Below are 57,671 nucleotides of genomic sequence, written 5' to 3' on the forward strand. Positions count from 1 at the left end.
GCTAGATAAAAAGGTAACATAATCGAATAGATGATCAATGTTATTAATGCTCATTCGTTTTTCTAACCTGCGGATAAGCGTGTTTTTTTTATACTCTCTAAAATCGATTCCAGAAAATTTAAAAACGATAGTTAATATATTATTTATTAAGTTATCGCTAGATGTTGGCGTGTTTAAGTTTTTTATTAATAAGGAATTATTTATAGGTGTTCTGTGTATTAATTCGGCAATTTTTTCGGGTGGCGCGATAAAATCTGCTAAATTAGTTGCTATCGCAGAGTTTGGCATACCATCAAATTGCGCAGAGATGGGGTCCTGAACGATTATTGTACCTCCTTGTTCCTTAATAGTATGTATGCCTCGTGAGCCATCTGAACCGGTACCAGATAATATAACACCCATTGATTTGGTGTTATATTCCTCACCTAAAGTATGAAAGAAGATATCTATTGGTAAGTTTAAATTGTTTTTTGGCCCTTTGTCCAGCAAATATAATTGGTTACCCTTAATATGAAGGTTTTTGTTTCTTTGATTTAAATAAATACAATTTGGCTTTATAACTTGCTTATCTTCTGCCGTGTAAATTGGCATAGACGTGTGCTTGCTAAGTAACTCTGGCATTAAACTTTTAAAATCTGGTGAAAGATGTTGTACAATTATAAACGCCATACCTGTATTGCTAGGTACGTGGTCAAAGAGTGTTTGTATAGCATCTAAACCTCCGGCTGAAGCGCCAATGCCAACAACGTAAAAATTTGATTTACTAATATGCATTAGAAAGTTTATAAATGCTAAAGTAAAAAACAACCTCAATAAAACCTACTTTTTTTGTAGAAATTTCTTTCGAAAATATTACCTGTAAAAATTCATCTCGTCCAAATACTCCCAAACATTTTTCGGTAACATAGGTTTGATGTTTTTACCGTCTTTTATAGCTTTACGAATAAATGTTGAAGAGAGCTGCATAATAGGGGCATCGATAGGATGTATTTTTTTATGCCCATTAAACTGGTTGTTTACCGTAGTGTTTGATATTCGAGGGTAAACATAAATGTGATGATTTTCTAGAATAACTTCATAGTTTTTCCACTTATGAAAACTATTTAGGTTGTCTTCGCCCATAATTAAAGAAAAATTGTGATCTGGATATTTTTCTTGTAAATGAGCAAGCGTGTTTACGGTGTAGTTTGGTTGCGGTAAGTTAAACTCAATATCACTGGCTTTTAACTTATCGTAATCCTTAGTAGCTTCATAAACCATTTCTAAACGCTGGTAATTATCAAGTAAACTACTTTTCTTTTTAAACGGATTATGTGGAGTAATTACAAACCAAACCTGGTCTAAATCGCTATATTCTGCCATGTGGTTTGCAATAACCAAATGCCCTATATGAATAGGGTTAAAAGAGCCAAAATATAAACCAATTTTCATTTTATTGTACTAGGAGTTTAAGAAGTCTGCTACTTGTTTTTCAGCTTCAAGTAGTGCTTTTTCTAGATCGTCATTAATAATTATAGTATCAAATAACGGAGCGGTGGCTAATTCGGCCGATGCTTTTGCAACACGCATATTTATTTTATCGGCACTTTCGGTTTTACGCTTTTTTAAACGTATTTTCAGTTCGTCTATGCTTGGTGGCTTAACAAAAATAGCAAGCGTTTGTTCTGGAAATTTTCTTTTAATTCGTAATCCTCCAGAAACATCAATATCAAAAATAACATTTTTACCAAGTGCCCAAATACGTTCAACTTCGGTTTTTAAAGTGCCATAAAAGTTATCGCGATACACTTCTTCCCATTCTAAAAAGTTATCCTCTTTAATATTGTTTTTAAATTCTTTGGCCGATAGAAAATAATAATCTTTACCATGCTCTTCCGTACCTCTTTTTTCTCTTGAGGTTGCCGATATTGAAAACTCTAAATTTAAATTTTCTTTGCCTAATAAATGCCTAACAATGGTAGTTTTACCAGAGCCTGAAGGCGCCGAAAACACGATGAGTTTGCCTTGTTTTTTTGTTTCTTTTTCTGCCACTTGTACGCTAATATTTTACAAATTACTGCCGACTAAAGACTGACTGCTGCCAGCTTTTTTAAAGTACGTTCAATAACTGTTCCTTAATTTTTTCTAATTCGTCTTTCATTTGCACCACCAGTTGTTGCATTGGTGCATAGTTACTTTTAGAGCCAATAGTGTTTATTTCTCTACCCATTTCTTGGCTTATAAAACCTAGTTTTTTTCCGTTAGAATCTTTAGTATTAATAGACTCCGTAAAGTAATTTAAGTGGTTTTTTAAGCGTACTTTTTCTTCTGTAATATCAAATTTTTCAATGTAATATACCAGTTCTTGCTCAAACCTGTTTTCGTCGTATTTTTCTTTTAATTCTTGAACACCTTTAAGTAAACGCTCACGAACACCTTCAACACGCTCGGGGTCCATAGTTATTATTTGCTCAAGTATATTTCCTATTGAAACCACACGATTGTTAAAGTCTTGCTCTAATACTTTGCCCTCATTTAATCTGTGTTGGTTTAAGGCGTCTATAGCTTTATGAATTTCAACTTCAATACTTTTCCACTCATTTTCATCTATTTCTTCACGTACAGTATTTAAAGCATCAGGAAAACGAACAGCCATTTTAAGTAATTCCAAGTCGTTTCCATCAACAACTTGTTTTAGTTGCTTCATATATTGTTTAACAACAGGCGTGTTTATTTGGGTCGATGTGTCTTCGGCAGTAGCTTCAACATAAATAGAGAAATCAACCTTTCCGCGTTCTAGTTTATCGGCAAGAATTTTTCTAATAGATAATTCTTTTTCTCTATATATAGAGGGCATTCTAGCATTTAAATCTAAATTTTTACTATTTAATGATTTAAGCTCTATAGTTATCTTTTTTGTTGGCAATTGCAAAACAGATTTACCATAACCTGTCATTGAATATATCATAAATGCTCGTATTTAAGTTGTGCAAAGGTAATTAAAACTAAAAGACTGAAAAGGTAATTACTTAATGTTAAAAAAAATAGTTTAAATGTATTATTTTGGGTTATAAGCCATTAAATAAATACATTTACCAATATAAATTGACAATTATAATAATGAGTAAAAATTCTGGTTTAGCTGTATTTGTGGTTTGCTTACTAGTTTTGTTTTCGTGCAAAAACAAGCAAACTGAAAGGGAAATTGATGTTGTTGAGTCAACCAAAGATGTTAACAACCAAATACCTAACGAGGTAAAAGAAAAGTTAATGTCTAATCCGCCAAATGGTATGGTTTGGATTCCTGGAGGTTCCTTTTTACAGGGCGCTGTAGATCAAGATGAAATGGCTATGAGTCATGAAAAACCGCAACACGCCGTATCGGTAGATGGGTTTTTTATGGATATTACAGAAGTTACCAATGCCGAATTTACCAAATTTGTTAACGAAACCAATTATATAACAGTAGCTGAACGTGAGATTGATTGGGAAGAGATGAAAAAACAACTACCGGAGGGCACACCAAAACCACATGATAGTATTTTACAACCTGGCTCGTTAATGTTTAAAAAAACAAAAACATCGGTTCCTAATTTGTATGATTTCTCACAATGGTGGCGCTGGGTAATTGGTGTAAATTGGAAACACCCTAGTGGTCCAGAAAGCTCTATTGAAGGTAAAGAAAACCACCCAGTAGTTCATATTAGTTTTGAAGATGCGCAAGCGTATTGCAAATGGGCAGGCAGACGCTTACCTACCGAGGCCGAATGGGAATACGCTGCAAGAGGCAAAAAAACAAGTGCTATTTATTTTTGGGGCGATGATAGGTCTGCGCTTTCAAAAATGGTAAATAGTTGGGAAGGCGAGTTTCCAGTAAATAACACCTTGCAAGATGGTTTTGAAAGAACGGCACCAGTAAAAAGTTATCCCCCAAACGATTTTGGATTATACGATATGGCAGGAAATGTTTGGGAGTTTACTACCGATTGGTATAACATTAATTACTACCAAGAGCTAAAATCTAGCAATAAAGATATTTTTAATCCGCAAGGCGCCGATAAGGCATATAACCCAAATATGCCGTACACACCAGAGAAAGTAATAAAAGGCGGTTCGTTTTTATGTAGCGATTCCTATTGTGCAAGTTACCGTGTATCTGCTAGAATGGGCACGAGTTTAGACTCGTCTGCAGAACACGTAGGGTTTAGAACGGTTGCAACTCCAGAGATGTTGGTTAAATAAAATTTAGTTATCCCTTTTTGTGAATACATATCGAATTAATCTACGACTGTAAATGATGCTTTTAAGTTAGTTGTGGAGTCTCCACCTACCCATACATTAAAATCGCCAGGTTCTACCTCCCACATTTTATTTATGGTGTAAAACTGTAATGTTTCTGCGTTTATGGTAAAATGGATGGTTTTGGTCTCGCCAGATTTAATCATTGTTTTTTTAAAACCTTTTAGTTCTTTAATAGGGCGAGTTATACTTCCAATTAAGTCTTTAATGTAAAGCTGAATGACCTCTTCGCCATCGCTATGTCCTGTATTGGTTACATCTACCGATACTTTTATTTCGCCATTAGTTGGCATTTCGGTTTTATCAAGCATAAGGTTTTTATACTCGAAAGTTGTATAACTTAAACCATAGCCAAAAGGGTACAAAGCTGTTTTAGGAGCATCTTGATAGCCGGAATATGTAACATGTTTTGGGCTTGACGGTCTTCCCGTCATTTTTTGGCTGTAGTATAAGGGTTCTTGACCAACATTATGCGGAAAGGAAACCGGTAATTTTCCGGAAGGATTGTAATCTCCAAATATTACATCGGCAATGGCATTTCCAGATTCGGAGCCTAAAAACCAGCATTCTAAAATGGAAGGTATGTGGTTTGCTGCCCAAGAAATATCCATTGGTCTTCCATTCATTAAAACAATAACCACGTTTTTATTCACTTGGTAAACCGCTTTTAATAACTCATTTTGAAGTCCTAAAAAACCAATATTAGACTGACTTCTACCTTCACCCGTTTGATAGGCATTTTCACCAATAGCTAATAATACAACGTCTGCTTTTTTTGCAGCTTTAACCGCAGCAGCAATTCCAGATTGGTCTGTATTGTTAAATTCTAGTGGATGTAAAAATTGGTTACTGCCTGGTTTAATGTTGGGTACAGTTAAATTAATACCTTTTTCGTAATGTATTGTAGTATTTTGTCCTACTGCGTTTTTAATGCCTTCCAGTAGAGAAACTGCAGAGTTTTGTTCTCCTTTTCCTCTCCAATTTCCTAATGGCGTATCTTTATCGTTGGCTAATGGACCAATAACGGCAATACTTTTAATGTTTTTTGATAAGGGCAATATATTAGTTTCATTTTTTAATAATACTATCGACTTTTTTGCGACATCGCGAGCAATTGCTAAATGGGCTTTTGTAAATACATTATTTTTTTCGCGCTCTTCATTACAGTATTTATATGGGTCTTCAAATAAGCCTAATTTGAATTTTACTCGTAATACTCTTTTAACGGCCTCATCTAACTGCGCTAAAGTTATTTTCTTTTCTTCTAGTAAGCTTTCTAGATGGGCTTCATAGGCATACGATTCCATATCCATATCGCTACCAGCATTCATTGCAATTTCAGAGGCATGTTTTTTGTCTTTAGCATAGCCATGATTTCTCATTTCTCCAATAGAACCCCAATCGGAAACTATAAAGCCGTCCCAATTCCAGTCTCTTTTTAAAATATCGCGTTGTAGCACTTTGTGTCCGGTTGCAGGAATACCATCAATCTCGTTAAATGAGTTCATAAAAGTTGCAACACCAGCTTTAGCAGCTGCTTTAAATGGCGGTAAAATGGTATTGTGCAACTCAAATTCGCCTACGTTAACGGTGTTATAATCTCGTCCAGCTTCGGCAAAACCGTAGCCTGCAAAATGTTTAGCACAGGCTGCTATGGTATTTGTGTTGGATAAATTATTTCCTTGAAATCCATTTATGCGTGCTACTCCAACCACTTTGTTTAAGTAAACATCTTCTCCTGCACCTTCCATAATTCTTCCCCAACGGGCATCTCTAGAAACATCAATCATTGGTGCAAAAGTCCAATGTATACCCGATGCGGCTGTTTCTTTAGCTGCAATTTCTGCCGTTTTTTTAATACTATTTAAATCCCAACTAGCAGTTTCTCCTAAAGGAATAGGGAAAATGGTTTTATAACCATGGATAACATCATACCCAAAAATTAAAGGAATTTTGAGTCGCGAATGATCCATAACAATTTTTTGAGTTTCGCGCGTAGTAGCTGCAGAAACAATATTTAACATAGAACCAACTTCACCTTTTTTTAGTTTTTCGAGTTTAAATTGGTCGTTATTTGAAGATGATGGTCCGGTAGCATCCCATTTACCGCTGTACTGCACTAATTGACCAATTTTTTCGTTTAAATGCATTAAGGCTAAAACCGAATCTACTTTTTGTTCTATAATCTTATCGCTGTTTGGAGTTGTTAAAGTATCGTTTATGCTAGATTTTGTAAGACTAGTTAGAAATATAACGAGTAAGACTATGGGAAAATAGGATAAGATTTTTTTCATTTGAAATGTGTTAAATAGGTCTTTTAAAGCGAGTTTTAATGGTTGTTTAACAGTATTTATTCTAAGTTTAGCTGAACATATACCGGGAAATGATCTGAAGGGTATTTTAAATTAACGTTGCTTGATAAAACGCCATACTTTTCAACCCGAATTCCAGAATTTTTAGAAAGCATTATATAATCAATTCTTCGTGTTACAGGGTCTGCAAATTTAAACCCATTAAAAGTTCCGTTAGGGCCAAAAGTTACTTTGGCTATCTCCTTAGAGTCTTGCATAGAATGCTTTAAATTGTTAATTAAATCGCTATTTGGTTCCACATTAAAATCTCCCATAATTATAACAGGATAATTTTGAGTATTAAGTTCTTCTATTTTATTAAGAATTAATTGCATACCCTGTTTTTGAGCTTCTTCTCCTTTATGATCTAAATGTGTATTAAATACCCATATTTTTTGGTTGTTACTGAGTGTGGTAAACAGGCCGTAAGTGCAAATTCTAGGGTAGGCGGCATCCCAACCTTTAGACACTTTATTTGGTGTATTAGACAACCAAAACGTGTTTTGGTACTCAACTTTAACTTTTTTAGAGTTGTAAAAAACAGATGAAAACTCTCCTTTTTCTCCACCATCGCGACCAATTCCGAAGGCTTTATAATCTAAAAGCGCCGATTTTAAATCTGCCATTTGGTTAGGTCTCGCTTCCTGTACACCTAAAATATCTGGGCTGTAGAATAATATTTGCGAACTTAAAAACTGGCTTCTGTTGTTCCATGCATTTTCACCATCGGTGGCGACATCTAGCCGTATGTTATAGGTCATTACACTAAGGTTTTGACTTTTTATTGCTGTTTTGCAGCTAGAAAAAGCTAAAACAGACACCCATAATACTTTTAAATAATGTTTCATTTTACTTTATTTTTTTTGGAAAACCCTAACGTAATCTATTAGCATTTGCTGCGGGAAAACGCTATCGTCAATACCTTTTCTTCCGCCTAACATACCGCCTACTGAAACATTTAGAATTAAATAAAATTCTTGATCAAAAGGCCACTCTGCAGTTGTTTTATGTTCGTTTTCAATATGATTATACACAACACCATCCAAGATGAAATCTATTTTCTCGGGGGTCCATTCTATTGCAAATACATGGAATGTGTCGTAAGGTTTATCAATAAAAATCTTTTTACCGCGCTGGGTGCCTTTTAAATGATTAAAGGCTTTGGTGTGTATAGTTCCAAATATAGAATCTGGATTAAAACCTACATGTTCCATAATGTCTATTTCTCCGCATTCTGGCCAACCCACTTCTTTTCTGTTGTTACCTAACATCCATATAGCGGGCCATAAGCCAACGCCTTTTGGTAGCTTAGCTTTAACTTCTATTCTGCCATATTTCCATGAGGCTAATCCTTTGGTGTTTAATCGTGCCGAGGTGTATTGGGCAGTATCAATTTCTGTTATATATTTTATCCAGCTTTTCTTTTTAATTTCGGGGTTGTTAAAATCTTTATTTGCTATTTTTTCTTTGTGCGCTTCAATAATTAAATGCCCTTTATCAACTCTAACATTTTTTAAGCTGTCTGTGTAGTATTGTTTTTCTCTATTGCTTAAAAAACCATCATTATATGCCCATTTGGTGCTGTCTGGTTTGCCTTTATAATTAAACTCGTCGCTCCAAACTAATTGGTACCCTTTGCTTGTTGGACTTTGCTTTATTTTTTTAAAAGTAAGTTCTGGTTCGTCTGTAGTGATATAATCAAAATTATTAGCTAAAAGCCAATTGATGTCGTCATTGTTATTGGCTACCCACGCATTTAATTTTAAGTTGTTTTCTTTAGCACTAGATATCCATTCTGGATGTATTTTGTATTTGTAAACTAAGTAGTCTAACCCTGAAATTCCATCGTCTTTTAATTGATTAGGGGATTTTGAGCCATCTAAATACTGGGTTTTAGCATTAGGGTCTAATTCCTTTATTTTTTTTAATATAGTATAACTAAAACTTATGTAGGATAAAATGTGGTTTTCGACCTTAAGTTCTTTTACTAATTTTATAGTTTTTTCTGCTATAAGTAGATTTTTTTCTTTGGTTTTTGCTGGTTTTAATTCGCAGACTAAGCCGGTAGAATCGTTGTTTTTAATGCCAGCAGAAATGTATTTTTTTAATGTTGGTAAGGTTTCGCCGTTTGAAAGTTTAAATTTTGAAAGTTCGGCATAGGTAGATTCTTCAATAATTAAAGAATTATAATCTTTATCGTGAGTTACAACAAGCACACTATCTTTAGTTATCCGAACATCAAATTCTGATCCTGTACAACCTAACTGAATGGCTTTTTTTAGTGCTGCAATGGAGTTTTGTGGTAATTGATTAGTTTTCCATGCACCTCGGTGTGCAATTACAACATTATTGGCAAACGCTATATTTTTTTTTGAGCTCGACTTACAAGCCATAAGACTTATAAAAATTAATGTTGAAATACATATGTTTTTGCAAATGCTCATAAAGAAATACAGAATTATAAGTTTAAAAAATATAAATAATTATAACACCTAAGGACACTTGTAGTTGCCCTTAGGTGTTTTTAAATAAGGTGTTATTAAGGTTTAATAGCCATCATTTTGAGGGTAATTAGGACCTAATAAATCTAAATCTATTTGAGCAATTGGCCAATTAATATAGTGTGGTTGCCAATTTGTTCTTGGATCTTTAGAGCCTAAATTAGCAGGAAAGTATTCTCCATCGCCTGCATAATTTGTTATTTGAAAGTCTATAACCTCTTGCCCCATACGTTTTAAGGTAAACCAACGCTGCCCTTCAAAGGCTAATTCTCTAGCGCGTTCATCTAAAATAGTTTGTTGGTTTACAGATGTTACTGGTTGCGCACCAGCTCGCGTTCTTACTGCGTTAATGTAAGGTAAAGGATCTCCTGTAGATCTCATAATAGCTTCGGCTGCAATTAAGTAGGTTTCTGCTAACCTATAAACTGTAATATTACTTCTGTTTAGGTAAGAGTCTGGATTATCGTCTTCTTGGGCAAATTTTATGCATGATGGATGCATTCTTTGGTAATACCTTGCGTAATCAGTGCTAGGGTTATCTAGATCTGTTATAGGCGCATAGTCATCTAGTTCTTCGCCAATTCTGTCTCCAGAAGTATAATAATATTTAAGTCTGAAGTAAGTATCATCATCTCTAGTGTCATTAGGGTCTTCGGCTAAAAGATTTAATAAATATAGATTAGGTAAAATACGAGAGAACCCTCTTCCGCCTTGTTCTATATTTGCTTCAATACCCGAAATTTGAAAATATTGAGTTACATAATTAGCATTCATCATTGTAGTATTGCCACCGCCTAACAAATCGTCTTCAGCTTGAATTACGAATAAAGACTCCGAGTTGTTTCTGTTGCCAGCAAAAACCCCCGCTGTGCTAGATACTAAGCTGTGTGGTGAGTCTGGACCTTCAATAACATCTAAAGCTTGATTTTTAGCTTCTACCCAATCGCCTTGCCACATGGCAACCTTGGCTTTTACATGTTTAGCGGTTCCTTTAGTAACACGTCCAAAGGTATCTGTCCACTCTAAATGTTCTACTGCAAAATCTAAGTCGCTATTAATAAGGGCAAATATGTTTTCTTCAGAAGATTTGTCGTTTACAACATTAAATGCATTTTCCACAGTAACTGTTTCTGTGTTAACATAAATGTTGTTAAACATTCTATATAAATAAAAATAAGAGTGCGCTCTAAAAAATTTAGCTTCGGCAAGTACTTGGTTTTTTACATCTTCATCAATTCCATTAGCAACTTCGGCTGCATTAATAATGGCTGTAGCTTTATTAGTCATGTTATAAAAGTGTTTCCAAAATAGTGAAGAAACAAAATTGGCGCCTTGATCTACTGGCGAAACACCTCTTTCGTATCTGCCCATTAATCCGGTATACCCCGTTCTGCTAAACGCCAAGTCGCTTCTAGACGACATAAGTACAGCGCCCATAAAATCTTCTGTGCTTCTTTGGTAACGGTCTCTTTCAAATTTATATAAACTTACAACGCCAGATTTTAAACCTTCTTCTGTAGTATAAATATAGTCTGCATCAATGGATGTGCTTGGGTTTTCCTCTAAGAAATCTTCGCAGGAAACTGCAAAAATTAATAGTATAAGTAGCAAACCTGATCCTTTTAATTTTTTATAAAAATTTTCTGTATTCATCATTTCTTTTTTTAAAATTTAACTCTTACACCAAAGGTGAAACTTGTGGCATCTGGATACCCAGTATCTGCACTAGAAAATGTTGGTCTTATGTTTACTTCTGGGCTGTAGCCTATGTAATCTGTATTTGTAAATAAGTTAGTTCCTGTTACATAAAACCTTATCATGTCTAAATCTAACTTACTTGATGCTTTTTCTGGTAAGGTATACCCTAAACTTAAGGTTCTTAATCTTACGTAAGATGCATCTTTAATCGCTAAAGAGTTTAAGTATAATGGTGTAGAATCGAAATTTGCTCTTGGGTATGAATTAGAGGGATTCTCTGGTGTGTAATAATCTACTTTAACACCATTTAGTTTACCAGATATTGTTCCTCCGTTATTAAAATCGGATAAAAATGGGTTTACTTTTGTGGCACCTTCTACAACATAGAAATCGACTAATAAATCGAAACCTTTATATTCGAACGTTGTTGAGAATGAGCCAAACCAATCTGGGTTTTGGTCTATAAAAACTCTGTCTTCTGGAGTTATTTTGCCGTCGGGACCAGAGGTTATATTACCTTCTTCATCTACACCGTTAACATCTTTAATTTTAATATCTCCAGGGCTTAAATTATCTTGAGTTAGAGAAGACTCTGGGTTGGCTTGAGCGGCGTTTTCAAAATCGTCGCCTTCTTGCCAAATACCATCAAATGCGTATTGGTAAATAACACCTACAGGTTGTCCAACATAATAATTGTATGTGTCGTCTCGGGTTATGTTATCGCCATTACCATCGGTGTAAAGTTCAATAAGTTTATTTTTATTGTTAGACCAGTTTGTAGAAACCGACCATTTAAACTTATCGTTATTAATAATATTTGCAGTTAAACCTAGCTCGATACCTGTGTTTTGTAATTCGCCTGCATTAAAGTATGTAAAGGTGTATCCTGTTGTAGAAGGTACGGCCCTTCTTAATAAAAGGTTTTTTGTTCTGGCATCGTACCAGTTAATATTACCAGTTAAACCTCTTTTAAAGAGAGAGAAATCTAAACCAATATTTGCTGTTGTAATTCTTTCGAACTTTAAATCTGGATTTGGTAAAATTGTTGAAGGTGAAAAACCGGATGCCGATTCGCTATCAAAAATATAAGGTTCTGGATCGGCAGTAAAAAGTGATGTATAAGGAATTCCTAAATCGTTTACTAAAGAACCGTAACTTAATCTTAGTTTTAATTCTTGAATAGCATCTACATTTTCTAAAAAGCTTTCATTATGCATTTTCCATGCAAAAGAACCTGCAGGGTTATAGCTCCATTCTTTACCTACCCCGTTTAACGATGTGCCATCTGCTCTTATGGTACCCGTAAATAAATATTTATCCATTAAGGTATAACGTGCTCTGACCATATAGGATAGATAGTTAATTTTATCGGAATCGCGTTCTACACTAAGGTTGCCAATGGCACTTGCAATACCATTATACCCGTTGTCTTCGTTTGTAAATCCTTGACCTTCGGTAAAAGTTCTTCTTACATCATCTTCTTGTGCAGATTGAACGAGTGTAACATTAAGCTTATTATTTTCATTTATTTCTTTATCATAGGTTAAAATGTTTTCTACTAAGAATGATTCTCTTAACCTGCTATCTATTCGTGCAATGCCACCTACATCGTCTCCGGCAGAACTTAAAGACGACTGGTACTGTCCTCTCTCAGAAGTACGTCTAGTCATGTTTGCTTTTAATTGGTAGGTTAAGTTGTTTGTAATTTTCCAGATTGGAGTAATGTTTATTACAAAGTCGTTCCCTGTTTCTTCGTTGTTTTGCTCACGTAAGTTCCATAATGGGTTTACTGCCGATAATTCTTCGCCACTTGGAAAACGTGCTATACTACCATCGGGGTTATAGGCGCTACCTAAAGGAGAGGTTGTAATAACGTTTACGTTTGCAGCTCTGTCTGTATTATCGTTTAAAAGGTTTAAATCGAAATTAACAGAAAATTTGTCGTTTATTTTCTGATCTACATTTAAGCGTAACGTTTTTCGTGTATAACTAGAAGTAGGTATTAAACCATCTTCTTTAAAGTAGTTAATACTACCAAAAACCTTTGTTAATTCTGTACCGCCACTAACACTTATGGCTTGACTATTAACCAAACCGTTACGCATTAATTCATCTTCCCAATCAACAAAATTGCCATTGGCTATGTTTTCTAATTCTATTTCAGAAAAAATATCTTCATCATTAGGGTAAGTATCATCGTCTCTGTTAGTTCTTACAGCTTCTCGTCTTAATTGTGTAAACTCTTCTCCGCTGTAAACATCAAAATTACGTTCTATAGTTTTTGTAGTAACAAAACCATGGTAACTTACACTTACTTTGCCTGCTTTACCACGTTTAGTAGTTATTAATACCACACCGTTAGCACCTCTAGACCCGTAAATAGCTTGTGCCGATGCGTCTTTAAGGAATTCTATAGATTCAATATCGTCTGGATCTATATCCTCTATACCATCGTCTCTTATTATACCATCAACCACATAAATAGCACTTAAATTACCTTCAATAGAACCTTGTCCTCTAAAAATAATGTCTGATGTTCCACCTGGTCTTAATGTACCACCTCCAACATTTACTTGAAGACCGGCAATTCTACCCCTCAACATTTCATTAACATCGGATGTTGGTGATAGTGTTGCTTTTGATAAATCGGTTATAGCAACCGCATTTACAATATCGCTTTTCTTTTGAGTACCGTAACCTACCACTACAACTTCGTCTAGGATGTTTTCATCTTGTTCTAACAGAATAGTTATTTGATTGGAGGTTATTGGAGTTTCCTTTGTTTTATAACCCACATAAGAAACAACCAATAGAGTTGCGTTATTGTTTAAGCTTAATGAAAAGTTTCCATCAAAATCTGTGGATAAGCCATTACTAGTTCCTTTAATAAGTACAGTTGCTCCTGGTAAAGGCATGTTATCTGCTGCCGATAGCACAGTACCTGTTATTGTTTGTTCTGTTTGTGCAATGATTCCTGTAGAAACAGAAAAACATAATATACAGAACAGTACTTTAATTTTTTGATAACAAATTTTAAATTTCATACAATGGTTGTTTTAGTTTAGTGTCAAAATTATAGTTTGATAGAATTTTAAGAAGATATTCAAAATTAACTGTTTGTTAAAGTTATCTGTAGAGGCCAATAATTCAATAATTTTTAAGCCGATAAAAAACGAACATTGTAATTATAAAGTGTATTAATTGTAAAATAATGAGCCAAAAAGCCTGTAAATACTATAATGGTAAAAAAACCATAAAATTTGGTTTAAACCCTTTAAAACAAAGGGTTTTGTGTGCTTGTAGTGGTAATGTCGTGGTAAAAAGAGTTTTTGTAGTGTTACTAGAACTTTAAGATATAGTTAACAAGGCCATTGTCGTGCTCTAAACCCAGTTTTTTTCTTAATCGGTAACGTTTAGTCTCAACACTTTTTACAGAGATATTTAATAAAGGAGCCATTTCTTTTGAAGATAAATTAAGACGTAAGTAGGCACAAAAACGTAAATCGTTTGGTGTTAAATCTGGGTGTACTTGTTTAATTTTTTCTAAAAAGTCTTTATCTGCATTGTTAAATGCCTGCTCAAAAAAGGACCAATCTTTGGAGTCGTTTAAATTGCTTTCTACCAGTTTTATGGCTTCGGCATTATTAGCGTCTTTACTTTTCTTTAATTCTTTTTTTATTTTGTTTAATACCCTATTCTTTTTAATAATACTCATGGTAGATATTGCAAGCTCTCTGTTTTTATTCTCAATATCTTGATTTAATTTTTCATTTTTCATTTGCATAATAATTTGCTTGTTTTTTAACTCTTTGTTTTTAAGCATTTTATTATAATAGTTTTTGTAAATACTATGTGTTAAAATAGCAATGGTTATAAGTAATAAAAGGTATATGCACCAAGCTAAATTAGATATGTACCAGGGTTTGTTAATAGTAAATTTATAAGAGGCAATATTACTAGACAGTTTGTTGCCCACTTTTGCTCTTACTTGAAAATGGTAATCGCCATGCGAGAGGTTTTCGAAACTTATTTCTGCTTTATTGGACCATTCGCTCCATTTATTAATATTTCCATTTAATTTAAATTGGTACTCCACATCTACATACTTTTCATATTCTGGAACCGAATAATTGAATGTTAATATGCCGTATTTATAATTAAAATCTCCTGAATCTTGAAGCGATATTTTTGTTGTTAAATCTTGGTTTATATCGGTGTTTAAAACAGAGTTTAAATGAACAGCATAGTGGTCGCTATATGTTACGTTATCGAGGTTAAGTTTTAAATAACCATTGGCGGTTCCTAAAATATAAGTGTTATGTGTAATGTTTTCAATATTTTCAAATCCTAGAGCGCCTCTTCTAAATTTAGAAGGTAAAGGTAAATTTGTTATTGTAATGTTATTAGTAAGGTTATCATTGTTTATAAAGCTTAAGTTTTCCTTTGAAAATAACCATAGCCTTTTGTTTAAATCAACTACCATTTTGCCAGAAATGTAATGGTTTGATAAGGCTAATTTACTTAATGTAGAGTCTTTTTTAAATGTTTGCAAGCTATCATTAAGTTTAAAAACACCACTATTGGACATGTATAGCATTTGATCTCTGTATGTTATTAAACTAGAGTTTTTGCCTTTGGGTAAACCTTGTTCTTTAGTAACTTTTATAACTTGGGTTAAGCTGTTGTTTAATGTAAGTTTATAGACACCTTTGTATTCATGATTTACCCATATTTGATTAGAGTTGGTAAATTCAAAATATCTAGAAGAATTATTAAAGCCCTTTATTTTATTTCTTAGTGTCCAATTGTTGTTGGTCTTTTCTAAGACATAAATACCATCATAATTACCTTGTAGTAGTAAGTTATCTTGGTTAGGCACGTTTTTAAAATTCCAGACTCCTAAATAATCGCTTATTTTTTCAACCTTGTCTTTATTTACTAAAAATCCACCCAGATGGTGCCCACAAAGTAAATGGTCGTCATTGTAATTATATAAACTCCAAACCTGACCAGCAGTACCTTTTATAAATTTAAAACCATCATTTACAGCGCCTAATTTTCTATAAAACAATCCCTGGTTTGTTCCTAAATACAAATAGTCTTTAAATACTTTGGAGGCATAAACGGTTCCTAAAACACCATCATAATCAATAAACGTTTTAATTGGCGAGGTTACATTTATGCAATCTAAACCATTGTCTAAGCCAGCCCAAACATTATGGTTACTATCTTCAAATAAAGATAATACCGTATTGTTACTAAGCCCTTTTTTTTGATTTATTATATAATCTATTTGGCCATCTTTGGTTATGTGTAAAATGCCTTTAGATATAGTCCCAAGCATATAACTCTTATCACTTAATTGTATAGCGCTAAACACACTTAAATTTTTTAGAGTATTTAAGGACGGAATGCGCCATGAAATTAATGTATGACCTTCAATTTTATAAAAACCAGATTTTCTGGTTAAAAGAAATAGGTTTTTATTGTTTTCAAAAACATTAATAACTCTATCGTTTAACGTAATAGCATCATTAACTAATAGTTTTGGTTTGCCGTCTTCAATGGTATATAGGCCTTCGTTATCTACGTGATAATAGATGCGGTTATCAACTTTAAATATTTTATAAATTAAATTTTTCGAGGTTATTATTTTAAATTCTTCTGTAGTCGTGTTATAAAAATAGATGTGTTTTCTCCCTTGAAAAGTTACCCATTCCTTGTATTCAATAATATCCCAAATTTGCTCATCAATCAATACATTACTATCCAGTTTTGATACTAATGATGTGTATTCTAAAACGCCAAAGTTATTTTTTTGCCAAAACCCAAAGTCTGAATAGCAACCCGTATAAACCCTTTCCTTAATAGCGTTTACCGATCTAACTATGGTATTGTTAGGCGATGGGTATACCGTCCAATTGTTTCCGTTGTACTCAAGTAGTCCTTTATTATTTGCGGCATATATAAAATTGTTGGCGCCTTGAGAAACCATCCAGTTTTGGCTATCGGCACTGTAATCTACAGGTGAAAATTTTTGAATGGGTGGTAATTCTTGTCCAATTAACTTAGCGTTCACTAGTAAAACAATGAAAAAAGTAAAAGCTATTTTTAAAATAATTTTCATAAAAATTGGTGCTCAAAAACCGAAGTTATATTTTATTGCATGAATACAATTTAAGAAGTTTTAAATGTAATCTTAGGCAAACCTTATAATTTTCGAGTATTAATCCTGTTTTTTAGTTGTTATTTTTTTGTAACATTAGTTTAGTAGCTAATAAATTACTAGAAAAAAAGGCTACAACAGTAATGTCATAGCCTTTTGTACTCAAGGCGGGAATCGAACCCGCACTCCGAAGAATCGGATTTTGAATCCGACGTGTCTACCAATTCCACCACTTGAGCAGTAATAGGATCGCAAAAATATAGTTTTTTTCGATATTATGCGCAAAAATACTACGCATTATACATTTTAGATAAAAATAAATGCATAAATTTGCACCTCGTTAAAAAATAGCTAGTGTTTGCGCACTAAATAACAACACGTTAACTATGCCAATTGTAATTACAGAAGCCAAAATTTTTGCATGTACACAAAGTAAAGTTTTAGGCGAAAAAATAGCCAAAGCATTTGGTGCAGAACTGGGTAAGGTTATTACATCTACCTATAGCGATGGCGAGTTTCAACCTTCTTACGAAGAATCTATTAGAGGAACTCGTATTTTCATTATAGGATCTACCAATCCAGGACCAGAAAACTTAATGGAAATGTTGTTAATGATAGATGCAGCAAAACGAGCATCGGCAAGACACATAACAGCGGTATTACCGTATTTTGGTTGGGCAAGACAAGACAGAAAAGATAAACCTCGTGTGCCAATTGCAGCAAAATTAGTGGCAAAAATGCTAGAAGCCGCAGGAGCAACACGTATTATTACTATGGATTTACATGCAGATCAAATCCAAGGGTTTTTCGAAAAACCAGTAGATCATTTATTTGCATCAACCATCTTTTTACCATATTTAAAAAGCCTAAACCTAGATAATTTAACTATTGCATCACCAGATATGGGAGGTTCAAAAAGAGCCTATGCCTATTCTAAAGCCTTAAAAAGCGATGTTGTAATATGTTATAAACAACGAGCAAAAGCCAATATCATTTCGCATATGGAGCTTATTGGTAATGTAGAAGGTAAAAATGTAGTGTTAGTAGACGATATGGTTGATACAGCCGGAACACTAACAAAAGCAGCCGATTTAATGATGGAGCGTGGTGCACTTAGCGTAAGAGCCATTTGTACACACCCTATTTTATCTGGTAAAGCTTACGATAATATAAACAACTCAAAATTAGAAGAACTTATAGTAACAGACTCTATTCCTGTAAAGCCTTTAAGCGATAAAGTAAAGGTATTAAGCTGTGCAGATTTATTTGCGCAGGTTATGGATAAAGTACATAACAACCAATCTATAAGTTCAAAATTTGTAATGTAAAAAGACGCTAAGTAAAAAGCTTAAGCGCATCAAAAAAGAGTATTAATTAATAATTATAAATAAATAAAATGAAATCAATTACAATCAACGGATCTCAAAGAGAAAGCGTGGGCAAAAAAGCAACAAAAGCCTTACGTAATGCTGGTCAGGTTCCTTGCGTATTATACGGAGGAGACAAGCCAGTGCATTTTTCTGCACCAGAACTAGCTTTCTCTAAACTTGTATACACGCCAAATGCGCATACAGTTGTGATTAATTTAGAAGGTGGCGAGGTATTAAATGCAGTACTTCAAGACATTCAATTTCATCCATTAACAGACAGAATCTTACACATAGATTTCTATCAGTTGTTTGATGATAAAGAAATAGCTTTAGATATACCAGTACAACTTGTAGGTAACTCTAGAGGTGTTAAAAACGGTGGTGTATTAAGAAAAAACAACCGTAAATTACGTATTAAAGCTTTACCAGCAAACTTACCAGATTTTATAGAGATCGACATTACGCCTCTTAAAATTGGAGATAAAGTTGCAGTAGGCGATTTACCAAGTGGAGATTACACATTCCTGCACTCAGACAATACAGTAGTATGTCAAGTAAGAACATCTAGAACAGCAGTAGCAGACGATGATGAAGAAGAAGTAGAAGCAGGAGATGTACCAGCTACAGAAACTGATGATACAGCTGCAGTACAAGAATAAACAAGTATAGCACATTAATATAAAAGCATTCCAATATTTTGGGATGCTTTTTTGTTTTTACAACATTTTAATTAGGGCGCTACCGTACCCTTCGTTTATGCTCAGGGTAAGCGGTCGGGCTATCCAATACAAGTCCTCGCACCTCCTGCGTCGGGCTGTGGGCTTTCCATTACTATCCCTAGCGCGGGTATACCTGCTGTGTTTATGCTCAGGAAGCACTTAATACTTATCTCTAAAATTTTTAACTTTAATAGTTTGGCTAAGTGTTTAATACGTTTATTTGTTTTATAGGTGTGTTAAAACGTTTTTTTAATTCCATTCTACGTTCAGTTTTTCCAATTTCGTATTCAATTCAGTGAGTGATTTCGGGTCAATTATTTGTGTATTGATGGTTAATTCTTTTTCGTCAGTTTTTAAGATGTAATCTCCCGCAAACTTTTTAATCCGTTTTATTTCAGTTAAATTTAGTTTTTTTCCGAACGGACTATTCACTTTAATAATTCCGTTTTCAATAGTCAAGTATTTATTTTGTTTCTGATAAAAATAGATTGAAAGATACGCTAGTGAAATCACAAGCCAACCATAATCAGTCCAATTCATTTTTTCTTTCGTAAAATCAGAAATAAAGAACCAAGCTAACCATATAATTCCTACAATTAAATTAATATTCAGATGTCTTTTTTTATATCGTATTCTCATTTTCAAATGTGTTACAACTAGTAATATACGCTCTTATATCACTCATATCCCGTAAATAAATTTGATATAGCAATTTTTGTATTAGCGTTATCTTGTAAAGATAATTTTTTTTTGGAAGAAAAGGAGTGTTAAAACCCCTTCCTTATAATCGTCGCGTGTAGGTTATCAAAATTATACCAACAAATATTTAGTTTGCTTTTACCTGTAAGGTTTTCGAATTAAAAGAGGTTTCTAAAAAACATTAAAGCACACTAATTACATAGCACTCAATTTTAAAAAAACCCTTATTTTTGGCATGTTTAATGTATTTTAGCTTTTAAAAATATGTGGCAATCTTTCTTAAATATATTTAAAAAGATAAATTATATAGAAGAACAAAATCCTATGAAAAAATTTTTAATCGTTGGTTTAGGCAACATTGGCGAGAAGTACGAAAACACACGGCACAATATCGGGTTTAAAGTGCTCGATCATTTTGCAAATCAAGAAAACCTAAGCTTCGAAACCCAAAAATTAGGCGATGTTACCACGTATAAATTAAAAGGTAGAACCTTTTTGCTTTTAAAACCAAGTACTTACATGAATTTAAGCGGAAAGGCCATCCAGTATTGGTTAACAAAAGAAAAAATACCTTTAGAAAACCTACTTGTAATAACAGACGATTTAAACCTGCCCTTTGGAAGCATACGTGTAAAAACTAAAGGTAGCGATGGCGGTCATAATGGTTTAAAGGATACACAAAACACCTTAAACACTAATAAGTATAACCGTTTTAGGTTTGGTATAAGCGACGCCTTTAGTAAAGGCAGGCAAGTAGATTATGTGTTAGGAGAATGGACACCCGAAGAAACAGCAAAACTTAAAGAGCGCCTAGATAAAGCATCAGAAATAATAAAATCGTTTGGTTTAGCGGGCATAAATAATACCATGAATACGTTTAATGGTAAATAAAAAAGGAAGGTTTTTTAAATCTTCCTTTTTTATTTAATAACACCTTTTAGGTTGGCCTAAAGCGCCTGTATTACTCAATAATTATTTTTTTGGTTGCTTGTTTAATACCATCGGTAATATTTAAAATATACATACCGGCTTGTACGTTGTTTAATTTTAAAGTTTCTTCAAAGTTGCTGCCACTTGCGTATGTGTTGTTATAAATAACGCGTCCTCTTAAATCTACAAGATTTACTTTAATACTATTGGATTCGGCACTATTTAGCTTAATGGTAAACTCACCTTTGTTTGGATTTGGGTAAACCATTAAGTCGTTAAACGTAAAGCTTTTGGTATGCAGCGGCATTAATTCTAAGGTGCAAACTTCAATAGACCAACTGTTTAATATTCCTACGTCCGCAGCTCCGGAATCGCCAACTGCTAACAACCAATTTCCATTAGCTAACTCACCATTCCATGAGCTGAGCGAAACCGATGGGGATTTCATAGTTAAGCCATCACCTGTAGAGTTACAATCAAATTCAGATCCGTTATCGGCAAATGTAACAACTAGGTTAGTGTCTTCATCTTGGCAAGGAGTATAAGATTCTAAAACGGTTATTAAGTTCAATTCCGGGCTTTGCAAACCTAATAAAATATCACCAGGCCAGTTATGCGATATGTTTACGCTAAGTTTAATTTGCGATACAGTTCCCGTGGCGGGCACATTTACAAATGATACTTCGGTAAAGTCACTTCCATTATCTGTTATAGTTAGTGGTAAATTAGGATCTGTAGAGTTGTATGTTGTACATGTTTCTACAATGCTATAACCAATAGCAAAATCTTCGGTGTTTATAGCGAAAAATATATTGCCCTCAGCCTCAACCATTACTCTACAAAAAGCCGACAATTCATTAGGAACAGTAATATCATAAGATCCATTGTTAGGAACGTTATTGGCTAAAACCGTATCATAATTTAAGCCACCATCGGTAGATAGTAGTATGTTTACATTAGCTGTATTAACACCATTTCCTGTGGTTCCGGCTACATCCCACGTTATCGTTTCGGTTGTGCCTGGAGACCAACTAATACCAGTTGTGTTTTGCGAGGTCACTAAAAAAGGTCCAGCGTTTGAGGTGGTGGTAACGGTCATGCCATCGGTTGCCGTTTGTCCGCCATCTTCAATATTATCTCTTACGGTTAACTGAAAGTTTATAGCTCTATCAACAGCGGCTAATTTCTCCCAGGTTGTAGATCCGGCACTAGTTTTTAAATCCTGTAAATTAGGTATGTATCGCGTTGTATTAGTTGTTCCTTCAAAAGAGCGTACTAAAGGACCGGTAGTATTAGTTTCTTGAGGCAAACCTGCAGCTCCTAAATCGTATTGTTCCCAGGTGTAGGTATGCGATGCTATACCATCGGCATCTGTTGAGGATCCTATTAATTTATAAGGTGTAGAAATAGGAATGGTATAATTTGCCCCGGCATTTGCCGTCGGTGCGCTGTTTGTTAGTGTGGTTTCAGTACCACAAGTACTAACACCAGTGGTTATATTATCCCAAATCATTTGGATGCTTTTTTGATGAAAATAAACATCGCTCTGCGATTGTATATTTTGCGGCGAACATAAGCCCGCATAAGCCATTATTGTGCTACCGCTTCCAGGTTCGTAGGCATTACTAGCTTCTCGGTTACCAGCACAATTGCTAGTACTACCATTAAATGTGTGTGGTGCTCCAAATTGATGTCCCATTTCATGCGCTACAAAATCTATATCGTAGGCATCGCCAACTGGTAGCGCCGATCCTGTAATACCCATTGCTTTGCTAGCGGTAACACATGGTGAATTTAAAGAGGCTAAACCACCACCGCCAGTGCTAAATGTATGGCCTATATCGTAATTAGCAGTTAGAATAGCATTATCTATTTCAACCTGACTTTCATCTATTAAAAGGTCGGCATCGTCATTAGTAAAGTTATCCGAGTCAATAAAAATAAGATCTGTATTATCTACCATAACCATTTTTAAGGCTAAATCCTTTTGAAAAAGTCCGTTAACACGAGTCATAGTGGTAACCATAGCTTGTAAAACAGCATTTTTTTTATCCGCTTCAGAATCGGCAGCATTTAATCCTGCGGCTGTCCAATGGTATTCAGAGTACTCTACAGTACAAGCTAGGGCTAACCTAAAAGTTCTTAATTTACTATCGTTAGCATTAAGTAATTTTGCACTATGGTTCGTGTCCTTTGCTAGCGTAAAATCATCTGGAACATAACACTCAAAACCTTGTTTTAAAGCTGGTAAATCACCTTTGCTATAAGCTATATAGGTGTTGTTTTTAGTGTATGGGTCTAGAAATTGAGTGCCTTTACCTGTAGATAGTGCCATGGCATGCAAACCTTGTGGTGTAACACTAAAGTTTATTGTAGATGCTGGGTTTTTAATATTTTTACCCACATAAGTTCTAATTTCTGGATGTTTTTCTTGAAACGCTGGTTCTAAAATAGAAGACTCCTTAATGCTGTATTTATCAAATCCACCTTCACTATTTGGAAATTCAATTATTTGATTTTCAGTAATTTTACCCGAGTTTTTTTTTGAAACCAGACTTAACTTAGTTTTAAGTTGGTTTATATCTAATGTATAAATAACCGATTTTCTAGGTTCGGTTTTTCTGTTTATTTTTTTTCCTGCTAAAGCTTCTTTAGCCGAAACCTGAGACCAAATAGTACTTGTGTTTTGTGCAAAAACAGAAGTCGTTAAAAAGATGAAAAGTAGTAGGTAAAAACAATTTTTAAGGTAAAAATGTTTCATAATAGTTTAAATTAGATTTTTTACGGGATGCTAAAAATAGGCTGTAAAAGTATCATTTGCAAAAATTTAACTCTCATTTTAAAATAACATATATTTGTTTATGAATTATTTATATGTGTTTTGTGTATTATTTAGCTTGGTATCGTGTAAAGCTAAAAGTAGTCTTAATTCAGCTGTAGTAAGCCATTTAGAGCAAACTGTATGTCCTGAAAACGGTGTTTGTGCTTATCAAATTATTGAAAATAAAGCACTTAATGTTAAAACGGATAATCTGGGTAGTGTGTATCTGGAAATGACAGACAGTGATAATTTTGTAGTAAAATTCGAATACAAAAAAAATAGTAGTGGCAAACATCAAGACAGTGAATACCGCGAAGAAGTGTTTATAGAACTCAATAAAAATAAGCTTGATTTTGAAACCACAAATTTAAAATTTAAAAAGCTTTTTTTTGCCCGTTGGTGTTATTGCAAAGGACAAACCGGATATTATAAAATTAACGAAGGGAAGTTAAGCGTAACTACAATTGATAAAAACAGTTATAAGCTTCATTTCGAATTTACTATCCCAGAAGTTCCTCAAATTATAAATGAAATAAATTACACCTTTAGTTTACAATAGCTGTTTATAAATTTGATTTGAATGCCATTATAACTAGTTTTGTAGAAAAGAAAAAGCTTGAAAACAAGGCGTAATTTAAATTCCTTACCAGATAAATCAACGGTTGTTACTATTGGTACCTTTGATGGTGTGCATATTGGCCATCAAAAAATAATAAAACGTTTAATAAAAACTGGAGAGGCAGAAGGCTTACAATCTGTAATACTCACCTTTTTTCCGCATCCGCGCATGGTTTTGCAAAAAGACTCCTATATTAAATTGATTAATACCATTGACGAACGCCACGATATTTTAGAAGATTCGGGTCTAGATTTTTTAGTTATTAAAACCTTTACCCACGAGTTTTCAAGACTCTCTGCCGAAGATTTTGTAAAACAAATTTTAGTAGAAAAATTAAATGCCAAAAAAGTTATAATTGGTTACGATCATAGATTTGGTAGAAACAGAAATGCCGATATTAATAATTTAAGAGCCTTTGGTGAAAGTTATGGTTTTGCCGTCGAAGAAATTTCGGCACAAGATATCGACGATGTAGCTGTGAGTTCTACCAAAATACGAACCGCACTGATGGATGGCGATGTAGAACGTGCCAATAGCTATTTAGGTTATCCGTTTATGCTTACCGGAACTGTAATAAAAGGGAAAGGATTGGGTAAACAATTAGGATTCCCAACGGCTAACATTCATATTGAAGAAGATTATAAACTTATACCTAAACAAGGGTCTTATATTGTGAGCTCTACTATTAATGATATTGAGGTTTATGGTATGATGAATATTGGCATGAACCCAACTGTAAGCGGTGTTACACAAACTATTGAAGTCCACTTTTTTGATTTTGAAGCCGATATTTACAACCAAACTATCAAAATAAATTTGCTGCAAAGAATTCGTGATGAACAAAAATTCGACTCGGTTGAAGCCCTAAAACACCAATTAGCAAACGATAAAATTACCGCGCAAGCATACTTTACAAATAATAATGCTGAATAATTGGCTATTTAAACATATAGATAATTCTGCTTTAATAGTATTCAGGATTATTTTTGGCCTGCTTTGTTTTTTAGAATCTGTGGGTGCCATCTTTACAGGATGGATAAAACGCACTTTAGTAGACCCTAGTTTTACATTCAACTTTATAGGTTTCGAGTTTTTACAACCATTACCTGGTAATGGCATGTATTATTACTATGCCGTTATGGGAATGTTTGGCTTGCTTGTTATGGTTGGTTATAAATACCGGTTTAGTATACTCGCTTTTACCTTAATGTGGTCGGCAACGTATTTAATGCAAAAATCGTCCTATAACAATCATTATTATTTATTAATGTTATTAAGCAGTATCATGGTGTTTTTACCAGCTAATACATATGCTTCGGTAGATGCTAAATTAAACCCTAAAATAAAGCGTTTTTCCATGCCACAATGGTGCCGTTGGGTAATAATACTGCAGCTTTTTATTGTGTATAGCTATGCATCAATAGCAAAATTTTACCCAGATTGGTTAGATACTACATTTATTGAGGTATTAATGAAAGGTAAAAAAAACTATTGGCTAGTAGGCGAGTTTCTTCAGCAAAAATGGTTACACTATATTTTGGCTTACGGCGGTATTTTGTTCGATGGGTTAATTATTCCATTATTATTATTTAAACCAACACGAAAATATGCTTTTGTAATTTCTATTTTCTTTCATCTGTTTAATTCCATAATTTTTCAAATAGGTATTTTTCCATATTTATCACTTTCATTTTCATTATTCTTTTTTTCATCTAGAAAAATTCAAAAACTATTTCTTAAAAACAAACCTTTTTATAATGCCGAAGCTGTAATAATGCCGAAGTTAAAAACACCTGTTTTAATAGCGTTTATAGTCTATTTTATTATTCAAATTGGGTTGCCGTTAAGACATCATTTTATAGAGGACAATGTACTCTGGACAGAAGAAGGCCACCGATTATCATGGCGTATGATGTTGAGGTCTAAAAGCGGAATTACAAAATATTGGATTGAAAATAAGGAAACAGGGCAACGACACGTGGTAAATTTAAGTAGTTGTTTATCTAAAAAACAAATAAGAACGGCAAGCACAAAACCAGATGTTATGTGGCAGTTTGCTAAACACTTAAAGCAAAAATTTAAGGCCGATGGTGTAGATGTAGCGGTGTATATAGATAGTAAAGTAAGCATTAACGGAAAACCCTATAAAACCTTTATAAATCCGGCTATTGATATTGCAAATGTAGAGTGGGATGTTTTTAAACATAGCGATTGGATTTTACCATTAAAGTAGAGTGATTATATATTCATTTTATTAAATTTGTCGCTTAAATTTTCATGTCATGTTACAAGTTGCTTTTATTAGAGAAAATAAAGAATTAGTTGTTGAAGCCTTAGCAAAACGAAATATTAATGCGGTTGAAATGATTAATGATGTTCTTACTTTTGATGAAGACAGAAAACGTCTTCAAACAGAATTAGACAATACTTTAGCCGAATCTAATAGCCTATCCAAAGAAATAGGGAACTTGTACAAATCTGGAGATGCGCAAAAGGCTAATGCTTTAAAAGAAAAAACAAGCATTTTAAAGGAGACTTCAAAAGATCTTTCAGACCTGCTTAATACTAAGGTAGAAGCTTTAAACCAATTGCTATATAAAATACCTAACGTACCGCATAGTTCTGTTCCAAAAGGAAACTCAGAAGAGGATAACGAAGAAATTTATAAGGAAGGCGATATACCAACATTACATGATGGAGCACTACCACATTGGGAATTAGCTAAAAAATATGATATTATAGATTTCGAGCTTGGTAATAAAATTACCGGTGCAGGATTTCCAGTTTATAAAGGTAAAGGCGCAAGATTACAACGTGCATTAATTGCTTATTTTTTAGATAAAAATACTGCGGCAGGATATACCGAATATCAATTACCACTTATGGTTAACGAAGCCTCTGGTTTTGGTACTGGGCAATTGCCCGATAAAGAAGGTCAAATGTATCATGTTACAGAAGATAACTTATATTTAATACCAACAGCCGAGGTACCAGGAACTAACATTTTTAGAGATGTGGTTTTAAGCGAAAGCGAACTTCCGGTTGGTGTTACTGGGTATACACCATGTTTCCGTCGCGAAGCGGGAAGCTACGGTGCTCATGTAAGAGGTTTAAATAGATTGCATCAATTTGATAAAGTTGAAATTATACGCGTAGAGCACCCAAGTAATTCTTATAAAGCTTTCGATGGTATGATAGACCATGTAAAAGATATTTTAAAAGAATTAAAATTACCATACAGAATTTTACGTTTATGTGGTGGCGACACCTCTTTTGCCGCAGCCTTAACTTTCGATTTCGAGGTGTTTTCTACTGCGCAAGATAGGTGGTTAGAGATTTCTTCTGTTTCAAATTTCGAAACGTTTCAGGCCAATCGTTTAAAACTACGATTTAAAAATAGCGAAGGTAAAAACGAATTGGCACATACTTTAAATGGAAGCTCTTTAGCATTGCCTAGAGTGTTGGCCGGAATTCTTGAAAATTATCAAACCGAAGACGGTATTGTAATACCAGAAGTACTTCAGCCTTATACAGGATTTAAAATCATAAACTAAAGTAAAATACTACAAATTTTAGTGTTTTATGTTTATTTTATCGATGAAATGCGTATTATTTATGTTGTTTAACGATTTTAGCATGCTTTATTTTATTTTTTAAGGAATATTTTGCAAGTTCGCTTAACCTAATCTTATTAACCTACTGATTATGAAGAATTTTAAGCGTATTATCCTATTAATTACTTTAATATTTGTGGCATCTCAGGTGTTGTCTTCAGATTTCGAATTGTTTGAATCAGAAAGTACTTCAACTGTAATTGCTAGTAAATAGAATTTTATTTTAAAGTAATAATTTAAAAAAACAGGCGTTCTAAGTAAATCCAATAGCTAGCCGTTAAGCTGGTTTTGTTTGGTGTGTTATTAAGAATTTAATACTGTCCCCAATCCAAGTATTTAGTTAACTAGTAGTTAATAAAAAATTATTTTTGATTGGTAAGTGCTCGATTTATCGAGCACTTTTTTGTTTAGGTAATACTGTTAGGTGTTGGTTGAGTTAATTAGGATATTTATTAGCACTGCCATGAATTACTTTGTGTTAGTACAATTTCAAAACATTACTTTTATTATATTTACCGTATGCGATATATTCTCATTTTTTGCTTCTTAATTTCGGGTGTTTTGTGCGCACAAAATGCAACGATAGCTAAAAATTATTTTGAAAAAGCGGAATACGAAAAAGCTTTAATTGAGTACAAAAAGTTATATGCAAAATCGTCTTCCAATATTACTTATATCACTCAAATTATAAGCACGTATCAGCAACTCGAGCAATATGATGAGGCCGAAAAATTTATTCTAGAATTAATGCAGCGTATTCAGTATCCTGCTTTTATTGTGGAGTTAGGGTATAATTATCAGTTAAAAAATAACTTAGAAAAAGCTAATGAATACTATAAACTTGCAATTTCAAAAATAGATGAAAGAGCAACAAATGTTTATGCCGTAGCTAGAGGTTTTCAAAACCATTCGCTTTTAAACGAAGCTGTAATAGCCTACGAAAAAGCAGTTGTTTTAAATCCAGATCTTAATTTTAATGTGCAGTTAGCTCAAATTTATGGCGAGCAAGGTAACATTGAAAAAATGTTTAATAGTTACTTAAATTTTGCCGAATCCAACCCGCTTGTTTTAAGAGATGTTAAACGTGCTATAAACGATTTTATTAGTGAGGATAGTACTAACGAAAACAACGTGTTGTTACGCAAATTGCTACTAAAAAAGATGCAGCAAGAACCTAACACGCTCTGGAATGAGTTACTAAGTTGGTTATTTATTCAACAAAAAGATTTAAAAAAGGCTTTTGCCCAAGAAAAGGCTATTTATAAAAGGCAACCAGAAAGTTTAAGTCGTATTGAAGAGTTGGCATTAATTGCTGTAAACGATAATGAAAACGAAGTCGCTCAAGATGTTTTAAACTATATTATTGAAACGGCACCAGATGCCCAAACCAAACTTAAAGCGCATCAAAACTTAATACAAATAGATTTAAAATCGGGTGCAAACTATGGGGCTATAAAAAGCAAGTATCTAGAGTTATTAAGAACCTATGGCGAGCAACCAGAAACACTAGAGCTACAAATTGCTTACGGCCACTTTTTGGCATTCTATTTAAACGAAACTAAAGCGGCTACTAGCTTTTTGGAATCTACCTTAAAGCAGCCTTTATCAACCCTAGAAAAAGCACAAGTAAAGTTAGAATTAGGTGATATTTTAATTCTTCAAGAAAAATTTAATAAGGCCTTAATTTATTATACTCAAATTCAGCGAAACCTTAAAAACAGTACCATTTCGCAACAAGCTCGTTTTAAAGTAGCTAAAGCAAGTTATTATAAAGGCGATTTTAAATGGGCAGAATCGCAACTTAAAATTTTAAAAGCATCAACATCGCAACTTATAGCAAATGATGCGTTGGACTTAAAACTTTTAATTACCGATAATAAATACGAAGATTCCCTTCAAACCGCATTAAAGCTTTATGCTAAAGCAGATTTGTTAGCGTTTCAAAATAGAAATGACGAGGCTATAACATTGCTAGATAATATTTTAGAAGCACATAAAACCGAACCAATTATCGCTCAAGCCTTATACAAACAAGCACAATTATTCGAATTGAAATTGCAGTACGACAAGGCTGCCGTAAATTATCAGGCTATGATAGATAATTATAAAGACGGTATTTTAATGGACGATGCACTTTTTCATTTAGCAGAAATATATCAAAAGCAATTAAACCTTCCCGAAAAAGCAAAGGGACTCTACGAGCAAATTATTTTTAATCATGCCGATAGTATTTACTTTGTAGATGCGAGAAAACGCTACCGAACCTTGCGTGGCGATGCTATAAATTAATATGATAGTTGCAGAAACCAACAGGCTTCTTATTTTAAAATTCACATTAAAAGACGCGCCTTTTTTTTTAGAGCTTGTAAACGCGCCCAATTGGATAAAATATATTGGCGACCGCAATACTAAAACCGTAAAAGCAGCCGAAGAAAGAATACAAGAGGGACATCTTAAAAGCTATCAATCCACGGGGTTTGGGTTTTATAAACTACTGCTTAAAACAGAAAATAACAAACCTATTGGCACTTGTGGTTTAATTAAACGAGATACGTTAGATGATGTTGATATTGGTTTTGCAATGCTACCAGGTTATGAGGGTTTAGGTTTAGCACACGAGGCTTCAAAGGAAGTTATAAAGCTAGCTAAACAACAATTCGAACTAAAAAGGCTAATAGCTATTATTAATCCAGACAATAAAAAATCTATTAAATTGATTGAAAAATTGGGTTTTACCTTCGAAAAACTCGTAAAACCTTTTGCAGATGATGAAGAACTCCTGTTATTTGCAAAAACATTATAAACGAAATCGAATATCAATTACCAAACAATCAAATTTAAATTCCAGAAGGTAATAGCTGTTTGTGATTAGTTGAAATTTGAAATTTTTTAAGCTATGATTATATATAACGAAACATTAAATATCGACGAATCTATTCACAGCGAATGGCTTATTTGGATAAAAGAACACATTCCAAAAGTTTTAGGAACTGGAAAATTTGAAAAAGCGACCTTAACTCAAGTTTTAGTAGAAGAAGATATGGGAGGTGTTACCTATTCGGTACAATACCGCTCGTATTCTCGCGAGGCTTTGGATGCTTTTTATAGAGAAGATGCCGATAGATTACAACAAGAAGGATTAAAAAAGTTCGCAGATAAAATGCTGGCGTTTAGGACCGAACTTGAAATTGTAGACGAGTACACGGTAAACTTTAAATAACCTTTAGTAATGATTTATAGAAAAGCGACTCCAGATGATTTACCAGAAATTGTTGCCATGTATGCCGATGATAAACTTGGTAAAAGCAGAGAAAAGTTTCAAACACCTTTGCCCAAGGAGTATCTAGATGCTTTTAAAAACATTAGTGAAGATAAAAACCACGAGCTAATAGTTGTTGTTAATGAGGCTAACGATGTTGTTGGCACCTTACAACTTACCTTTTTACAATACTTAAATCGTTTAGGGAGCTTAAGAGCGCAAATAGAATCGGTTCATATAAAGAAGGAACAGCAAGGAAAAGGTTTAGGTAAAGCTATGTTTACTTGGGCTATAAATAGAGCTAAAGAAAAAAATGCGGTACTTGTTCAGCTAACTTCCGATAAAAAACGTCCCGAAGCTATTAAGTTTTACGAAAACTTAGGTTTTATAGCCTCTCACGAGGGTTTTAAATTACAGTTTTAAAACTTTTTGCTAGCTTAAGCTTAGTCGAAAAGGTCTTTTGTATCTTTGTAAGCTAAAAGGAAAAATTCTGTGTCAAACAAATCAAACAATCATCAAGTAAAAGCAAAAAAGCATTTAGGTCAACATTTTTTAAATGATGAGACTGTAGCCGAAAAAATTGCAGACACACTCCTTTTAAAAGATTATAAAAATGTTCTGGAAATTGGTCCAGGAATGGGCGTGCTTACCAAGTACTTGCTAAAAAAAGACTGTACGACTTACGTTATTGAAATTGATACCGAATCAGTGGAGTATTTGCAAGCCAATTATTTAAACCTGGCACCACGCATTATAGAAAAAGATTTTTTAAAATACGATTTAAACGAGGTTTTCAATCAGGAGCCATTCGCTATAATTGGTAATTTTCCTTATAATATTTCAACACAAATTGTGTTTAAAACCTTAGAAATGCGCGATCAAATTCCCGAATTTTCAGGCATGTTTCAAAAGGAAGTTGCACAACGTATTTGCTCAAAAGAAGGCAGTAAAGTTTATGGTATCTTATCGGTATTAGCGCAAGCCTTTTACGATGCCGAATATTTATTTACAGTACCGCCAAATGTTTTTAATCCGCCGCCCAAAGTAGATTCTGGCGTTTTAAGACTTACCAGAAAAGCAGATTATAGTTTACCATGCGATGAAAAATTCTTTTTCAAGGTGGTTAAAGCAGCATTTCAGCAACGTAGAAAAACACTTCGTAACAGTTTAAAAACATTCAATTTATCCGATAATTTAAAAGCAAATAGTATATTTGGCAAACGTCCGGAACAATTAAGCGTTCAAGCCTTTATTGAGCTAACGCAATTACTTGAAAACGACGCGTAAATTTTTTAAATCCTTCCATTTGTCAGAAGAAAACGAAAACATACAATTTCAATTAACTGATGATCTTATTGAGCAAGTTGAGCTTTTTATCGAACAAGAAAACGATAAGGAACTCAAAAAGTTCTTAGACGAGTTTCATTACGCCGATATTGCCGAAATTCTAGATGAGTTAAATCTAGAACAGGCTATGTATGTTATAAAGCTTCTAGATTCTGAAACCACTTCCGATATCTTAATGGAGCTGGATGAGGATAACAGAGAAAAAGTCTTAAAAAATCTTTCAGCAAAAGAAATTGCCGAAGAAGTTGAAGAGCTTGATACCGATGATGCTGCCGATATTATTGCAGAGTTATCAGAATCGCGTCAAAAAGATGTAATTGCTCAAATTGAAGATGAGGAACACCGAGCAGAAATTACCGAGCTTTTAGCTTACGATGAGGATACTGCTGGTGGACTTATGGCAAAAGAGCTTGTAAAAGTTTACGAAACCTGGACTGTTGCAGGCTGTATGCGCAGAATTCGTGGGCAAGCCAAAGAGGTAACCCGGGTGCATTCCATTTACGTAGTTAATAAAGAAGAAAAACTTGTTGGCCGCCTATCATTAAAAGATTTAATAGTAGCCAAAAGCGATCAAAAAATCTCCGAAATAGTAAAAGTAAACGTCGACTATGTAAACGTTAACGAAAACGTTGAGGAAGTGGGCCGAATCATGGCAAAGTACGATTTAGAAGCCATTCCCGTAATTCAAAGCGACGATAATAAAATCCTGTTAGGCCGTATCACAATCGATGATATTGTTGATGTTTTAAAAGAAGAAGCCGAAAAAGATTACCAAATGGCAGCGGGTATTACCGGCGATGTCGAGGCCGATGATAGTATTCTCGAACTTACTAGAGCACGCTTACCATGGCTATTTTTAGGATTATTAGGTGGTATTGGCGCTTTTTTAATCATGGAAGGTTTCGAAGGTCTTTTTACAGGCGAAGCCGTTGTACTATTCTTTTTTACGCCACTTATCGCGGCCATGGCAGGTAACGTAGGTGTTCAATCAAGCGCCATAATCGTGCAAGGTCTTGCCAACGACGATGTTCGTGGCAGTGTAAACAGCCGTTTAATAAAAGAAATGCTACTTGCCGCTCTAAATGGTACCATTTTAGCCCTATTTTTATTCCTATTTGTTTGGGCAGTAAAAGGCGAGATGTTAGTCGCTTTCGCTATTTCAGTATCACTAGTCGCCGTTATAGTTATTGCAGGCTTAATTGGCACATTTGTACCGTTATTTCTAAATAAACGAGGCATCGATCCAGCCATTGCAACGGGACCATTTATTACAACAAGCAACGATATTTTGGGTATTTTACTCTATTTCTTAATAGCGAAATCTATTTTAGGTATATAGTTTTTGGGCGCCTGCCTGCCGGAAGGCAGGTTACCATAAAAGGGTCGGGCTTGGAGCCTGTCTTGAGCGAAGTCGAAAGGTTTCAAGTCCTCGCACTTCCTTCGTCAGGCTGTGGGCTTTCCACTGCAATCTCTAACTCGGGTTAATCTGTAAACTAAGGTGTTCAAAAACAAAATTAGTGCTTATTTACAACCATCTTTTCATATTTTTACACAAATTAAAACGCCGTAATTTTACAACATGAAAATACTCCACCTCGATAGCAACCACGATTTATTAATCCGTCAATTAAACGACTTAGGATTCACTAATCATGAAGATTTTACCTCTTCAAAAGCACTGGTTGAAGCCTCAATACATGAGTATGATGGTATTGTTATAAGAAGCCGTTTCACCATAGATAAGCAATTCTTAGATGCCGCAAAAAACCTAAAATTTATAGGTCGTGTAGGAGCCGGTCTAGAGAATATAGATTGTGATTACGCCGAACAAAAAGGGGTGTATTTAATTTCTGCTCCCGAAGGTAATAGGAATGCCGTAGGCGAGCACACTTTAGGTATGTTACTGTCGCTTTTTAATAAATTAAATAAAGCCGATGCCCAGGTTAGATCTGGCAAATGGTTGCGCGAAGATAACCGTGGTATCGAACTAGATGGCAGAACCGTAGGGCTTATTGGCTACGGAAACATGGGTAAAGCTTTTGCTAAAAAACTACGCGGTTTCGATGTTGAGGTGCTTTGCTACGATATAAAAAACAATGTTGGCGATGCCAATGCAAAACAAGTGTCGCTAACCGAGTTTCAAGACAAAGTAGAGGTGTTAAGTATGCACACGCCGCAAACGCCATTAACCTTAAACATGATTAATGAAACGTTTATAAACCAATTTAAAAAGCCATTTTGGTTTTTAAATACGGCACGAGGTAAAAGTGTGGTTACAACCCATTTGGTTTCGGCCATAAAATCTGGTAAAATTTTAGGTGCAGGCTTAGATGTTTTGGAGTACGAAAAAGCATCTTTCGAAAGTTTGTTTTCATCTCAAATGCCAGAGGCTTTTCAATATTTAATTAATTCAGAAAAGGTGCTGCTAACCCCTCATGTTGCTGGTTGGACTGTTGAAAGTAAAGAGAAATTAGCACAAACCATTGTAGATAAAATTAAAGCGAAATTTTGTTAAATTTAATGCATGAAGAAAACCATCTTAGTTTTTTCAGGATTAATAATAGCATTGTTACTACTGTTTCAAATAAGTACCTATTCTATTATTTCTGGAAATTTAAAAATGGAATTTGCAATTACCATAATTGCCGTTATATTTTTAATAGTTGGCATTTATATAAATAAAAAGAGTCTTCAAAAGCCAGCAAACGCTTCACAAGGTATTAATTATCAAAAAATAAAAGATTTAGAAATTACAACGCGGGAGTACGAGGTGCTTCAGGCTATTTCAGAGGGTTTATCAAATAAAGAAATATCAAATAAATTGTTTCTTTCAGAAAGTACTATAAAAACACACGTCTCCAATCTTTTAGTAAAACTAAATGCAAAACGCAGAACGCAGGCATTACAAATAGCACAAAAGCTTCAAATTATTTAAAATTTAATACATTTATACAAAAGTACTAGGCATTTGGTACTTTAGTATGACCTCATTTTCTACCGGTATTCTAGCTTTGTAACAAATCTAAAACTATACAGATGAAAAATACAGTTATTAAATACGGCCTTTATGGTTTGTTAACGGGTGTTGTAATTTTTTTAGCATCCATTGTACTTGGTAAAGGTTTAAGTTACTCCACGCAAGAACTTCTGGGTTATGCTTCCATGATAGCATGCTTGTCCTTTGTGTTTTTCGGGATTAAACATTATCGCGACCATGAAAATAATGGCATCTTGTCATTAAGAAATGCAATAATTATTGGTGGTTTAATATCGGTTTTAGTTGGTATAGGTGTTGGTATTGCAGATTATATTTATACTACCGTTATAAACCCAGATTTTGCCACAGAGTATTTAGAAACCACCTTAAAAACTATGGAAAGCACACTTTCGCCCGAAGCGTATCAAACCCAAAAAGCAGAACTCGTTAAACAAATGGAAGATTATGGAGGCTCTGGTTTTATGGCGTTGCTAATGTGTTTTACCGTTGTGCTTATTGGATTTGTTATATCTTTAATATCTGGATTAATTCTTCAACGTAAATACATTTAAAATGCAATCGAAAGCCACAACCGTAAAACAATATCTGGATGAATTGCCAGAAGACAGAAAAGAACCTATTACAAAACTAAGACAGCAAATTTTAGATAATCTTCCAAAAGGTGTAGAAGAGACCATGAGTTACGGTATGTTGGGTTACGTAATTCCGCATTCGGTATATCCAGAAGGTTACCATTGTAACACAAAACTACCATTACCTTTCATGAATTTGGCTTCTCAAAAAAATTTTATTGCGGTTTACAGTATGGTCATTTATTCTAAACAAGAAGTTATGGATTGGTTTACTGCAGAGTATGTAAAACGTTGTAAATATAAATTGGATATGGGTAAAAGTTGTATGCGTTTTAAAAAAATGGACGATATTCCTTTCGATTTAATTGGCGAACTAACAGCAAAAGTAAGCGCCGAAGAATGGATTAATATTTATGAAACTACAATAAAAAAGTAAGGCTAATTTCCGCTTTGGCTGGAACAAAAAAATATATTATGAAAAAACGTGTAACAGGCATTGGTGGTTTATTTTTTAAAACTAAAGATCCTAAGGCAGCAAAAGATTGGTATAAAAAACATTTAGGTTTTAATACCGACGATTATGGATGCACGTTTTGGTGGAAAGATGAGAACGGTAAAAAATGCTCAACGCAATGGAGTCCTTTTCCCGAGGATACAACATATTATGAGCCGTCCAAAAAGGACTTTATGTTTAATTATAGGGTAGAACACTTAAAAAAATTACTTAAAGTTTTAAAAGAAGAGGGCGTTACCATTGTAGGCGAAATAGAAGAGTATGAATACGGTAAGTTTGGTTGGATTTTAGATAACGACGGAAATAAAATTGAACTTTGGGAGCCCGTAGACTCTGCTTTTTTGTAAATTCGTTTTTCTAAAAACAAAAGGTGTCTTATATAGAAATTCTTCAATCTTACAACTTAACAATATTACAGTGGGCAGCTATTGGGTTTGCCGTTTTTTTATTAGGCTTATCTAAATCTGGTATAAAAGGTATTGGTATTATAATCGTAGTAATTCTGGCCTTTGTTTTTGGCGAAAAAGCATCAACAGGAGTTTTACTGCCCATGCTAATTTGCGCCGATGTTTTTGCGGTTATTTATTATAACAGGCATGCGCAATGGGGTATTATTAAAAAACTAATCCCGTGGATGATTGTTGGTGTTTTAGTTGGTGTTTGGGTAGGTAACGATATTTCGGCATTGCTTTTTAAAAGGCTTATGGCTATTATAATTATAGGTTCGGTGGCCTTAATGTTTTATAACGAAAACAAAAAGTCTGATAGCGTACCAACCAATAAAATTTTTGGTATTTCCTTAGGTTTTTTAGCAGGTTTTACAACCATGATTGGTAATTTGGCGGGTCCTGTTTCTAATATTTATTTTATGGTAATGCGTTTTCCTAAAAACGAGTTTATAGGTACAGCGGCATGGTTGTTTTTTATTATAAATGTGTTTAAGTTGCCATTTCACATCTTTGTTTGGAAAACCGTTACGGTTGAGACTTTGGTTTTAAATTCTGTTTTAATTCCGGCCGTAATAATAGGGTTTTTTGTAGGAGCTCAAATTGTTAAGCTAATTTCCAATGTAAATTACAGACGTTTTATTTTAATTGTAACCGCTCTTGGTGGTGTAATTATGTTATTTAAATAAAATAACTAATAGACTATGTAACATTAGGTTAGGTAATGTTACATATAGATATATAACAATTTAATTTTTACTAATTTTACAGTCTAACCAAAAAAATACTAAATAAATGTCTGACGAAAAAAATTTAAGCGACGACCTAAATGATATGTTAGGAGACGCAAAAGATGGCGCAAAAAAAGCAGCAGATAAAGCTGAAGAAATAGCTGGAGAAGCTAAAGAAAAAGCTAAGGAGTTTGCCAGTGAAGCTAAAGAAGCAGCTTCTGAGTTTTCAGAAGGAGCCAAAGAAGCATTTGATAAAGCTACAGGTGAAAACAAGAAAGTTTTGGCCGGAATATTAGCTATTTTATTAGGGGCATTCGGGGTGCATAAATTTATTTTAGGCTACAATAAGGAGGGCATCATTATGCTTGTTGTTACTTTAGTTATTGGAGGAATTACTTGTGGTATTGGAGCAGGTTTGATGGGGGTTATTGGATTGATTGAAGGTATTATGTATTTAACCAAATCAGACGCAGAATTTTATAATACATATCAGGTAGGTAAAAAACCTTGGTTTTAAGCCCTTTTAACACATAAATAAAAAAGTCAAAATTAAATCTTTGGCTTTTTTTATTTAATTTATCTTTAAAGAAAATGAGTAAATTATTCGGTTTTGTTTTCTAATTTACGCTCTAACTCTGCCTGAAACTCTTCCATAACTGGTTTTACGGTGCTTTCTGGTAGGTCTGCAATGCGAATATACATGAGGCCGTCGACTGAGTTATTAAATAGCGGATCGACATTAAAAGCGACTAGGCGTGCGTTTTGTTTAATGTATTTTTTTAGTAAAACAGGCAAGCGCAATGCACCTGGTTCTATTTCGTCTATAAATTTATCGAACTTATTTAAATCGGCTTCGGCTTCGTCAAAAACAAAGTCTTTGTCGGCATCTTTCAGTTTTACTTTAAATTCCTTTTTTGGATGCACGTATTGTGCAATATATGGGTCGTAGTAATGCGATTTCATAAACTCGACCATTAAGGATTTTGAGAAGTTTGAAAACTGATTACTTATACTTACACCACCAATTAGGTATTTATGTTCTGGGTAGCGTAATGTGGTATGTACAATGCCTTTCCAGAGTAAAAATAAAGGCATTGGTTTTTGCTGATATTCTTTTATTATAAAGGCGCGCCCCATTTCGATGGACTCGCTCATCATTTTATGTAGTTCCGGTTCAAATCGAAATAAATCCTGCAGGTAAAACCCATTGATACCAAATTGTTTGTAAATGTCGGTTCCTAGGCCCATTCTATAGGCTCCGGCAAGTACTTTACTGTCGTTATCCCATAAAAACATGTGGTGGTAGTAATTGTCGAAGGTATCTAAATCTATAGCCTCGTTGGTGCCTTCGCCAACTTCTCTAAAGGTAATTTCTCTTAATCTTCCAATTTCGCGTAGCATATTTGGCATGTCTTTAGCTTGGGCCAAAAACACTTCGTAATTTTTACTTTGTAAAAGCCTAGCATCGTTTTCTCTTAGGGCATCAACTTCGGCAATTATTAACGCATTATCAACCGGAGTTACAATGTTTTTAGGAGGTTTAGGCGTTTTTAAGGTTGATGATATATTGTCTAATATTTTAGATTTATGCTCAAAAGCATTGGCCAACATATATGTTTTGCGGCGTAAAAACTCAGAGAATTCTTTTAACGAACCGTGTTCTTTTTGATCGTTTACAGATATAGGTTTACCAATTCTAACCTTAATAACACGTCTTTTTTGTGTTAAAACTTCCGATGGTAATTTGGCGGTTCTAAAGGTGTCGCTAAGTTTAGAAAGCTTATAAAATAATTTGCTATTTTTAGCATGAAAGTAGATAGGAACAACTGGTACTTCGGCTTTTTTAACGAGTTTCATAGCGGCTTCTTCCCAAGGTCTATCAACAACTAATTTACCATCGCGATAGGTAGATACTTCACCTGCTGGAAAAATACCTAATGGGTGGCCAGCTCGTAAATGTAGTATGGAGTTTTTAAAACCTGCTACGCTCGATTTAACATCTTTTCGGTCTTCAAAAGGGTTAACAGGCATTATGTAAGGTACTAAAGGGGCAATACGGTGTAATAAAAAATTAGCAATTATTTTAAAATCCTTACGCTGTTCTAGCATTAGTTTTAATAGTAATATGCCATCTATTCCGCCTAATGGATGGTTAGAAACGGTTATATAAGCACCATCTTTTGGTAAACGTTTTAGGTCTTCGTCTGGTATTTCAAATTTTATTTGAAACTCCTCTAAAATACGGTCTAAAAAATCAACGTCCTTTAAGTGGTTATTGCGTTTATAAAATTTATTTAGAGTAGATATTTTAAGCACCTTCATTAAAACCCAACCTATAAACGTACCTATAAAGCCATATTTATCTAGCTGTATGGCTTTTGCAACTTCTTTAGCTGTTACTAATCCTGTGTCTTGAGCTTTGGTCATGGGTGTAAATGTACTAAAATGTTTATTTAGTTACTACTTGAATGGTTTCTTGAGTGATTTGTTTTAATAAAATAGTTTTACCTGTTTCTATTTGTTGTATTGCGGATTGGGTGTAATGCCGTATGGTATAAAGTGATACGTTTGTATGGCTTGTTATTTTAAATTTAGATTTTAAATGATGCAAAAGGGCATCAAGATTGTTGTAAATATCATCCACGCAAACTGAAAAGCTTATGGCTGAATTTTGAATAACATCTACCTTCATCTTATATTGATGTAAAAGACTAAAAATTTCGCTTATGTTTTCTTCTACTATATAAGAGAAATCTAGGGAGGATAACGAAATTAAGACTTGATTTTTTTTCGCGATAAAGCATGGCAGCATTGGTTCTAGGGTTTCATTTTTTCCTATTTGAGTGCCTTGGGCTTCTGGGTTTAAAAAAGACTTTACATACAAAGGTATTTCTTTACCTTGAAGCGGTTGCAACGTTTTTGGGTGAATTACCGAAGCGCCATAAAAGGCCAATTCTATAGCCTCGCGATACGATATTTTATTTAAGAGTTGAGCGTTTTTAAAGTAACGTGGGTCTGCGTTTAATACTCCACGAACATCTTTCCAAATGGTAACACTACTAGCATTTAAACAATAGGCATAAATGGCAGCGGTATAATCGCTACCTTCTCGACCTAGTGTGGTTGTAAAATTATTGTTATCGCTACCTAAAAACCCTTGTGTTATGTTTAAAATAGATGTATTAAAACCAGTTGTTATGAGTTGTTTAGTGGCTTGCCAGTTAATATTAGCCCGCCTGTAATAATTATCGGTTTTTATATGGTTTCTTACATCTATCCAATTATTTTTTATATTAATAGTATTTAAGTACGCGCTAATTATAGTGGTAGATAAAAGCTCGCCATAACCAATAATTTGATCGTAAACATAATTGTAATCTGGCGATTTGTTACTTTTTAAAAAGCTATTAAGTTCATCAAATAACTCGTTTACTTTTTTAAATGCATAATGATTTACATGGTCGAACAGGTCTAATAAAATGGCATTATGATACTTTTTAACATCTTGAAGCGAGCTTTGTAATTGGGTTTTATTATCAAAATAATTTTTAATAACAAGCTCTAATGCATTAGTGGTTTTTCCCATAGCAGAAACAACTACAAGTGTGTTTTTATAGCCTACTTTTTTTAAGACTATAGCTAAGTTTTTTACGCCATTAGCGTCTTTAACCGAAGCGCCACCAAATTTAAATACTTGCATGTTTTAAGTTTGCTATATAATTTTTAATTCCTGCTTCACTTAATTGAACAACATCCCAATCTCGCAAAACTGTTGCGCCCTTTTTTTCATAAAAAGCTATGGCAGGTTCGTTCCAATCTATAACTTCCCAATTAATGCGTTTTACGCCTAAATCGTGTCCGTATTTAACAACCGTATCTAAAAGCGCAGTGCCCAAACCAGAACCTCGCATAGCTTTGCTAACAATTAAATCTTCTAGGTGAATTATTTTACCTTTCCAAGTGGAATAGCGGTTGTATATTAAAGCTATACCTTCAATTTTAGAGTCAACCTCGGCCACAAAGCAATGAAATGCTGGTTTATCTCCAAAACCATCGTTTTGTAAATCTTCTATGGTTACTTCTACGGCGTCTGGTTCTTTTTCAAAAATGGCTAATTCGGTAATTAATTGATGTACCTGTGGCATATCGCTTGCCTTTGCGTTTCTAATTTTATATTCCATGATGTATTGTTAATGTGTCAAATATAGTTTAAAGTTACCCGTTTAAAAGTATATATCTAGAGCGAAAACGTTATAGTTTGTTAAAATTTTTAGATATTTGTATAAACTTTAAAAATTAGCTTCATGTCGCATAAAAAACAAACTCTAGGAGAATTTATAATAGAAAATCAGTCATCTTTTAAATATTCTTCAGGTGAATTATCAAGTCTGTTAAATTCTATTCGATTGGCGGCTAAAGTTGTAAATCATGAGGTTAATAAAGCAGGTTTAGTTGATATTATTGGTGCTGCTGGCGATACCAATATTCAAGGTGAAGACCAACAGAAACTAGATGTTTATGCTAATGATAAATTTATTCAAACCTTAACTAAAAGAAATATTGTTTGTGGTATTGCCAGTGAAGAGGAAGATGATTTTATTACTATAAACAGCCAAGACGAAAATCATCAAAACAAGTATGTTGTGCTTATAGACCCTTTAGATGGGTCCTCAAATATAGATGTTAATGTTTCGGTTGGTACTATATTTTCAATTTACCGACGAGTAACGCCCGTTGGAACACCGGTTCAACTTAAGGATTTTTTACAAAAAGGTAAAGAACAAGTTGCTGCAGGATATGTAGTTTATGGTACTTCTACCATGATTGTATATACCACCGGAGATGGTGTTAATGGGTTTACATTAAACCCAGCGATTGGCTCCTTTTATTTATCGCACCCAAATATGGAGTTTCCAGAAGATGGCACTATTTATTCAGTTAATGAAGGGAATTATATTCATTTTCCTCAGGGTATAAAGAATTATATTAAATATTGCCAACAGGAAGAGGACGACAGACCTTATACATCAAGATATATTGGGTCTTTAGTAAGTGACTTTCACAGGAATATGATAAAAGGTGGTATTTATTTATACCCACAAAGCTCTAAAAATCCGCAAGGAAAGTTACGCTTGCTTTATGAATGTAACCCAATGGCGTTTTTAGCAGAACAAGCTAAGGGAAAATCTAGTGATGGTTTTACAAGAACTTTGGATGTTGATCCTACAGAACTGCACCAACGCGTACCTTTTATTTGTGGAAGTAAAAATATGGTTGAAAAAGCAGAGGGATTTATGAGAAATGCTGAAAAAAAATAATACAACATACCTTTTAGGATTACGCTTGTATAACGGCTATAGAGTATAACAAAAAACGCGAACCTTATGGTTCGCGTTTTTTGTTATTAGGGTTAAATAATGAGGTGGCTAATGATTAATAATTAAGCGTTTGGTTACTTTGATATTATCAGTTTCAAAACGCAAGACATAAGCACCGTTGCTTATTTTGGCAGTATCAAATTTTGATGTATTATTTTTATGATTAAAGCTTTTAATTAGTCTGCCATTTAGATCGGTTATTGATATTACTCCGGAAGTTTTAGACTTAATATTTAATTCGTTTTTAGTTGGGTTGGGGTAAATTTTAAGTTCCGGTTTTTCCACATCTTTAATAGATAGCGATGAGCAATTCGGGTAAGTACGCCTATCTCTACTAGCATTTAACCACGAACCAAAAATCCAGGTTTGGGTAACCATTTGGGTAGGGAAGCCATCATTGTTGTTAGTTTGCAAAACCCGATTTTCATTTTCAAAAGTATTGCCGTTCCATTTAGTTTTTAAGGTTTCAATTAAGAAGTCGTTACTATTGTAGGTGTAATGTCTTATTCTATCATTTTCCCAGGCAGAGGAGTTCCAATGGTCCGATTTTTTAGAGCTTAATAAATTACCGGTGTAGTTATATGTTTCTTTCGTATCATATATCCAAGAACTGTTGGAGCTATTATAATCATAAATAGTAACAACATTAAAAGAATCGTTGGGGTTATAGGTGTATTCTGTTTTTTTATTATTCATCCAAACCATATTAGTTTCATCCCAAGTTTGAGTTATGTTTTCTGTAATTAAATTTGAAGCGTTGTAGGTGTTTAGTTCTCTGTTAGATGGTTCCCAATTATCATCAAGCCAATCATAATTTATATATTCAGTTAAATATGTTCCCGTATAAAAAAACTCTGTTTTTAGCTGATCTTCCCAGGTACCTGTATCCTCATTCCAAAGCTGATTTATAGACTCTACAGGTAAATCGTTAGCGTTGTAAGTTAATGTAAGGTAAGAAGCGTTTTCAAGCATTCCAGAGCCTCCGTAATCAATAAATTTAGATAGGCCTTCGGTAGCTAAGCACGAACCATTAAATGTGAATGTGGTTTGAGAAACTAGATTCCACATGGTGCCGTTCCAGATATCATTTTCCCAAACTTCGGGCACATGTATTAGGTTAGTTTCTGTTTGCGAGTAATTTTTAGTAAATATAAATAACAGGAAAATAAGTAAAGTATGCTTCATTTGGTTGGGTTTAAAGGGTTGTACTTTTTTTTAGGTTGTCAATCTAGTTTGAAAAGCCCGCGTAAATTTTTCGTTGAGTCTTTACTTTTAGTAGGTGCTTGTTTGTTTACTGTTTCCGCTTCTGTGCTTGTTCTCGTTTTTGTTGCGGTTCTCCTTTTTTTAGCAGTTGTGTTGTTTTGTTCTGGATTAGGTGCCGAAACTCTTTGTGAAGATCTTCGAGCTGCCTTAACAGGTGATGTCTCGATTTTCTCTTTTGCTGCTACAACAGGTTCAACACCTTCATTTAAAACGACTTTAGGTTTTAAAACATAGCCTTTACTTTTTCTATAAGCAATAGCTTTTAGTAGTTCTACCGATGGATTAAGGGCTTTAGCATTAACAGCATCATAAATAGTTATAGCCTCACTATACCTTTTTTGTTCTTCGTAAATTAACGCTAGTAAAAGATGATCTTGGGGAGTTATTATCTCATCTTTATTTATAGGGTTTTCTTGGATACTTTTTTTTATATCGCGTTCGGCATTATTTAAGTCGCCTATGTAATAGTAATACTGGCCACGATTAAAATAACTGGAATAATGTGGCACCATAGCAACGTTTTCATTTAACTTTTCAATTTTAGCAGAGTCTATTTTTCTAGATCGCATTTGTTGTAAAGCGTGTTGCTTTTTACCCTCAATAATATCAAGGTAAGCATCACAAACGTATGCTAGATCATATTTAAATTTTTGGTTTAAATCACGTCTTACTTGTTGTCCGGCTATAAATTTTTTTGTTTTATCTTCTTCTTTAATTTGTGCATCTATAATAGCTGCATAAGTAGTCATGTGTTTAGTAAAACACGCATGGTAAATTTTATCGGGTAATTGTTGGGTGTTTTCTTGGGCTTCAATGCAATCACATATATCGGCTTTATAGTTGCTTTCGTAATTTTGAGAATAACTATTTAGGCCCCAAAGGAGCATCACTAAAAATATAAGCTGTTTCATACTGTTGCATTTTATTCTTGGTCTACTTCTTCTTTAGTTCCAACTACCATCTCTTTTACATAAAGGGCACAGTATTTTAAGGCTTTTTTAGATTTGTTTAAATTTAAAGTAGCACGTCCTTTATTTACAAACGAGGCTCCACTATTGCCAATATCGTCTATAACATCTGGTATTACTTGCAATAATTCATCGATGTCGTTTTGGGCACTTTCCAAGAGTTCGGCTTGCAAATCGGTTGGAATTTCAATACCAACTTGGGTTAAGCTATCGTGCACATAAACTTTGTGGTATAGATTATAAGTTAGGTCTACAAATTTATCTGCACTTTCTATTTTAGAAGGTCGCTTGGGTTTTAACTGTCTTTTGTTTTGAGAAAAACTTTGAATTGGCATAGTAAAAACTAGGCATAGTAAAATAAGTAAAAATGTACGGTTGAGGGATTTCATGAGTGTAAGTAATTAATTAATAGCACTATAAATATACATTTTAAATTTGGAAATGGCGAGTCTAATTTATTATTTGTAAGTATTTAGTTATTAATTGTTACGTATTTTAAGTTTTTTATTAGAGATTATTCGGCCTCTTATTCGTATTTTTAAATCTTAAACCAACCTAACAAAGTTCTATGTGTTTAATTTATGCGTTACTCAAGAAGAGTTTCTGTTATTTTGTTTTTATAATAAGCGCGGTTTTATGTTCTCAAGAGCAAAAAGAACTAGATTCTCTTATAATTCAATTAGAAAAACAAACGGAAAAAGACTCCATACGAGCACAACTACTAGTTACAACATCCAATAAATTTGTGCGTAAAGATCTAGCTAAATCCTACGAGTTAGCTGAAGAAGCTCTTAATATTTCTACCGATATTAAATGGAAAAAAGGTGTAGTATTAGCCTTAAGGCAAATGGGAGTTGTTTATTATAGGCAAGGGAACATTTTAAAAGCAACAGAGCAATGGTATAAGGCTTTAGAAATTTTAAAAACCATTGAAAATAGTGCGCTTTTAGAATCTAGTATTTATAATAATTTAGCAAATATTTATTCCGATTCTGGAGAGTTTGATAAGGCCTTAACGTATTACAATAAGCTGTTATCTATTTCTGAAAAACTAGATAATAAATCCTCTCAAATTATAGCACTAACCAATATTGGCACACTGTTAACAGAAAGAGAAGCATCTATAGATAATGGTATTGAAAGCTTAGAAAAAGCTCTAGCCTTAGCCAAAGAAATTCGTAATGACAGGTATGAGTTGAGCATTCTGTTAAACATTGGGTTGGCTTATAAAAGAAAAAGAGATTATAAAAAGGCTGAGTTTTATTATCTAAAAGTGCAAGGATTAGCACAGCAAAATGATGATAAGTATGTGCAGATTTTAGTGTTTAATAACCTAAGTAATATTAGTATTTTAAAACGCGATTATGCTCAAGGAGAAAGGTATGCTAAACAAACATTAAACCTAGCAAAGGAAATTGGCGCAGTAGAGTGGGAAGCTAGTGCATGGGAAAACTTGTCTAATATTTATGAATCTAGAAACCAAAGCAAAAAGGCTCTAACCTATTACAAAAACCATATTAAGCTTATTGATAGTTTTAATGCCATGCAAAATAAAGAAGAGTTGGCCAGTTTAGAAGCAAAGCACAAGTACAATTTAGAAAAGCAACTATTAAATACAGCACACGAAAAAAAACAACTTTTAGCCGAAGAAGAGATTAACAGACAAAAACTTATTAAAAACACTTCCTTACTAGTAGGATTTATTGTTTTAGTAGCCTCAATTATTGGTGTTACCTTGTTTAGAAGAAAGCAATTAGCGGTTGCAAAAGCAAAAGAAATTGAACTTAAAAATAAGGTAACCGACACCGAACTAAAAGTTTTAAGAGCGCAAATGAATCCGCATTTTATATTTAACTCTCTTAATTCTATTAACAGTTATATTGTAAAGAATGATAGTGAATCGGCCACTAACTACCTCACTAAATTTTCTAAATTGGTTAGAAAAACCTTAGAAAGCTCAACCGAAAAAGAAGTTTTATTAAAGGATGATATTGAAATTTTAAAAAACTATCTTGATATTGAAAACAAACGCCTTAATAATAGTTTTACGTATTCCATAAAGGTTGATGATGCTATTGATGCTAGTAATACACTAATACCACCATTAATTTTCCAACCTTTTTTGGAGAATAGCATTTGGCATGGCATTGCGCAAATGGAGCGGTCCGGACATATTAGTGTTGCGTTTAAAAAAGAAAACAATGTGCTGTTTTGTGTTGTAGATGATAATGGTGTGGGCAGAAAACAGGCTATTAAAGTATCTAAAGAAAATACCTCTTTAGGCATAAATTTAACCAAAAATAGAATAGATATTATCAACGCACAGAATAAAACCAAAGGTAGCCTTCGTATTATTGACAAGGAACAAGGGGTAAGAGTAGAAGTTAAATTGCCATTAAAACTTGCTTTTTAATTATGATAAAAACCATAATAATTGATGACGAGCAACATTGTACAGATGTTGTTTTAAAATTAACATCAAGCTACCCCGATGTTTTTAATGTTTTAGGTACCTTTAATACGGTTGAAGCAGGAATTGAAGGTACTAAGTTTTTACAACCAGAATTAGTCTTTCTAGATGTTATGATAGGGAATCAAACCGGGTTCGATTATTTAAAACAAATTGAACATATAAATTTTAACGTCATTTTTACAACGGCTTTTGAAACTTATGCAGTTGAAGCTTTTCGTTTTAGTGCTTTAGATTATTTACTAAAACCTATTGATAAAGATGATTTTCATGCCACGGTTTTAAAACTTCAAAAAGTGGTTGAAACATCAGATTTAAAGAACAAAATTGATGTGCTTTTCCATAATTTGAAAGTAAAAAATGCATTAAAAAGAATTAGTATAGCAACATCAGATGGTTATGTTTTTGTTGAGGTTTCAGATATTTTGTACTGTAATGCAGATGTTAATTACACGCATATTTATACCAAACATGGTGAAAAAATTACTACTTCAAAAACATTAAAAACTTTTGATAAATTGCTTAGTAATAATCATTTTTTTAGGGTGCATAACTCCTACTTGGTAAATCTAAATTATGTTACTAAATACACCAAAGGTAAAGGTGGTTATGTTACAATGCAGGATAATAAAAATATAGATGTTTCTGTAAGGCGTAAAGAAGAGTTTATACAGCGGTTTATAAAAATATCATGACAAAAAAAATGCGAACTGTAAAGTTCGCATTTTTTAATTAAAATATTATGGATTTTACATAGCAACTAAATCGCCAGTAACATCTTTGGAAGGTAGATTAGATTTACCCATTAAATATAAATCTACTTGTCTAGCAGCTTCTCTACCTTCAGAAATAGCCCAAACAATTAAGGATTGTCCGCGACGCATATCGCCTGCTGTAAATATATTTGGAATATTGGTTTGATACTTTCCGTACTCTGCTTTATAGTTAGAACGAGCATCTGTTTTAATACCTAGTTTATCAGCCAAGGTGCTTTCTGGACCTGTAAAACCAAGTGCTAATAAAGCTAAGTCGCATGGCCAAGTTTTTTCGGTACCGGCAACTTCTATAAGTTGAGGACGTTCACCAGGAACCATTTTCCATTCTACATTAACCGTTTTTAAAGCTGTTAATTTTCCGTTTTCATCTTTTACAAATTCCTTTGTATTAATTAACCAATTACGCTCAACGCCTTCTTCGTGAGACGATGATGTTTTTAATTGTAATGGCCAAAAAGGCCAAGGTGTAGTTGGCGAACGGTGCCCAGGTGGTTTAGGCATAATTTCGAAATTAACTACAGATTTAGCGCCTTGTCTGTTTGATGTTCCTACACAGTCTGATCCTGTGTCACCACCACCAATTACAATTACGTTTTTATCTGTTGCTAATACTTGATTTTCAACTTTTTTACCAAATAATATTTTGGTTTGTTGGGTTAAGAAATCCATAGCTTGTACCACACCATCGGCATCAATACCTGGTGTTGGTAGGCTTCGTCTTTCTGTTGCACCACCACAAAGTACTACGGAGTCAAAGGCTTTAAGGTCTTTAACATCATAATTAACCCCAACATTTACATTGGTTTTAAATGTAATACCTTCGGCTTTTAAAATGGCTAAACGACGGTCTATAATCTCTTTCTCCATTTTAAAGTTTGGAATACCGTAGCGTAATAGGCCTCCAATTTCGTCATCGCGTTCAAAAACAGTAACAGTGTGTCCCGCTCTGTTTAATTGTTGAGCCGCGGCTAAACCAGCAGGACCAGAACCTACAACAGCAACCGTTTTACCGGTTCTAGTTTTTGGTGGTTGTGGTTTTATCCAACCTTCTTTAAAAGCACGTTCTACAATATTTTTTTCAATATTTTCTATAGACACAGGGTCTTCAATAATACCTAATACACACGATTTTTCGCATGGGGCAGGGCATAAACGACCTGTAAATTCTGGGAAATTATTTGTAGAGTGCAGTAACCATGAGGCTTTTTTCCATTCTCCTTGATGAACCATATGGTTAAAATCAGGGATTAAGTTTCCTAACGGACAACCACTATGGCAAAAAGGAATACCGCAATCCATACAACGCGACCCTTGTTTTGTTATTTCTTCCTCGGCTAGAGGTTGAGTAAATTCTTTATAATGCTTTACACGATCTTCTACAGGCTTGTAGCTCTCATCTTGTCTTTCAAATTCTTTAAATCCTGTTACTTTTCCCATGACACTATGCTGTTGTTAATTCTTCTACCATTGGTTCTTCTGTCTCTAAACGTTTTAAGGCACGTTTGTATTCTATTGGCATCACTTTAACAAAATTACCAAGACTTGTATCCCAGTCTGCTAATAATGTTTTAGCTAGGTTACTATCTGTATAAAGTGCGTGTTTCTCAATAGTTTGTTTTAATTCGTTTGCATCTTCACCTGTAATATCTTCAAACTCTATAGTTTCTGTATTACATAATCCGTTTACAAATTTATTATTAGGGTCGTATACATACGCAATACCACCACTCATACCTGCTGCAAAGTTTCGTCCTGTTTTACCAAGAACAATTACTTTACCACCTGTCATGTACTCACATCCATGATCTCCAACACCTTCAACAACTGTAGTTGCTCCAGAGTTTCTTACTGCAAAACGTTCGCCTGCAATACCATTTATGTAAGCTTCACCGGCAACGGCACCAAACAAGCATACATTACCAACAATAATGTTGTTTTCGGCTATAAAATCTGCTTTTGCAGGTTTTTTAACAATTAGTTTAGCTCCAGATAAACCTTTACCTAAATAATCGTTAGTGTTACCTTCTAAAATAAATGATAAACCGTGTGCGCCAAAGGCTCCGAAACTTTGTCCTGCAGATCCTGTGAAGTTAATATTCAAGGTGTCTTCAGGTAATCCTAAGTGCCCGTAAATTTTAGAAATTTCGTTACTTACAATAGCACCAACTGTACGGTCTATATTGTTTATAGGGTAAGCAAGCGTCATTTTCTCCTTACGGTATAAAGCTCTATGCGAATCTTTAAGAATTGTAAAGTCTAATACGTTTTCTAGGTTATGGTCTTGAGCTTCTGTATTTCTTACAGGAAGGTCGTTATAAGCTGATGGTCTGTGAAGTATGCTAGATAAATCTAAACCTTTTGCTTTGTAATGTTTAATCGCTCTATTAGCATTAATTTTATTGGTTTGACCAACCATTTCTGCTAAGGTTCTAAACCCTAGTTGCGCCATTATACCTCTTAATTCTTCAGCAATGTAGTAGAAGAAATTAATAACGTGCTCTGGTGTTCCTTTAAAGTTTTTACGTAGTTCTTTATCTTGAGTTGCAATACCTACAGGGCAAGTATTTAAATGACACTTACGCATCATAATACAACCTGAGGCTACTAAAGGTGCTGTGGCAAAACCAAATTCTTCTGCACCTAACAAAGCAGCAATGGCAACATCACGACCTGTTTTTAATTGGCCATCACATTCTACAACAATTCTACTTCTTAAGTTGTTTAATACTAAAGTCTGTTGTGCTTCTGATAAACCAAGTTCCCAAGGTAAACCTGCATGTTTTAATGAGGTTAAAGGAGAAGCTCCTGTTCCACCATCGTAACCAGAAATTAATACCACATCGGCCTTAGCTTTTGCTACACCGGCAGCGATTGTACCTACACCAACTTCCGATACTAATTTTACGTTAATTCTAGCTTCGCGATTTGCATTTTTTAAATCGTAAATTAATTGTGCTAAATCTTCAATAGAATAAATATCATGATGTGGTGGTGGCGAAATTAACCCAACAAAAGGCGTGGAGTTACGTGCCGAGGCAATCCAAGGTAAAACCTTTTCGCCAGGTAGTTGTCCACCTTCACCAGGTTTAGCTCCTTGAGCCATTTTAATTTGAATTTCTTTGGCGCTAGAAAGGTAGTGTGATGTTACCCCAAAACGACCCGATGCTACTTGTTTAATAGCAGAGTTACGGCTATCGCCATTTATATCTTTTTGAAAACGTTTTCTGTCTTCTCCACCTTCACCAGAATTAGATTTTCCTCCAATTCTGTTCATGGCTATGGCTAAATTCTCATGTGCTTCACGAGAAATAGATCCATAAGACATGGCTCCGGTTTTAAACTTCTTAACAATTTCTGTCCATGGCTCTACTTCTTCTAAAGGAATAGGGTCTAGGTTATCAAACTCAAATAAACCACGAATGGTCATTAAGTTTTCAGATTGTTCGTTTATGGCTTTTGCATAAACATCATAACTTGCTTGATCACTTAATCTAACCGCTTGTTGCAGTTTTGCTACTGTTGTTGGGTTAAATAAGTGGCGCTCGCCATTACGTCTCCATCTGTAATCGCCACCAATATTTAAACCTAGGTTTTTATCGATAGCATTATCTGGATACGCCTGTTTATAGCGTTGGTCAATTTCTTTTTCGATTTCATATAAACCAATACCTTCTATTCTAGAAGCGGTGTAAGGGAAATATTTTTCAACGAATTGCGAATTGAATCCAACAATTTCGAAAATTTGTGAACCTCTATATGAGTGTAGTGTAGAGATACCAATTTTGTTCATTACTTTTAAAATACCTTTTCCAATAGCTTTATTGAAATTATCAACCGCTTTTTGCTCGTCCATACCAGTAATGAAGCCTTCTTTAACTTGCATTCTAATAATTTCGTTAACCATATAAGGGTTTATCGCACTAGCGCCATAACCAAATAAGGTTGCAAAATGATGTGGCTCACGTGGTTCTGCCGATTCAATAATAATATCGAAATAAGAACGCTTACGTAAACGATTCAGTTGGTGATTTACAAATGAGCATGCTAATAAAGCAGGAATTGGTGCTAATTCTTGGTTTACACCTCTATCTGAAAGAATAATAATATTTGTTTTTCTTTCTAAAGCTTTTTCAATTTGGATAATGATATCATCAAGCGCATTTTCTAAACCATTCATACCCTCAATTTTCGGGTATAGCATTTGAATCGTTTCGGCTTGGAAACCATCAATATCAATAGTTCTAATTTTTTCTAAATCGCCGTTTGAGATAACTGGATTTTGAATTCTTAGTTTTCGACATTGTCTTTCGGTAATACTAAATATGTTTCTGTCTTTACCAAGGTTTAAGCTAATATCTGTTACAATTTCTTCACGAATACCATCTAAAGGTGGGTTTGTAACCTGCGCGAATAGTTGTTTAAAGTAGTTGGAGATTAATTGAGGTCTATCTGAAAGTACGGCTAATGGCGTATCAATTCCCATAGATCCTAAAGCTTCTTTACCTACTTGCGCCATTGGCGTAATTACCTCTTGAATATCTTCAAAAGTGTAATTGAATAAACGTTGGCGTGTTTTAATATCAATAGTTTCAATAGGGCAAGTTTCGCCAGTGTACGGTACATCTTTTAAATGTAAACGTGTTTTATCTAACCAAGCTTTATACGGTCTTTCTGAAACTATTTTGCTTTTTATTTCTTCATCGCCAATAATGCGACCTTCGTTCATGTCTACCAAGAACATTTTACCTGGCTCTAACCTACCATGTTCTTTAACATCTTCTGGGGCAACTTCTACAACTCCAATTTCTGAAGACATGATTAGTTTTCCGCTTTTAGTAACGGTATATCTTGAAGGTCTTAAACCGTTACGGTCTAATAAAGCACCTATGTAATCGCCATCTGTAAATGGTACCGATGCTGGTCCGTCCCAAGGCTCCATAATACAAGCGTTGTACTCGTAAAATGCTTTACGCTCCTCTGACATTGTAGCGTGTTTTTCCCAAGCTTCAGGAATCATCATCATCATAATTTCTGGTAATGATCGTCCTGTGTGTGTTAATAATTCAACCACCATATCCATAGAAGCAGAATCTGATTTTCCTGGTAAAATTATTGGGAATAATTTATCTATTTGCGGTCCAAAAACATCACTTTTCATGATTTCTTCACGAACACGCATTCTACTTACGTTGCCACGAAGGGTGTTAATTTCTCCATTTTGACACATGTGACGAAATGGTTGAGCCAACTCCCAAGTAGGCATTGTATTTGTAGAGAAACGTTGGTGTACTAAAGCCAAACGTGTTACTAAATCTATTTGTTGTAAATCGGTATAATACGGCCCAATATCTTCAGGCATTATAATACCTTTATATATTATTGTTGTTGTAGATAAACTAGGTACATAAAAGTAACTACTTTCAGAGATTTTAGAGGTTCTAATAGTATGTTCTGTTATTTTTCTAGCGGCGTATAATTTGGCTTTAAAAGTAGCCTCATCAATAGCTTCGGTTTTACCTATAAATAGTTGCTCTATATTAGGCTCCGATGCTAATGCAATGGCTCCTAATTGTGTAGAGTCTACAGGCACTTTACGCCATCCTAAAACGGTAAGGCCTTGCGCTTCAACTTCCTTTTTAAAAGTTGCTTTGCAAAACACATATTGGTTGTCTACCTTAGGTAAAAATACCATACCTACGGCGTACTCCCTTTGTTCTGGAATATCAAAATCGCAAACGCGTTTAAAATAGTCGTGTGGGATATCAATTAGCAGTCCAGCACCATCACCAGTTTTCCCATCTGCACTTACACCACCACGGTGCTCTAATTTTACAAGAATTTCTAAGGCGTCATGAATGATTTGATTTGTTCTCTCTCCTTTAAGATTACAAATAAAACCTGCCCCACAGTTTTCGTGTTCAAATTCTGGTAAATAAAGTCCTTGCTTCTTAATCATAGTCAACAATAAATTAATTTAAAAACTTGAGTTGAGAAGCTAAGATACGTTCTACAATTTGAATTACAATACAGACTATTTATTATTTCGATTTTAGAGGACATTGGGATGTAAAAATAATTATATATCAATATTACTCCATTTTTTTAATGAATATTCAAACTGTTAAATAATGTTAATATATACGTATATCTGAATTTTTGGTAAAGATTCCTGTAATAAATGAAAATTGCTCTAGAGATTTTACTAAAATACTAACAATAATTCAATTATTCTCGTTGTTGATAATTCAAAAAAAATATAATTTAATCAAGCACCCCTAAAAAAATAGGGTAAAAAATGGAATATTAATAAAAGTTATCTAATTACCCCTATTTTTTATGGGGGTTAAGTTTTTTTCATATAGTTTAGCCTCATTCTTAAGGGGAATTAGATCTAGAAAAATTTAATACAACAAACTAATCAAGAATTAGATCTAAGAAATTAAATAACTTAAAAATAAAACAATGATGAAAAAAATTTTTACACTTTCAATGCTTTTCGCAGCAACAGCATTATTTGCACAAGAAGAAACTCCAAAACTATCTATTAGTGGTAGTGTTGATGCTTATTACCAAACTTATTTAACTGCTCCTGATAATGTTGGTGCTGGTTTCGGAACTGCATTTGCAGGACAATCAGGATTTGCTTTAGGTATGGGTAACATTATTGCAAGCTATGAAGGCGAAAAAGCTGGTGTAGTGTTAGATTTAGTTACTGGACCTAGAGGTGCAGGTGCTACTTTTAGTAGTGATATTGTTGATGGTATTGTGAATCAAGCTTATGTTTACTGGAATGTTTCAGAAGGAACAACATTAACTTTTGGTCGCTTTAATACATTTTTAGGATACGAAGTAATTTCTCCTGCAGCAAACTTTAACTACAGTACATCTTACTTGTTTTCTAGTGGACCTTTTTCTCATATGGGTATAAAAGCAGATTTTGCTTTATCTGAAGATTTTAGCTTAATGTTAGCTGTTACTAATCCATGGGATGTTAATGATACTTCAATGACTGGAGAATATGCATTGGGTGCTCAGTTAGGATATAAAGGACAATTCTTAAACCTTTATTACGATAGTGGAGAGCATGGTGGATTAGGTTTCGAAATTGATTATACTGGTGGTTTTGATCTTTCTGATACTTTCTTCATGGGAATTAACGCAGCATATAATGATAATGATGGTGCTGGTTTCTACGGTGCAGCTTTATATCCTCAGGTTGCTACTTCTGATAGCTTCTCTATAGGTTTAAGAGGTGAATACTTTTCTGAACATGGTGATGATGATGACCAGCCTTCTGTTTTTGCTACAACTTTAACAGGTAGTTATACTGTAGATAACTTAATTATTAAGCCAGAAATTAGATTAGATTCTTGGAGTAATGATGAGCCATTTGTTGATAATGATGGAATGGCTTCAGATAACTTAGCAGCTTTCACTCTAGCAGCTATTTACTCTTTCTAAGAGAAAAACAAAACAAAGAGAATATTTTAACAAGTTCTCTATTAACGTAGAGAACTTGTTTTTTTCAATTAACTAACCCAATAAAAAAACTTATTATGTCTATATTAAATATGCCTTTAATAATTCAAGATACCGCCGCTATAGAAGGCGATATGGGAATGATGTGGATGCTTATATCAGGTATCCTAGTATTCTTTATGCAAGCAGGATTCTTTTTAGTAGAGTCTGGAATGACAGATTCAAAGAATGCCGTTAACATTGCCATGAAAAACTTCCTAGATATTGCCGTTGGTTCTCTAGCCTTCTGGTTTATAGGATATTCTTTAATGTATGGTGCCGATATGGGCGGAGGTTTCTTCCACTGGGGAGGATTTACTTTTTCTCAAGGTGCTGCAGATTTATTCTTTCAAACTGTATTTGCTGCTACAGCTGCTACTATTGTATCTGGAGCAATTGCAGGAAGAACAAAATATACAACGTATGCTATTTTTAGTATCATATTAACAGCTTTCATTTACCCTATCGCTGGTGGTTGGGAATGGAACGGTGGATGGTTAAACAACACCGATGGTATTATGCCTGCTGAGTTTATCGATTTTGCTGGATCTTCTATAGTTCACTCTGTTGGTGGATGGGCTGCACTTGTTGCTGCGTGGATGGTAGGTCCTAGAATTGGTAAATACCTTAACGGAAAACCAGTAGAATTACTAGGTCATAACCAAATGTACGCTACTTTAGGTGTATTTATCCTTTGGTTAGGATGGTTTGGTTTTAACGGTGGTTCTCAATTAGCATGGGGTGGTGATGATGCTACTGCAGCTTCTCAAGTTGTATTAGTAACAAATTTAGCTGCAGCTGCAGGTGCATTAGGTGCTTTATTACTTACTTGGTTTAAAGATGGAAAACCAAATTTAGGTATGACTTTAAACGGTGCTTTAGCTGGTCTTGTTAGTATAACTGCTGGTTGTGGAAACATGACAGAAGGTGGTGCTGTATTAGCTGGTTTAATTGGAGGTATTCTTGTAGTATTCTCAATGCAGTTTATTGAAAGAACATTAAAAATTGATGATGCTGTAGGTGCTATTTCTGTACACGGTGTAGTTGGAGCTTGGGGAACCTTAGTAATAGGTCTTTGGGGTGTTGATGGCGATGCTGGTATTGGTATACTTAATGGTGGTGGAGCTGCTCAACTAGGAGCTCAAGCTATTGGAGTATTAGCATATGCTGCTTGGGCAATTGGTTTATCATTTATTTTCTTAATGATTATGAAAAAGACCATTGGTTTAAGAGTTACAGAAGCAGAAGAAATTGCTGGACTTGACTGGGTGGAACATGGTTCTATCGCTTATCCAGGTAAGAGACAAAGAGAAATTGAAGAGTAGTCTTTAATAAAATAAAATAAAAACCAAAAGATGCCTTAGTAATAAGGCGTCTTTTGGTCTTTATTATAGCTACGAATAATAACTCTGTTTATTATTTAGTAGCATTGAAACAAAATATTTTCCTATTTTAACAAACTAAATTATATATATAAGTTAATGAATTATGAAAAAAATTGAAGCAATTATTAGAAAGTCTAAATATCGTGTAGTTAAGGAAGCGTTGCACGAAGTTGGGGTTAACTTTTTCTCGTATTGGGATGTAACCGGTCTTGGTAATGAAAAAGAAGGGCACGTTTACAGAGGAGTCTCTTATAGCACTAGTGATATTCAACGTAGACAT

At 34.1% G+C, this 57,671-nt stretch carries 48 protein-coding genes and 1 tRNA gene (2 of these 49 only partly in view); 28 read left to right on the plus strand and 21 right to left on the minus strand.

The genetic code is table 11. The annotated features are described in order from the left end of the window. From BMY96_RS04760 to BMY96_RS04775, 4 genes are all read right to left on the minus strand, one after another. Nucleotides 1-774, minus strand: partial view of a chemotaxis protein CheB gene (locus BMY96_RS04760; protein ID WP_092849723.1) — the beginning only. It extends 3,663 nt beyond the left edge of the window; 774 of the gene's 4,437 nt are visible here — the first part of the coding sequence; it begins with the start codon at nucleotides 772-774; its stop codon lies beyond the left edge, outside the window. A gap of 78 nt (nucleotides 775-852) precedes the next feature. Next, nucleotides 853-1,431, minus strand: a complete 579-nt coding sequence (gene nadD / locus BMY96_RS04765; RefSeq protein ID WP_092849726.1) for a nicotinate (nicotinamide) nucleotide adenylyltransferase — start codon at nucleotides 1,429-1,431, stop codon at nucleotides 853-855. Between the two features lie 9 nt (nucleotides 1,432-1,440). Continuing rightward, nucleotides 1,441-2,031, minus strand: coding sequence for a guanylate kinase (gene gmk, locus BMY96_RS04770; RefSeq protein ID WP_092849728.1), 591 nt, complete (start codon nucleotides 2,029-2,031; stop codon nucleotides 1,441-1,443). A gap of 58 nt (nucleotides 2,032-2,089) precedes the next feature. After that, entirely contained in the window at nucleotides 2,090-2,947 is an 858-nt protein-coding gene (locus BMY96_RS04775; protein ID WP_092849731.1) for a YicC/YloC family endoribonuclease, read from the minus strand. A gap of 152 nt (nucleotides 2,948-3,099) precedes the next feature. On the opposite strand from BMY96_RS04775, the gene BMY96_RS04780 reads away from it, so the two are divergent. Next, nucleotides 3,100-4,221, plus strand: coding sequence for a formylglycine-generating enzyme family protein (locus BMY96_RS04780; RefSeq protein ID WP_092849733.1), 1,122 nt, complete (start codon nucleotides 3,100-3,102; stop codon nucleotides 4,219-4,221). Nucleotides 4,222-4,256: 35 nt separating this feature from the next. Here the strand turns inward: BMY96_RS04780 and bglX are convergent, their stop codons facing one another. From bglX to BMY96_RS04815, 7 genes are all read right to left on the minus strand, one after another. Further along, entirely contained in the window at nucleotides 4,257-6,572 is a 2,316-nt protein-coding gene (gene bglX, locus BMY96_RS04785) for a beta-glucosidase BglX (RefSeq protein WP_092849736.1), read from the minus strand. 56 nt (nucleotides 6,573-6,628) lie between these two features. Then, a complete protein-coding gene (locus BMY96_RS04790) occupies nucleotides 6,629-7,477 on the minus strand; it encodes an endonuclease/exonuclease/phosphatase family protein (RefSeq protein WP_092849739.1) in 849 nt (282 codons plus the stop codon). A 6-nt stretch (nucleotides 7,478-7,483) separates the two neighbouring features. Continuing rightward, entirely contained in the window at nucleotides 7,484-9,022 is a 1,539-nt protein-coding gene (locus BMY96_RS04795; RefSeq protein WP_245750542.1) for a glycerophosphodiester phosphodiesterase family protein, read from the minus strand. A 153-nt stretch (nucleotides 9,023-9,175) separates the two neighbouring features. Next, complete coding sequence (locus BMY96_RS04800) at nucleotides 9,176-10,786, minus strand: RagB/SusD family nutrient uptake outer membrane protein (RefSeq protein ID WP_092849742.1); 1,611 nt, start codon at nucleotides 10,784-10,786, stop codon at nucleotides 9,176-9,178. An 8-nt stretch (nucleotides 10,787-10,794) separates the two neighbouring features. Then, nucleotides 10,795-13,872, minus strand: a complete 3,078-nt coding sequence (locus tag BMY96_RS04805) for a SusC/RagA family TonB-linked outer membrane protein (RefSeq protein WP_092849744.1) — start codon at nucleotides 13,870-13,872, stop codon at nucleotides 10,795-10,797. Between the two features lie 296 nt (nucleotides 13,873-14,168). Further along, on the minus strand, nucleotides 14,169-16,955 hold the full coding sequence (locus BMY96_RS04810) for a triple tyrosine motif-containing protein (RefSeq protein ID WP_092849747.1): 2,787 nt from the start codon (nucleotides 16,953-16,955) through the stop codon (nucleotides 14,169-14,171). A gap of 198 nt (nucleotides 16,956-17,153) precedes the next feature. Next, nucleotides 17,154-17,233: transfer RNA gene (locus BMY96_RS04815), tRNA-Leu, on the minus strand. Nucleotides 17,234-17,380: 147 nt separating this feature from the next. Between BMY96_RS04815 and BMY96_RS04820 the strand changes: the two genes are divergently transcribed. Beyond that, on the plus strand, nucleotides 17,381-18,322 hold the full coding sequence (locus BMY96_RS04820) for a ribose-phosphate pyrophosphokinase (RefSeq protein WP_092849750.1): 942 nt from the start codon (nucleotides 17,381-17,383) through the stop codon (nucleotides 18,320-18,322). A gap of 68 nt (nucleotides 18,323-18,390) precedes the next feature. Beyond that, nucleotides 18,391-19,023 (plus strand): 50S ribosomal protein L25/general stress protein Ctc, encoded by a 633-nt coding sequence (locus tag BMY96_RS04825; protein ID WP_092849751.1) that lies wholly within the window; start codon nucleotides 18,391-18,393, stop codon nucleotides 19,021-19,023. A gap of 309 nt (nucleotides 19,024-19,332) precedes the next feature. Here the strand turns inward: BMY96_RS04825 and BMY96_RS04830 are convergent, their stop codons facing one another. Further along, nucleotides 19,333-19,722 carry a hypothetical protein gene (locus tag BMY96_RS04830; RefSeq protein ID WP_092849753.1) on the minus strand — a complete coding sequence of 130 codons (390 nt, stop codon included), beginning with the start codon at nucleotides 19,720-19,722 and terminating at the stop codon, nucleotides 19,333-19,335. A 384-nt stretch (nucleotides 19,723-20,106) separates the two neighbouring features. Here BMY96_RS04830 and pth point away from each other — a divergent pair, with 384 nt between their 5' ends. Then, nucleotides 20,107-20,673 (plus strand): aminoacyl-tRNA hydrolase, encoded by a 567-nt coding sequence (gene pth / locus BMY96_RS04835; protein WP_245750543.1) that lies wholly within the window; start codon nucleotides 20,107-20,109, stop codon nucleotides 20,671-20,673. A 70-nt stretch (nucleotides 20,674-20,743) separates the two neighbouring features. Here pth and BMY96_RS04840 read toward each other — a convergent pair whose 3' ends face one another. After that, on the minus strand, nucleotides 20,744-23,473 hold the full coding sequence (locus BMY96_RS04840) for a zinc-dependent metalloprotease (protein WP_092849758.1): 2,730 nt from the start codon (nucleotides 23,471-23,473) through the stop codon (nucleotides 20,744-20,746). Nucleotides 23,474-23,573: 100 nt separating this feature from the next. Here BMY96_RS04840 and BMY96_RS04845 point away from each other — a divergent pair, with 100 nt between their 5' ends. The 18 genes from BMY96_RS04845 (at nucleotide 23,574) to BMY96_RS04925 (ending at nucleotide 38,150) form a co-directional block, all read left to right on the plus strand. Then, nucleotides 23,574-24,092 (plus strand): hypothetical protein, encoded by a 519-nt coding sequence (locus BMY96_RS04845; RefSeq protein WP_092849761.1) that lies wholly within the window; start codon nucleotides 23,574-23,576, stop codon nucleotides 24,090-24,092. Between the two features lie 57 nt (nucleotides 24,093-24,149). Further along, the gene (locus BMY96_RS04850; protein ID WP_092849765.1) at nucleotides 24,150-25,085 is read left to right on the plus strand and encodes a bifunctional riboflavin kinase/FAD synthetase; all 936 of its coding nucleotides are present in this window, start codon (nucleotides 24,150-24,152) and stop codon (nucleotides 25,083-25,085) included. Continuing rightward, the gene (locus tag BMY96_RS04855; RefSeq protein WP_092849767.1) at nucleotides 25,075-26,385 is read left to right on the plus strand and encodes an HTTM domain-containing protein; all 1,311 of its coding nucleotides are present in this window, start codon (nucleotides 25,075-25,077) and stop codon (nucleotides 26,383-26,385) included. The genes BMY96_RS04850 and BMY96_RS04855 overlap by 11 nt, the downstream gene beginning before the upstream one ends. A 49-nt stretch (nucleotides 26,386-26,434) precedes the next feature. After that, nucleotides 26,435-27,706 (plus strand): serine--tRNA ligase, encoded by a 1,272-nt coding sequence (serS, locus tag BMY96_RS04860; protein ID WP_092849769.1) that lies wholly within the window; start codon nucleotides 26,435-26,437, stop codon nucleotides 27,704-27,706. Between the two features lie 151 nt (nucleotides 27,707-27,857). Continuing rightward, complete coding sequence (locus tag BMY96_RS16150; RefSeq protein WP_262481141.1) at nucleotides 27,858-27,980, plus strand: hypothetical protein; 123 nt, start codon at nucleotides 27,858-27,860, stop codon at nucleotides 27,978-27,980. A gap of 347 nt (nucleotides 27,981-28,327) precedes the next feature. Next, nucleotides 28,328-30,055 carry a tetratricopeptide repeat protein gene (locus BMY96_RS04865; RefSeq protein ID WP_349267199.1) on the plus strand — a complete coding sequence of 576 codons (1,728 nt, stop codon included), beginning with the start codon at nucleotides 28,328-28,330 and terminating at the stop codon, nucleotides 30,053-30,055. Between the two features lies 1 nt (nucleotide 30,056). Further along, nucleotides 30,057-30,569 carry a GNAT family N-acetyltransferase gene (locus BMY96_RS04870; protein WP_092849774.1) on the plus strand — a complete coding sequence of 171 codons (513 nt, stop codon included), beginning with the start codon at nucleotides 30,057-30,059 and terminating at the stop codon, nucleotides 30,567-30,569. A 93-nt stretch (nucleotides 30,570-30,662) separates the two neighbouring features. Next, a complete protein-coding gene (locus BMY96_RS04875) occupies nucleotides 30,663-30,986 on the plus strand; it encodes a DUF4286 family protein (protein WP_092849776.1) in 324 nt (107 codons plus the stop codon). 9 nt (nucleotides 30,987-30,995) lie between these two features. Beyond that, complete coding sequence (locus tag BMY96_RS04880; RefSeq protein WP_092849778.1) at nucleotides 30,996-31,448, plus strand: GNAT family N-acetyltransferase; 453 nt, start codon at nucleotides 30,996-30,998, stop codon at nucleotides 31,446-31,448. A gap of 69 nt (nucleotides 31,449-31,517) precedes the next feature. Beyond that, nucleotides 31,518-32,312 carry a 16S rRNA (adenine(1518)-N(6)/adenine(1519)-N(6))-dimethyltransferase RsmA gene (rsmA, locus tag BMY96_RS04885; protein ID WP_092849780.1) on the plus strand — a complete coding sequence of 265 codons (795 nt, stop codon included), beginning with the start codon at nucleotides 31,518-31,520 and terminating at the stop codon, nucleotides 32,310-32,312. Nucleotides 32,313-32,331: 19 nt separating this feature from the next. Then, nucleotides 32,332-33,711 carry a magnesium transporter gene (gene mgtE, locus BMY96_RS04890; protein WP_175473512.1) on the plus strand — a complete coding sequence of 460 codons (1,380 nt, stop codon included), beginning with the start codon at nucleotides 32,332-32,334 and terminating at the stop codon, nucleotides 33,709-33,711. Nucleotides 33,712-33,951: 240 nt separating this feature from the next. After that, nucleotides 33,952-34,887 (plus strand): 2-hydroxyacid dehydrogenase, encoded by a 936-nt coding sequence (locus tag BMY96_RS04895; RefSeq protein ID WP_092849784.1) that lies wholly within the window; start codon nucleotides 33,952-33,954, stop codon nucleotides 34,885-34,887. 9 nt (nucleotides 34,888-34,896) lie between these two features. Beyond that, nucleotides 34,897-35,307, plus strand: coding sequence for a response regulator transcription factor (locus BMY96_RS04900; RefSeq protein ID WP_092849787.1), 411 nt, complete (start codon nucleotides 34,897-34,899; stop codon nucleotides 35,305-35,307). 101 nt (nucleotides 35,308-35,408) lie between these two features. Beyond that, nucleotides 35,409-35,921, plus strand: coding sequence for a DUF4199 domain-containing protein (locus BMY96_RS04905; protein WP_092849791.1), 513 nt, complete (start codon nucleotides 35,409-35,411; stop codon nucleotides 35,919-35,921). 1 nt (nucleotide 35,922) lies between these two features. Beyond that, a complete protein-coding gene (locus BMY96_RS04910; protein ID WP_092849796.1) occupies nucleotides 35,923-36,378 on the plus strand; it encodes a DUF1801 domain-containing protein in 456 nt (151 codons plus the stop codon). A 38-nt stretch (nucleotides 36,379-36,416) separates the two neighbouring features. Next, nucleotides 36,417-36,803: a VOC family protein gene (locus BMY96_RS04915; RefSeq protein WP_092849800.1), complete on the plus strand. Its 387-nt coding sequence runs from the start codon at nucleotides 36,417-36,419 to the stop codon at nucleotides 36,801-36,803. 23 nt (nucleotides 36,804-36,826) lie between these two features. Beyond that, nucleotides 36,827-37,591: a sulfite exporter TauE/SafE family protein gene (locus BMY96_RS04920; protein WP_092849802.1), complete on the plus strand. Its 765-nt coding sequence runs from the start codon at nucleotides 36,827-36,829 to the stop codon at nucleotides 37,589-37,591. A 106-nt stretch (nucleotides 37,592-37,697) separates the two neighbouring features. After that, the gene (locus BMY96_RS04925) at nucleotides 37,698-38,150 is read left to right on the plus strand and encodes an NINE protein (RefSeq protein WP_092849804.1); all 453 of its coding nucleotides are present in this window, start codon (nucleotides 37,698-37,700) and stop codon (nucleotides 38,148-38,150) included. 83 nt (nucleotides 38,151-38,233) lie between these two features. Here BMY96_RS04925 and BMY96_RS04930 read toward each other — a convergent pair whose 3' ends face one another. From BMY96_RS04930 to BMY96_RS04940, 3 genes are read right to left on the minus strand one after another with little or no spacing between them, the layout of a single operon-like run. Beyond that, on the minus strand, nucleotides 38,234-40,060 hold the full coding sequence (locus BMY96_RS04930; RefSeq protein ID WP_092849807.1) for a GNAT family N-acyltransferase: 1,827 nt from the start codon (nucleotides 40,058-40,060) through the stop codon (nucleotides 38,234-38,236). 22 nt (nucleotides 40,061-40,082) lie between these two features. After that, complete coding sequence (locus BMY96_RS04935; protein WP_092849809.1) at nucleotides 40,083-41,333, minus strand: aspartate kinase; 1,251 nt, start codon at nucleotides 41,331-41,333, stop codon at nucleotides 40,083-40,085. Continuing rightward, complete coding sequence (locus tag BMY96_RS04940; protein ID WP_092849811.1) at nucleotides 41,320-41,814, minus strand: GNAT family N-acetyltransferase; 495 nt, start codon at nucleotides 41,812-41,814, stop codon at nucleotides 41,320-41,322. Before BMY96_RS04940 ends, BMY96_RS04935 begins: the two co-directional genes overlap by 14 nt. 123 nt (nucleotides 41,815-41,937) lie before the next feature. Between BMY96_RS04940 and fbp the strand changes: the two genes are divergently transcribed. Continuing rightward, nucleotides 41,938-42,951 carry a class 1 fructose-bisphosphatase gene (fbp, locus tag BMY96_RS04945; RefSeq protein ID WP_092849814.1) on the plus strand — a complete coding sequence of 338 codons (1,014 nt, stop codon included), beginning with the start codon at nucleotides 41,938-41,940 and terminating at the stop codon, nucleotides 42,949-42,951. A gap of 108 nt (nucleotides 42,952-43,059) precedes the next feature. On the opposite strand, the gene BMY96_RS04950 is transcribed toward fbp, so the two are convergent. Genes BMY96_RS04950 through BMY96_RS04960 form a run of 3 tightly spaced genes read right to left on the minus strand, consistent with a single transcriptional unit; the run spans nucleotide 43,060 to nucleotide 45,631 of the window. Next, the gene (locus BMY96_RS04950) at nucleotides 43,060-44,196 is read right to left on the minus strand and encodes a T9SS type A sorting domain-containing protein (RefSeq protein ID WP_092849817.1); all 1,137 of its coding nucleotides are present in this window, start codon (nucleotides 44,194-44,196) and stop codon (nucleotides 43,060-43,062) included. A gap of 38 nt (nucleotides 44,197-44,234) precedes the next feature. Further along, nucleotides 44,235-45,185: a tetratricopeptide repeat protein gene (locus tag BMY96_RS04955; protein ID WP_139205211.1), complete on the minus strand. Its 951-nt coding sequence runs from the start codon at nucleotides 45,183-45,185 to the stop codon at nucleotides 44,235-44,237. A gap of 11 nt (nucleotides 45,186-45,196) precedes the next feature. After that, the gene (locus BMY96_RS04960; protein WP_139205212.1) at nucleotides 45,197-45,631 is read right to left on the minus strand and encodes a hypothetical protein; all 435 of its coding nucleotides are present in this window, start codon (nucleotides 45,629-45,631) and stop codon (nucleotides 45,197-45,199) included. Between the two features lie 179 nt (nucleotides 45,632-45,810). Here BMY96_RS04960 and BMY96_RS04965 point away from each other — a divergent pair, with 179 nt between their 5' ends. Continuing rightward, nucleotides 45,811-47,655, plus strand: coding sequence for a tetratricopeptide repeat-containing sensor histidine kinase (locus tag BMY96_RS04965; protein ID WP_092849824.1), 1,845 nt, complete (start codon nucleotides 45,811-45,813; stop codon nucleotides 47,653-47,655). A gap of 2 nt (nucleotides 47,656-47,657) precedes the next feature. After that, a complete protein-coding gene (locus BMY96_RS04970; RefSeq protein WP_092849826.1) occupies nucleotides 47,658-48,407 on the plus strand; it encodes a LytR/AlgR family response regulator transcription factor in 750 nt (249 codons plus the stop codon). Nucleotides 48,408-48,461: 54 nt separating this feature from the next. Here the strand turns inward: BMY96_RS04970 and BMY96_RS04975 are convergent, their stop codons facing one another. After that, the gene (locus BMY96_RS04975) at nucleotides 48,462-49,925 is read right to left on the minus strand and encodes a glutamate synthase subunit beta (protein WP_092849828.1); all 1,464 of its coding nucleotides are present in this window, start codon (nucleotides 49,923-49,925) and stop codon (nucleotides 48,462-48,464) included. 4 nt (nucleotides 49,926-49,929) lie between these two features. After that, nucleotides 49,930-54,444 (minus strand): glutamate synthase large subunit, encoded by a 4,515-nt coding sequence (gene gltB, locus BMY96_RS04980; protein ID WP_245750544.1) that lies wholly within the window; start codon nucleotides 54,442-54,444, stop codon nucleotides 49,930-49,932. Between the two features lie 509 nt (nucleotides 54,445-54,953). Between gltB and BMY96_RS04985 the strand changes: the two genes are divergently transcribed. The 3 genes from BMY96_RS04985 to BMY96_RS04995 all read left to right on the plus strand — a co-directional run. Continuing rightward, nucleotides 54,954-55,949 carry an outer membrane beta-barrel protein gene (locus BMY96_RS04985; RefSeq protein WP_092849831.1) on the plus strand — a complete coding sequence of 332 codons (996 nt, stop codon included), beginning with the start codon at nucleotides 54,954-54,956 and terminating at the stop codon, nucleotides 55,947-55,949. 95 nt (nucleotides 55,950-56,044) lie between these two features. Beyond that, nucleotides 56,045-57,331, plus strand: a complete 1,287-nt coding sequence (locus BMY96_RS04990; protein WP_092849833.1) for an ammonium transporter — start codon at nucleotides 56,045-56,047, stop codon at nucleotides 57,329-57,331. Between the two features lie 163 nt (nucleotides 57,332-57,494). Further along, nucleotides 57,495-57,671, plus strand: the 5' portion of a protein-coding gene (locus BMY96_RS04995; RefSeq protein ID WP_092849836.1) for a P-II family nitrogen regulator. 162 nt of this gene lie beyond the right edge of the window; 177 of the gene's 339 nt are visible here — the first part of the coding sequence; the start codon lies at nucleotides 57,495-57,497; the stop codon falls past the right edge of the window.

The organism is Algibacter pectinivorans, assembly GCF_900112595.1.
Lineage (GTDB): Bacteria > Bacteroidota > Bacteroidia > Flavobacteriales > Flavobacteriaceae > Algibacter_B > Algibacter_B pectinivorans.

What these genes read in the sequence shown, in the direction of transcription:
- nadD (WP_092849726.1), bottom strand. Translation starts at nt 1,431, where the DNA reads ATGAAAATTGGTTTATATTTTGGCTCTTTTAACCCTATTCATATAGGG.
- BMY96_RS04775 (WP_092849731.1), bottom strand. Translation starts at nt 2,947, where the DNA reads ATGATATATTCAATGACAGGTTATGGTAAATCTGTTTTGCAATTGCCA.
- BMY96_RS04780 (WP_092849733.1), top strand. Translation starts at nt 3,100, where the DNA reads ATGAGTAAAAATTCTGGTTTAGCTGTATTTGTGGTTTGCTTACTAGTT.
- bglX (WP_092849736.1), bottom strand. Translation starts at nt 6,572, where the DNA reads ATGAAAAAAATCTTATCCTATTTTCCCATAGTCTTACTCGTTATATTT.
- BMY96_RS04790 (WP_092849739.1), bottom strand. Translation starts at nt 7,477, where the DNA reads ATGAAACATTATTTAAAAGTATTATGGGTGTCTGTTTTAGCTTTTTCT.
- BMY96_RS04795 (WP_245750542.1), bottom strand. Translation starts at nt 9,022, where the DNA reads ATGGCTTGTAAGTCGAGCTCAAAAAAAAATATAGCGTTTGCCAATAAT.
- BMY96_RS04800 (WP_092849742.1), bottom strand. Translation starts at nt 10,786, where the DNA reads ATGATGAATACAGAAAATTTTTATAAAAAATTAAAAGGATCAGGTTTG.
- BMY96_RS04805 (WP_092849744.1), bottom strand. Translation starts at nt 13,872, where the DNA reads ATGAAATTTAAAATTTGTTATCAAAAAATTAAAGTACTGTTCTGTATA.
- BMY96_RS04810 (WP_092849747.1), bottom strand. Translation starts at nt 16,955, where the DNA reads ATGAAAATTATTTTAAAAATAGCTTTTACTTTTTTCATTGTTTTACTA.
- BMY96_RS04820 (WP_092849750.1), top strand. Translation starts at nt 17,381, where the DNA reads ATGCCAATTGTAATTACAGAAGCCAAAATTTTTGCATGTACACAAAGT.
- BMY96_RS04825 (WP_092849751.1), top strand. Translation starts at nt 18,391, where the DNA reads ATGAAATCAATTACAATCAACGGATCTCAAAGAGAAAGCGTGGGCAAA.
- BMY96_RS04830 (WP_092849753.1), bottom strand. Translation starts at nt 19,722, where the DNA reads ATGAGAATACGATATAAAAAAAGACATCTGAATATTAATTTAATTGTA.
- pth (WP_245750543.1), top strand. Translation starts at nt 20,107, where the DNA reads ATGAAAAAATTTTTAATCGTTGGTTTAGGCAACATTGGCGAGAAGTAC.
- BMY96_RS04840 (WP_092849758.1), bottom strand. Translation starts at nt 23,473, where the DNA reads ATGAAACATTTTTACCTTAAAAATTGTTTTTACCTACTACTTTTCATC.
- BMY96_RS04845 (WP_092849761.1), top strand. Translation starts at nt 23,574, where the DNA reads ATGAATTATTTATATGTGTTTTGTGTATTATTTAGCTTGGTATCGTGT.
- BMY96_RS04855 (WP_092849767.1), top strand. Translation starts at nt 25,075, where the DNA reads ATGCTGAATAATTGGCTATTTAAACATATAGATAATTCTGCTTTAATA.
- serS (WP_092849769.1), top strand. Translation starts at nt 26,435, where the DNA reads ATGTTACAAGTTGCTTTTATTAGAGAAAATAAAGAATTAGTTGTTGAA.
- BMY96_RS16150 (WP_262481141.1), top strand. Translation starts at nt 27,858, where the DNA reads ATGAAGAATTTTAAGCGTATTATCCTATTAATTACTTTAATATTTGTG.
- BMY96_RS04870 (WP_092849774.1), top strand. Translation starts at nt 30,057, where the DNA reads ATGATAGTTGCAGAAACCAACAGGCTTCTTATTTTAAAATTCACATTA.
- BMY96_RS04875 (WP_092849776.1), top strand. Translation starts at nt 30,663, where the DNA reads ATGATTATATATAACGAAACATTAAATATCGACGAATCTATTCACAGC.
- BMY96_RS04880 (WP_092849778.1), top strand. Translation starts at nt 30,996, where the DNA reads ATGATTTATAGAAAAGCGACTCCAGATGATTTACCAGAAATTGTTGCC.
- BMY96_RS04895 (WP_092849784.1), top strand. Translation starts at nt 33,952, where the DNA reads ATGAAAATACTCCACCTCGATAGCAACCACGATTTATTAATCCGTCAA.
- BMY96_RS04900 (WP_092849787.1), top strand. Translation starts at nt 34,897, where the DNA reads ATGAAGAAAACCATCTTAGTTTTTTCAGGATTAATAATAGCATTGTTA.
- BMY96_RS04905 (WP_092849791.1), top strand. Translation starts at nt 35,409, where the DNA reads ATGAAAAATACAGTTATTAAATACGGCCTTTATGGTTTGTTAACGGGT.
- BMY96_RS04910 (WP_092849796.1), top strand. Translation starts at nt 35,923, where the DNA reads ATGCAATCGAAAGCCACAACCGTAAAACAATATCTGGATGAATTGCCA.
- BMY96_RS04915 (WP_092849800.1), top strand. Translation starts at nt 36,417, where the DNA reads ATGAAAAAACGTGTAACAGGCATTGGTGGTTTATTTTTTAAAACTAAA.
- BMY96_RS04925 (WP_092849804.1), top strand. Translation starts at nt 37,698, where the DNA reads ATGTCTGACGAAAAAAATTTAAGCGACGACCTAAATGATATGTTAGGA.
- BMY96_RS04930 (WP_092849807.1), bottom strand. Translation starts at nt 40,060, where the DNA reads ATGACCAAAGCTCAAGACACAGGATTAGTAACAGCTAAAGAAGTTGCA.
- BMY96_RS04935 (WP_092849809.1), bottom strand. Translation starts at nt 41,333, where the DNA reads ATGCAAGTATTTAAATTTGGTGGCGCTTCGGTTAAAGACGCTAATGGC.
- BMY96_RS04940 (WP_092849811.1), bottom strand. Translation starts at nt 41,814, where the DNA reads ATGGAATATAAAATTAGAAACGCAAAGGCAAGCGATATGCCACAGGTA.
- fbp (WP_092849814.1), top strand. Translation starts at nt 41,938, where the DNA reads ATGTCGCATAAAAAACAAACTCTAGGAGAATTTATAATAGAAAATCAG.
- BMY96_RS04950 (WP_092849817.1), bottom strand. Translation starts at nt 44,196, where the DNA reads ATGAAGCATACTTTACTTATTTTCCTGTTATTTATATTTACTAAAAAT.
- BMY96_RS04955 (WP_139205211.1), bottom strand. Translation starts at nt 45,185, where the DNA reads ATGAAACAGCTTATATTTTTAGTGATGCTCCTTTGGGGCCTAAATAGT.
- BMY96_RS04960 (WP_139205212.1), bottom strand. Translation starts at nt 45,631, where the DNA reads ATGAAATCCCTCAACCGTACATTTTTACTTATTTTACTATGCCTAGTT.
- BMY96_RS04965 (WP_092849824.1), top strand. Translation starts at nt 45,811, where the DNA reads ATGTGTTTAATTTATGCGTTACTCAAGAAGAGTTTCTGTTATTTTGTT.
- BMY96_RS04970 (WP_092849826.1), top strand. Translation starts at nt 47,658, where the DNA reads ATGATAAAAACCATAATAATTGATGACGAGCAACATTGTACAGATGTT.
- BMY96_RS04975 (WP_092849828.1), bottom strand. Translation starts at nt 49,925, where the DNA reads ATGGGAAAAGTAACAGGATTTAAAGAATTTGAAAGACAAGATGAGAGC.
- gltB (WP_245750544.1), bottom strand. Translation starts at nt 54,444, where the DNA reads ATGATTAAGAAGCAAGGACTTTATTTACCAGAATTTGAACACGAAAAC.
- BMY96_RS04985 (WP_092849831.1), top strand. Translation starts at nt 54,954, where the DNA reads ATGAAAAAAATTTTTACACTTTCAATGCTTTTCGCAGCAACAGCATTA.
- BMY96_RS04990 (WP_092849833.1), top strand. Translation starts at nt 56,045, where the DNA reads ATGTCTATATTAAATATGCCTTTAATAATTCAAGATACCGCCGCTATA.